Raw genomic sequence first — 57,671 nt, 5'->3', positions numbered from 1 at the left:
ATTTATTCTGGACGAGGGCAAATTTCTGATTCTGGGAAGAAGAATTCAATTTCACGAGCCGCTGATTCAGGGCTATCGCTACCATGTACAGAATTGTAACGCATGCTGATAGCGTAATCCGCACGAATAGTGCCACAAGCCGCTTCTTCAGGGTTCGTTTTACCCATTAGCTCACGATAGCGGCAAATAGCGTCTTCGCCTTCTAGAACTTGAACCATAATAGGTCCAGAGGTCATGAACTCTTTAAGAGCTGGGAAAAACTCTTTGCCTTCATGCTCTGCATAAAAGCCACTCGCTTGCTCTTCAGTTAATTGAACCATTTTAGCAGCAATAATTTGTAATCCTGCTTTTTCAATGCGGTGGTAAATTTCACCCACAAGGTTACGTTTAACAGCATCAGGCTTAACAATTGAAAATGTTCTTTCTAGAGCCATGGTGTTTCCTTATACGTCATTTTTTTTGTTATAAAAATAGGATAGTTAAGAGCAACAAGCGCGTTGCCCTAAAGATGTTCTTTCAGTTATTTAGCTTGGTCTACAAGTAAACGAGCAAGTGTGCGAACACCCATACCTGTTGCGCCTGCAGCCCACTTATCACTCGCTGACTTACGGTAAGTACCAGCACAATCCATATGTAGCCAGCCTTTCTTATAATCGTCAACAAAGTAAGATAAAAATGCGGCAGCGGTACTTGCACCAGGAGTGTAATCACCGCTTGAAATATTAGATAAATCGGCAAAATTAGATGGCAACATACCACGGTGGAAGTCAGCAAGAGGAAGAGGCCATAACCCTTCTTTTTCTTGATTTGCCGCCGTTAGAGCTTGGTGAGAAAGCTCATCATCAAAGCTTAGAAGTGCGTGGTAATCATTACCTAATGCGTTTTTAGCTGCACCAGTTAATGTTGCACAGTCAATGATAAGTTCAGGGCTTTGTTCACAAGCGTACATCAGACCATCAGCAAGTACTAAACGCCCTTCAGCATCAGTATTCATGATTTCTACTGTCTTACCGTTTTTGTAAGTAATGATGTCGCCCAGTTTGAGCGCACGACCTGAGATCATGTTCTCAGCACAACATAGGATAAGTTTTACACGCTTATTTAAACCACGTTCAATTGCAAGACCAAGCCCACCAGTGATTGTTGCTGCACCACCCATGTCGGCTTTCATTGCCGTCATAAACTGACCAGGCTTAATGCTGTAACCACCTGAATCAAACGTAATACCCTTACCGACTAGGCAAGCAAAAACAGGCGCACTTTCATCACCTGTTGGGTTAAAGTCTAGCTGCAGCATCGCTGACGTTCGCTCTGAACCTCGACCAACGGCATAAATGCCTTCCCAGCCTTCTGTTAGCAAGTCTTTATCTTTTACAACTTTTGCTTTAACTGTGCCTTGAGGAGCAACTGATTTAATGTACTCAGCAGCCATAGTCGCAAGTTGGCGCGGAGCCACTTCTTCAGCTGTTTTGTTAATTACATCACGAGTCCAATCAGTAGCACGAATACGAGCTTCTAGTTCTGATTGAGCTTCTTCAGATAGAGAATCCCATTCAATATTATTCGCTTTCTTCGGACCACGATAACCTTGGTAAAATGCCCAAACACTTTCCAAATCCCAGCTTTCGCCTTGAAGAGAAATAAATGCGATGCCTTGTCCGTCAAGCTTACGAGCTGCGCGCTGAATTGCGCCGAAATCATGCCCTTCACCTAAATGAATAGTCGCACCGTTTTCTGAAAACGATAAGATTGCTTTGTTTCCCCACTGAGGCTGGGCAGGTTCTTGACTTAAAAATACGGACATTTGTGTAGACATGTTTTCTCCTTGTCTTTGAATGATGATGACTTTATTCCAGTCACTCATGCCATTCAGATTATTCTTTATGAGCGACCTGATGTTAGCATTATGTCGAAGTAAAATGTCACTTTGATAAAAAAACGGACCATAAGGTCCGCTTTTTTTAGTAAGAATTGTTAACTTGGCTATATTTTCACAGAAGCCCTATTTAAAGCCTCTTACGAATAACTGAGTTACCTGATTCAGAAAGCTTGCCGAATGGCAGTTAATCCATTTCATCCATCCAACATAGGATTACTGCTTCTAGGATTTTCTCATTTGATTTATTAGGTTCATCTTCGAACTCTTCTAAATCGAGTATCCATTGGTGAAGGTCAGTAAAACGTACCGTTTTAGGATCCGTCTCAGGGTATAAATCACACAACTCTATCGCGATATCACGTGAATCAGTCCATTTTAAGCTCATCATATTTCCTTATTCAGTTACGAGTGGTAACAAACGCGCTTTAATGCTCTTCAGAAGCAAGGTTCAAGGTGTACTTTGGAATCTCAACAACTAAATCTTCTGCTGCCACTTTTGCTTGGCAACCTAAACGAGATTCCATCTCCAGACCCCATGCTTTATCTAGCATGTCATCTTCAAGATCATCACTCTCTTCTAGTGAATCGAAACCTTCACGAATAACAATGTGACATGTCGTACACGCACATGATTTCTCACAAGCGTGCTCAATACCAATGCCTGCTTTCAATGCTACGTCTAGAACGGTTTCGCCAGTTTTAGCTTCCAAAACAGCGCCTTCAGGACAGAGATCTTCGTGAGGTAAAACAATAATCTTTGGCATGTTAATCTATTCTCTAACTATTAAATATTATCGACTGACTGACCAGATAGTGCAGCTCGAATTGATTTGTCCATACGACGAGAAGCGAAGTCTTGGCTCGCTTTATCGGCATTTTTAATTTCAGCTTCAATGGCATCCGCACTGTCGCCATTACGCATTTCAATAAGCGTTTCGATAGCTTGAATAAGCTGTTGCTTTTCAGGTTCACTCAATAGCTCATCACCATCGGCTTCGATTGCAACAATCAAACCTTCAATAACACGGTCAGCTTCAACACGTTGCTCCGCTAAGGCACGAGCTTGCATGTCTTCTTTTGCGTAAGTCATCGAATCTTTAAGCATGTTCGCAACTTCGTCGTCACTTAAACCATAAGACGGCTTAACCTGAATTTCAGCTTGCACTCCCGTGCTCTTTTCCATGGCAGTAACAGACAACAGACCATCAGCATCAACTTGGTAAGTCACTCGAATATGCGCAGCACCGGCAGCCATTGGAGGAATGCCTTTTAGTGCAAATCGAGCCAATGAACGGCAGTCATCAACCATCTCACGCTCACCTTGAACAGTATGAACCGTCATTGCGGTCTGCCCATCTTTGAACGTGGTAAACTCTTGTGCTTTCGCTACAGGAATTGTGGTGTTACGCGGAATGATTTTTTCAACCAAACCGCCCATGGTTTCAATGCCGAGTGAAAGCGGAATAACATCTAAAAGCAACATCTCTGAATCTGGCTTATTACCAACAAGGATATCTGCTTGAATAGATGCCCCTATCGCAACCACTTCATCAGGGTTGATATTTGTTAGCGGGGTTCTACCAAAGAACTCACCCACTTTGCTACGCACTAAAGGAGTTCGAGTTGAACCACCAACCATCACAACTTCAAGTACCTCATCCGCATCTACACCTGCATCTCTTAATGCACGACGGCACGAAAGCAATGTTTTCTTAACGAGTGGGCTGATAGTTTCTTCAAACGTTTCACGAGTCAGTGAACCGTTCCAACCTAATACATCAACATCTACACTATCAGCTTGAGACAAACCGATTTTAGCTTCTGTTGCAGCATCTAATAAAATACGATTTTGCTCTGCTGTTAAGTCAGATAAACCGATTTGCTCTTGAAAATATTCAGCTATCAGGTGGTCAAAGTCATCACCGCCCAAGGCAGAGTCACCACCTGTCGCTAGAACCTCAAAGACACCTTTCGATAATCGTAAAATAGAAATATCAAAAGTACCGCCACCAAGGTCATAAACCGCGATAACGCCTTCCTGACCAGAATCAAGACCATAAGCAATCGCTGCTGCCGTTGGCTCGTTCAATAAGCGAAGAACATGCAGACCAGCTAAGCTAGCTGCGTCTTTCGTTCCCGCTCGTTGTGCATCATCAAAATAGGCAGGAACAGTAATAACGGCACCAGAAAGCTCACCACCTAAAGTCGCTTCTGCACGCTGACCAAGAGCCTTAAGGATATCAGCAGAAACCTGAATCGGGTTTTTAGTCCCTTGTTCAGTGCGAATAACTGGCAAGCCATTGTCACTTTCTTCAAACTGGTAAGGTAGTGATGGGTATCTCTGTTTAATATCCGCAAGAGAACGACCAATTAAACGCTTAACTGAAATGATCGTATTTTTAGGATCAACCTGAGCATTCTGGCGAGCTTCATTACCAGTGGTATGGGATTCAGATTGGTAGTGGACGACTGAAGGCAAAATACTTCGCCCTTGATCATCCGTTAATGTGCTCGATTCACCACTGCGAACCGACGCAACCAAAGAGTTGGTTGTGCCTAAATCGATACCTACTGCTAGCTTATGCTCATGAGGAGCGGAGCTTTGTCCAGGTTCTGCAATTTGAAGTAATGCCATGGATGTGTCCTTGTTAAACAAACTAGCCGATTAAACGGTCTTCGACTAATTCGATTTCATTCTTTAATTTTGCAATAAACTTAAGTTTTCTAACGCGATCTGCCGCTTCTAACCACGCTTCAGTGTCTAGTTCTTGTTCGATAGCTTTTAATTGTTGTTTATACATCTTGCTAACTTTACCTTCGAACGCAAAAAGTGCGTCTTCTGGTTCAGAACTGTCTGCAATGTCTTCCAATTCTTCTCGTAATTCCATCTGCTCCATCAAGAACATCGGATCTTGAAGCGTTTGCTGCTCACTACGAATGTCCACCCCATGCTGAACAAGCAAGTATTCAGCTCGATCAATTGGGCTTTTAAGGATTTGATACGCATCATTGATTTGAGCGGCTTTTTGAACGGAAAGCAGGCGCTCTCGCTCTGAAGCTATCGCAAAGTTATCTGGGTGGAATTGACGCTGCAGTTCTCGAAACTGAGAAGAAAGAAGGCTACCATCCAGCTGAAACTGAAGTGGTAGCCCAAATAATTCAAAATGATTCATGTAAAGACGGTCCTAAATTTTAGGCTCTACAATAGAGCCTAACTCTATTCTTCGGCTACAAACCAAAGCACTTATACATTGAAGCTTTCACCACAACCACACTCGCCTTTCGCGTTAGGGTTGTTGAATTCAAAACCTTCGTTTAGGCCTTCTTTTACATAATCAAGCTCAGTACCATCTAGGTATACTAGGCTTTTTGGATCAATGATGACCTTAACACCTGAATGCTCAAACACTTCGTCTTCTTCGTTAAGCTCGTCAACGAACTCTAGTACATACGCCATACCTGAACAGCCAGTAGTTTTTACCGCTAAGCGTAACCCGAGACCTTTTCCACGATTATCTAGGAAAGCTTGAACTCGGCTTGCTGCCGTATCTGTCATGGTGATGGCCATACTACAACCTTGTGTTTTATATAAATTGAGAACTCAAGTGGGAGCACAAAGGGTACTCCCAAATATTACTTATTTTGTCGACGTGATTACGATATTTAAGCGATTAGTGCTTCTTTTTGTAATCTGCAACAGCTGCTTTGATTGCATCTTCAGCTAGAATTGAACAGTGAACTTTCACTGGTGGTAATTCTAATTCTTCTGCAATTTCTGCATTTTTAATCGCTGCTGCTTCATCAATACTTTTACCTTTAACCCACTCTGTAACTAGTGAGCTAGAAGCGATTGCGCTACCACAACCGTAAGTTTTGAATTTTGCATCTTCAATAATACCTTCAGCAGATACTTTGATTTGCAGTTTCATTACGTCGCCACAAGCTGGAGCGCCAACCATGCCGCTCCCTACACTTGGGTCTTCTTTATCAAACGAACCTACGTTACGTGGGTTTTCGTAGTGATCAATTACTTTTTCGCTATATGCCATGATAGTTACCTCGAATCCTCTAGTTCCTTGAGATTAATGATGAGCCCACTCAACGGTGTTCAGATCAATCCCTTCTTTATACATATCCCATAGAGGAGACATGTCGCGTAATTTATTTACCGCTACACGAATTTGTGCAATCGCGTAGTCGATTTCTTCTTCCGTTGTGAAACGGCCGAATGAGAAACGTACTGAACTGTGTGCCAGTTCATCGTTAAGACCAAGAGCACGTAGAACATATGAAGGCTCTAGGCTTGCTGATGTACATGCAGAACCTGATGATACCGCTAGGTCTTTTAGAGACATAAGCAGAGACTCACCTTCAACAAAAGCAAAGCTCACGTTCAGGTTATGTGGTACACGTTGATCTAAGTCGCCGTTCACAGTTACTGCTTCTAGATCTTGAACACCTTTAAGTAGGCGCTCACGAAGTGCTAGTGCGTGATCGTAATCTTTCTGCATATCTTGTTTAGCAATAGCAAACGCTTCGCCCATACCCACGATTTGGTGAGTAGCAAGAGTACCAGAACGGAAACCACGTTCATGACCGCCACCGTGCATTTGCGCTTCTAGGCGAATACGAGGCTTACGACGAACGTACAAAGCTCCGATGCCTTTAGGACCGTATGCTTTGTGTGCAGACATCGAGATAAGATCAACTTTCATCTCTTTTACGTCTAGTGGAATTTTACCCGCAGACTGAGCCGCATCAACGTGGAAGATGATCTTGCGTGAACGACATAATTCGCCAATTGCAGAGATATCTTGGATTACACCAATCTCGTTGTTTACGTGCATGATAGAAACTAGAACCGTATCTTCACGCATTGCTGCTTGTAGCTTGTCTAGATCGATGATGCCGTTTGCTTCAGGCTCTAGGTATGTAACCTCGAAACCTTCACGCTCTAGTTGACGACATGGATCTAGAACAGCTTTATGTTCTGTTTTACACGTGATTACGTGTTTACCTTTCTTCTCGTAAAAGTGCGCAGCACCTTTAATTGCAAGGTTGTCAGATTCTGTTGCACCCGAAGTGAAAACAATTTCACGTGGGTCTGCATTCAATAAATCGGCAATTTGCTCACGAGCATTATCTACAGATTCTTCTGCCTGCCAGCCGTAACGGTGTGAACGAGATGCAGGGTTACCGAAGTTCCCGTCCATCGTCATACACTGAACCATTTTTTCAGCAACACGTGGATCAACTGGGCATGTAGCTGAATAGTCAAAGTAAATAGGCAGTTTCATTTTCTACTCCAATGTAAAAACTGACCGCTAAGAGCGGGCATGTACACCGTTAGGTGCTGCACTAATCGTTGTAGTGCTCGTATTTTTTTGTGTAAAACCATTTGTAACCGCAAGATCGATATCTTGACGGTCTGAAATTTCTAACACTTCGTTATCTTTCATTAGCTCGCCGAGCGTAATGTCATTAAGAAAGCTACTAATACGGGAGCTTAAATCACGCCATAATGCGTGAGTTAAACAACGACTGCCACCTTGGCAATCGGCTCGACCGTGACACTTAGTTGCATCTACTGATTCATCTACCGCTGCGATAACAGTACCAACAGCAATATTGTGAGCATCTTCACCTAAGCGGTAACCACCACCAGGTCCTCGAACACTCGCGACTAAACCAGCTTTACGTAACTTAGAGAAAAGCTGCTCTAAGTAAGATAATGAAATACCTTGTCGCTCTGATATATCAGCCAGAGGTACAGGGTTTGTCTGTGAATGCAGTGCCACATCTAGCATGGCTGTAACTGCATATCTTCCTTTAGATGTAAGTTTCATACCACACCGTATCCACATTGTTTATGTGGTTGGAATTTTTCCATACCTGACTAAAATGGTCAAGTATTTATTTGACTAATTTAGTCAGGTATTCATCCTTTATCTTTGTAAGGACTTTATTTATTCTTTTGAGACTTCTCAATTGAGGTCAAAATACCACGTAAGGTATTGATCTCTTGAAGCTCAGGTCTCGCTCTACTAAATAAACGACGAAGTTTATTCATCACAAGCCCTGGCTTATCTTTAGAGATAAATTGGGTATCGATAATGACTTTTTCAAGGTGCTCATAGAACATTTCTAATTCATTGTGTCGAGGGTATTCATCCTGAGGTTGTTCAGGGTACTGACTCGCTTCTGCATTAAGATGAGCCACGCGCACTTCATAACTTAGCGTTTGCACTGCCATTGCTAAGTTTAATGAGCTGTATTCAGGGTTTGCTGGAATACATACGTGGAAATGACACTTTTGCAGCTCATCATTCGTTAAGCCAGTACGTTCACGGCCGAAGACTAAAGCGACAGGATGCTTTTGCCCTTCAACGGCAAACTTCTCTCCACATTCACGAGGTTCAAGCATTGGCCATTCTAAAGTTCGAGAGCGAGCACTTGAGCCCACCACTAAACCACAATCTTTTACGGCTTCATCTAGAGTAGCAACAATCGTTGCGTTTTCTGCAATATCACCAGCACCAGCGGCTAGTGCTAAGGTCTGTTCATCAACCTCACACTGGGGATCAACTAATACTAATTGGCTTAGCCCCATAACTTTCATAGCGCGAGCTGCTGAACCAATATTACCAGAATGAGATGTGCCGACTAATACGACTTTTACGTTGTCTAACATGCTAAATGACACCACTTAAAAAATAACCGCGAGATATTAACACATCGCTAAGTAAAATGGTCAGAGGCTAGTGGTTATGTGAAATCGAAAGTTCAAAAAACAACCACTTCCCTTTTCCTAAAAGTTTGGTATACTCGCCGCCGCTTTAACCTGTTCTTTAACATCTTGTGGGAAAACCCTATGCATCCAATGCTAAACATTGCGATACGCGCTGCGCGTAAAGCTGGCAACCATATTGCTAAATCTCTAGAAACAACTGATAAGATCGAAACGTCTCTAAAAGGTAACAACGATTATGTTACTAACATAGCTGAAGAAGCTGAGTACATGATTATTGAGACAATTAAATCATCTTACCCAGAGCACAGCATTATCTCTGAAGAGAAAGGCCTTACTGAAGGTAAAGACTCTGACGTACAATGGATCGTTGACCCACTAGATGGCACCAACAACTTTGTAAAAGGTTTCCCTCACTTCTCAGTTTCGATTGCTGTTCGCATGAACGGTCGTACTGAAGTTGCTTGTGTTTATGACCCAATGCTAAACGAGCTATTCACAGCTCAACGTGGCGCTGGCGCTCAACTTAACAACGCTCGTATGCGTGTTACTCAGCTTAAAGACCTTCAAGGTACTGTTATTGCAACAGGTTTCCCTTTCAAAGCTAAACAGCACTCTGAATCTTTCATGAAGATCATCTCTGGTCTATTCATTGATTGTTCTGACTTCCGTCGTACAGGCTCTCCAGCACTTGACCTATGCTACTTGGCTGCAGGTCGTGTTGACGGTTACCTAGAACTAAATCTAAAGCCTTGGGATCTAGCAGCTGGCGACCTTATTGCTCGTGAATCTGGTGCAATCCTAACTGATTTCGCTGGCGGTACTGATTACATGAAGTCAGGTAACGTTGTAGCTTCTAGCGCACGCGGTGTTAAGTCTATTCTTAAGCACGTTCGTGAACACGCAAACGAAGGTATGCTGAAGTAATTCACGCCTATCGTAAATACTCTCTAGAGTATACAAATTTGAAAGCCTCGCATTTGCGAGGCTTTTTTCTTTCTAATAGTAATGCTTAATTCCTATCTACCTGAAACAAAAAAACGCCTAATGCATTGCATTAAGCGCTTTATAAGCCGATAAAGAAATTAATCAATAACCAACTGTTGATAATAAGTTCCTAGCACCGTCAACGATCTTGCATCGCTTATTCGAATCACCACCATACCAATATCCTGAATACAAACCGGTTACTACGATGTGCGTTGGAGTAGAAGCGAAGCTAATACATACGATCTTATTTTTAAGCTCTCCATAAACTAGCTCCAATGAAGAACTGTCTAGACGTATTGTGCTTTGAGACTCTAAATCACCAGAGATATTAAATGGAATTAATTCTATTGAGTTGTATTTATGTTCTAAGTAAGCGTAATTTGCACTTTCCCCCGTTCTACCCGCAGCGACATTCATCCGGCTTGGGTTAACAGATCCATACGCTACTCCTTCAGAATAACCAATATGAACACCACAATCAGAGCATGCAGAACGCATAGCATCATCATAAAGAAGTGAATATTCAATAAACTCTTCGTCACCTTGAACTTCGTAACCAGGAGCGTCGTATTCACCGTCACAACCAAATAAAAGAATGACTGATGCTAGTAAAGGAAGTGAAATATGTTTTTTCATAAAATACCTAGAGTAAGAAAGTGGCTGACTTCATAGCTAGATATAATAGAGAGAGCGTCTTAAGTTGAGCTTAAATCGGTTTGTAGTTTTAGTTAAATAATCGATGACTTGTTTTGGACAATCTCTTGAATTTGCTTAATCATCCAATTCAAGACGATGTCTTTCTTCGGTATTTTTCGATAGCTGAGGTAGACTGGAATGGATAATGATTCTTCGAATGGAAGTGGGAAAATAGATAACTTAAGTTCTTGTTCAAGTAGTTGTGCATGATACTTAGGTACGACACAAACTAACTCGCTTTTAGACACCATATATAAAGTTGTAAGCAAGGAATCTGAAGAATAAACAATATTTCTATTTTCAATATCACCTGCATATAAAGAATCAAGAACGAATGGTTGGTCTTTACTGGTGCTCCAAGCAATGAAGTCTTGCTCAAGGAAACAAGATTGATCATTCATAAGTTTTTCTTTTAAGTGACCTTTTCTACACACAGCCACTAACTCTTCTTCAAACAATAAAATATTTTCAAATCCACGATGTTCAACAGTATGAGTCGAAATTAAAAAATCAGCTTTTCTTAGCACCAGTTCATCAACCCAGTCATCTTTATGAACATAGTTGGCTCGATTATTTAAAGACACATCAAAATTCGAATTTGATATTTTCTCTAATAACTGTGGGTAAAAAAGAATATCTCCATCTTTATGACTAAAGTATGAGATAACTCGTTTAGATTTTCTTGGATTGCGTAGAGCTATAGATTCAGTGGTAATAGCTTCAATATGAGGCTTAATAGACTCATACAAGCTAACCCCTTTGCTTGTAGGAACTAAGTGACTACCAGAGCGAATAAACAGGACTTCATTATAATATTCATTGAGCTTAGAAATATTTTGGCTTACTGCAGAAGGAGTGACCCCTAACTGGATTGCGGCATTAGAAACTCCTTTCTCTTCATATACAGCAATAAAATACTTCAGTGAATTCAAGTCCATAACCAGCTCCTGCAATGCTCATGGATCTGTTGTAACATTGTTAACCGTATAAAACAAAAAAACCGCTAGTTTCCTAGCGGTTTTTAAAATCATCTAAAACACCTTAGAGTTTCTATGGCATTTCATCTAACTCTTCACCTTCTTTTTCAATTTGAGGTGGCATTAGGTGTTCACGTGTAATACCCAGTTTCAGAGCTAGTGCTGATGCAACGTAGATTGAAGAATAAGTACCAACAGTAATACCTAAAAGTAATGCCGTAGCAAAACCATGGATCATTGCTCCGCCTTGAACAAACAGCGCAATTACTACGAACAATGTAGTACCTGAAGTAATCAAAGTACGACTTAGAGTTTGAGTAATCGAGTTATTCATCACTTCAACAGAGTCACCTTTACGCATCTTACGGAAGTTTTCACGGATCCGGTCAAATACCACTATCGTATCGTTAAGAGAGTAACCGACGACCGTTAGTAATGCTGCAACGATAGTAAGGTCTACTTCAATTTGCATTAAAGAGAATACGCCGAGCGTGATAATAACATCGTGCGCAAGTGCTAATACCGCACCCGCAGCTAAACGCCATTCAAAACGAACTGAGACATAAATCAAGATACAAATAAGCGACACTAGAATCGCAAGACCGCCCGCTTCTGTTAATTCATCACCAACATTTGGACCAACAAATTCGATACGACGCATTTCAACTTGTTCGCCAGTTCCTTGCTCAATAGCAGTCAGAATCTGGTTTCCAAGCGTTTCACCTGCAACCCCATCACGAGGACGCAAACGAACCATTACATCACGAGCTGAACCGAAGTTTTGTACCGTAGCATCACCGAAGCCATTTGCTTCTAATGCACCACGAATATCTTGAAGGTTCGCAGGGTCTTCAAAACCTACTTCAATCAAAGTACCGCCGGTAAAATCTAGACCCCAGTTCAACGATTTCGTTGATAGAGTGAAGATAGCAGTACCAATCATAAGTACAGATAGAACAACAGCAAACTTAGACCAACGCATAAAGTCGATCAGTTTGTCTGCTTTCATTATTTGAAACATAACTAATTCCAGCCTTAGATCGACAATTTCTTAATGCGTTTGCCGCCATACGCTAAGTTCACGATACAACGTGTACCTACGATAGCAGTAAACATAGAGGTTAAAATACCAATAGACAGCGTAACCGCGAAGCCTTTGATCGCACCAGTACCGACAGCAAACAGGATAATTGCTGTGAGTAGTGTTGTGATGTTCGCATCTGCAATGGTACTAAATGCGTTAGCGTACCCCTGGTGAATCGCTTGCTGAGGGTTTTTACCCTCACGTAATTCTTCACGAATACGCTCAAAGATTAGTACGTTCGCATCAACCGCCATACCGACAGTTAAAACAATACCTGCGATACCTGGTAGCGTCATTGTCGCACCTGGGATCATCGACATTACGCCAATAATCAAAACAAGGTTTGCCATTAACGCGATATTGGCAATGAAACCAAACTTACGGTAGTAAAGCAGAGTAAATAGCATTACTGCAGCCATACCCCAGATCATCGCCATGATACCCATATCGATGTTCTGTTGACCCATAGATGGACCAATTGTACGTTCTTCAACAATAGATATTGGCGCGATCAACGCACCAGCACGTAGAAGAAGTGCAAGGTTATGAGCTTCAGAAGCTGAATCTATCCCCGTAATACGGAAGCTACGACCAAGAGTCGACTGAATCGTCGCTTGGTTAATCACTTCTTCATGTTGAGTAAGGATAACGCTGCCTTCTGCATTTTTACGACCACTGTCTTTGTACTCTGTAAATACGGTAGCCATAAGCTTGCCGATATTTTGACGAGAGAATGCAGACATTTTGCTGCCACCTTCGCTATCTAGCGAGATGTTAACTTGTGGGCGACCGTATTCATCAACACTTGAACTTGCATCTGTGATGCTAGAACCACCAAGAATCACACGCTTCTTAAGTACAACAGGGCGACCATCACGGTCTTGCTTAATTTCACTACCAGCAGGAGCTCGACCACTTGCAGCTGCAGAAAGATCAGCTTTGTCATCCACTTCACGAAATTCAAGCGTTGCTGTCGCTCCTAAAATTTCTTTAGCACGTGCAGTGTCTTGTACACCTGGTAATTCAACAACAATACGGCTAGCGCCTTGTCTTTGAACAAGAGGCTCAGCAACACCAAGTTCATTTACACGGTTACGTAAAATAGTGATATTTTGCTCAACAGCGTAATTACGAATTTCTTGTAGACGTGCGTCGGTGAAAGTCGCAACTAAAGAGAAACGACCGTTAGACTCAGAGTCAACAAATGTCATATCTTGGTGATTAGTTTGAAGCAAGGTTTTCGCTTCAGCTAACTGCTCTTCATTACGTAGTAAGACTTCAACTGCATCTTTGCCTGAAGGGCGAATAGCACGGTATCGAATCTTATCTTCACGAAGTTCACTACGAAACGCTTCTTCTTGCTGACCGACAAGTTTTGACATTGCAGCATCCATATCCACTTCCATTAAGAAGTGAACACCACCACGCAGGTCAAGACCAAGTTTCATTGGTGCAGCACCAATAGATTCAAGCCAGTTTGGAGTAGAAGCCGCTAAGTTTAGCGCAACAATCACGTCATCATTTAATGCTTCGTTAATTACATCACGAGCACTAATTTGTGTATCGGTATCGTTAAAGCGAACAAGAATGGATCCGTTTTCTAAAGCTACGGATTTGGTAGAAAGGCTCTCTGCATCAAGAGCTTTGGTGACAGCATCCAGCGTTGACATATCTACAGAGGCGCCGCGCGCCCCTGTAACTTGAACTGCCGGATCTTCACCGTATAAATTTGGAAGTGCGTACAACGCAGCGATAGCGATGGCAAACACCACCATCAGATACTTCCATAACGGATAACGGTTTAGCACAGCGAGTACCTTCTAGCTGTTTATAGAGATTTCAGAGTACCTTTAGGTAGCACTGCTGTAATGAAGTCTTTCTTGATAACAACTTCATTATTTGCGTTCAATTCAATTGAAACGTAATCGTTGTCTTCAGCGATTTTAGTAATCTTACCAATTAGACCACCGCTTGTTAGCACTTCATCACCTTTAGCCATTGAAGCCATTAGGTTCTTATGCTCTTTAACACGCTTAGCTTGCGGACGGTAGATCATGAAGTAGAAGATCACAGCGAACATACCTAGCATGATTAGCATTTCGAAACCGCCACCTGCTGGTGCACCTTCTGCTGCTGCGTGAGCTTGTGAAATAAACATTAAAAACATCCTCTATTTATATTTTATTGATAATCCAACTAATTGGGTTGTATCCCTTTAATTTCAAGCCCTAACTCAGTGATTAGAGATAGGGCTCGCAAAAAGAAATACTAAAAATTATTTGCCTAGTGGCGGCACTTCGCGATCACGACGAGCATAGAACTCATCAACAAACGCATCAAAGCGATCTTCATCGATTGCAGTGCGGATACTTTCCATCAGACGTTGGTAGTAACGAAGGTTATGGATGGTATTGAGACGAGCACCCAAAATTTCGTTACAACGGTCTAAGTGATGTAAGTACGACTTTGAATAATTTTGACAAGTGTAACAGTCACATTGTGGATCCAGTGGTGTTGTATCCAGTTTATGTTTCGCATTACGGATCTTGATCACACCGCCAGTCACAAATAGGTGACCATTACGTGCATTTCGAGTCGGCATAACGCAATCGAACATATCGATACCACGACGAACACCTTCAACTAAGTCTTCAGGTTTGCCTACACCCATAAGGTAGCGAGGCTTATCTTCAGGCAGTTGCGGGCATGTGTGCTCAAGTACGCGGTGCATATCTTCTTTTGGTTCACCAACGGCAAGACCACCAACAGCGTAGCCATCGAAGCCAATATCCGTTAATGCTTTTACAGAGACATCACGAAGGTCTTCGTAAACGCCACCTTGAACAATACCGAAAAGTGAATTTTGGTTTTCTTGGCGGTCAAACTCGTTACGGCTACGATCAGCCCATCGAATAGAGCGTTCCATTGAAATACGAGCTTCATCGTGAGTCGCTGGGTATGGAGTACACTCGTCGAAAATCATTACAACATCAGAACCAAGATCGTATTGGATTTGCATTGATTTCTCAGCGTCCATAAAGATCTTATCGCCGTTTACAGGGCTGCGAAAATGAACGCCTTCTTCTGTAATTTTACGAGTCTTACCTAAACTGAATACTTGGAAGCCGCCTGAATCCGTTAAGATTGGACCTTTCCAGTTCATGAAGTCGTGTAAATCACCGTGTAGCTTCATGATCTCTTGACCAGGGCGCAACCATAAATGGAATGTGTTACCTAGTAAGATTTCAGCGCCTGTGTCTTTGACTTCTTCCGGAGTCATACCTTTAACAGTACCGTAAGTACCTACAGGCATGAATGCTGGAGTTTCAACAGTGCCACGTTCAAACTGAAGTTGACCACGACGTGCATTACCATTTGTTTTTTTAAGTTCGTATTTTAATCTCACGAGAGACCTCCAATATGCCAGAGAAACAATCTGACCTTTATTTATAGTAAAGGTTATTGCTAACGTCATGCTCGGTTATACCTAGCGATAAAGACGAAGCAGTAACCTTCACCTACGAGAGCGGTCGCGAATTCCTTGCGAATAGATAAAGTTAAGAGAACTCAACCCTCTAGCATACTGCTAGCACTCGTTAATTTAATGAAGAAAACAGATCTGCCTTAAAGGGCCAACTCATTGGTTTTCTTATTGATGAACATCGCATCCCCATAGCTGAAAAAGCGATACTCACTGCTTACTGCGTGATCATAAGCACTCATTACGTGATCATAACCAGCAAAAGCGCTAACCAACATAATTAATGTTGATTCAGGTAAATGGAAATTTGTAATTAAACAATCCACCAGCTGATATTCGTATCCAGGGAAAATGAAGATTTCAGTGTCGCCAAAGAATGGTACTAACTCAGTTCCATTTTTTAAAGCATCTTGAGCGGCGCTTTCTAACGAACGAACTGAAGTAGTTCCAACGGCAATAATGCGTCCACCACGAGCTTTTGTTGCAGCGATAGCATCCACAACCTCTTGTGGCACTTCTACATACTCAGCGTGCATGTGGTGATCATTAATATTGTCGACTTTGACCGGCTGGAAAGTACCCGCACCAACGTGAAGTGTGACATAAGCAAATTCAACACCTTTGTCTTTCATGTTCGACATAAGCTGATCATCAAAATGAAGACCAGCAGTTGGTGCCGCAACTGCGCCTGGTTTTTCGTTATAAACCGTTTGATAGCGCTCTTTATCCGCATCTTCATCAGGACGATCAATATAAGGCGGAAGAGGCATGTGACCAACATCATTCAGTATATCAAGGACACTCTGTTCTGAAGTGAAACGAATCTCAAACAGTGCATCATGACGAGCCACCATCTCCGCTTCATATTCGTCGTTCTCACCAAGGAATAATTTATTGCCAGGCTTTGGTGATTTAGAGCAACGAACATGTGCAAGAATGCTTTTTTCATCAATCATTCGTTCAACAAGAACTTCTAGCTTACCGCCAGATTCCTTGCGACCAAACAGACGAGCAGGAATTACACGTGTGTTATTAAAAACTACAAGATCACCTGGTTGAACCAAGTCTAAAACGTCTTTAAACGAACCATCTGCAATAGTGCCACTATTGCCATCAAGTTTAAGCAAGCGGCTTGCTGTACGTTCTTCTTGTGGGTAGCGAGCAATAAGCTCATCAGGTAGGTCAAAGTGAAAATCTGAAACTTGCATTTTTGTGATCTTGTCTGGTTATGAATGAGAATGCGACTAAAAATTTCGCAGTTGGGTAGTATAGGCACACAGCAGGCAATAGCAAGTTTATCAACAAGGGATTATTGTAAGAAGGAGTTATTGTAAGAAGAAGGGAAATAAGAGCCACTGAATGTGGCTCTAGAATATTTAACGGCGCTTGTATATTCGAAGTAATACCAAACTCAATAAAATAGAAAGCCAGTATGCATTAGTTCCACCACCATCGGGCTGAACAAAATTACAGTTTTTGGTTGAGATACTATCATTACAATCTGAAGGTGGGATTATGCCACCACCAGGACCTCCACCCGTTCCATCCCCCAGATTGGTGATAAAATTAGGGGCAATAATGATTTCAGAAGGTGGGGTTGCTTGCGTGATATAACTTTGAACCCAGTTATAATACGTACTGATCTTGGTAAAAAAACTAGGGATGGTAACGGATCCACAAACCGGCATTATGATAGGTCCACCACTAACAATACCAATTTGTAATCCTGTTACGTCATCAACTAATGGACCACCGCTATCGCCTTTACAAGCGCTGTTCCCATATTGGGTGCGTTGATCTGGTTCAAGTGGCGTTACCTCATTAGGTATCGTACATAACTTGGTGATATTTACCGGTGAATCAATGATCCCAGGTATATCATTACCCGCTTCCAGTCTCTGGTAGCAATCTGAAATAGGCAAGAAAGTACTGGTTGTTTTACGTAAGAGAACAGACGGTTCAGCCGCTAAAGGCGTTGTCGTTCCCCAGCCTGAAACCGTCACATTTTTATTTCTATAATTCGTTAATGTATTCGCATCCCACTCGGCAGTTAATCTTTGTTCAATACTTTGCATCAATTGAGGGGAAGCTAATTGAGCCAAAGCAGCACCAGTCACTGGGCGATCCAAATATAAAAGCGCAATATCGCTATCTAAACCTGTGTGGACTAGTTCACGGCTATTATCTGAGTTAACTTTGAACTTACTTAAACGCGTGTAATCAGGATGAACAACCACATGGCTAACGGAGTAATAATGACTCACATCGGTTGCATTCAGATCATACGCATTTGCGGTAATCGCTAATTCGCGAGGTGGTGTTACGTAATAAGAAGATTCATCAATCCCTTCCCCCATTACAACACAGTGGGCAGCCGTCATTACCCATTGCTCTGTAACTAGCGTTCCTCCACATATTGGAAATTCAGCCATATTACTTGCTCTTAATGTCACTCGGCTGGTGACATCGGTATCTAACGTTCCTAAAACAATTGCATTCGCACTACTATGAATGCCTATCGCCACAATTACCCCTAGCACTTTCTTGAACATCATTTGCTTTCCGTAGCCATAAAAAATACATTTTCCATGACAACTCAGCCATTAAGAATCCTAGTACAAACAATGTACGACAGAGTTCATATTGAGATATGTAAGCCGCAATCAAGACAAAGCTAAAATACTAAACGAGTCGCAAATCAATTAATTGTATAAAGCTCACTCAATAATGAGTTAGCTCTCAGATATTTAGAGGCTAAGAAACTATAGTCTATATAGAGACTAAATAAGAAGGAGGTCAGTATGATCAAAGTTGAAGATATGATGACTCGCAACCCTCATACCCTATTACGCTCACACACGTTGGCAGATGCAAAAAATACAATGGAGGCGCTAGATATCAGGCATATTCCGGTCGTAGATGCAGACCGGGCTTTACTCGGAGTCGTAACTCAACGAGATATTCTTTCCGCTCAAGAATCCAGCCTACAAAATATCCCTCAAGCACAATCTTATACTCTTGCAACCCCGCTAAAAGATGTCATGCACACCAATATTATGTCTGTTGAGCCAAGAGCTGGCTTAAAGGAAAGTGCCATTTATATGCAAAAACATAAAGTTGGTTGCTTACCTGTGGTTGATAACGGTGAACTAGTAGGAATCATCACTGACAGTGATTTCGTAACCATAGCTATCAACTTGTTAGAGTTACAAGAAGAAGCTGAGCCGGAAGAAGTAGAAGTTGAAGCTATAGAAGAATAAGGCTAAGCAGTCTAGCAACTTCTTCTTAAACACCCTCACAATTGTCATAGTTTTATGTCTTCATAAGTAAAACTATGAGGATAATGACCTCATTAAGGTGAACACGGTTACTCGACACCTTAAAAAAACGTACACGGTGAAGCTCCAAATATAAAGGCTCGAACCAATATGAGCCTTTACTTTCGCGCCCATACCTCCCCACAATTCTTACTAATGAGAATAAATATATTTAAATCAACATACTGATGTATTTATTAATAACTATAATGTAAGAATTCATTAACAATAATAATTAAGTAAGCTGTCTCACGGGAATCATCATTATGAGTTTAAAGAAATTACTATCCTTAGGTTTTGGGGTTATTTTGGCCCTAATATTGGTCATATCAGTTGTTGCCTCATTGCGTTTTTATCAATCGAGTGATGGTTTTAATACCTACCGCTCTCTAGCACTAACAAGTGTATCTACAGGTCGAATTCAAGCTAATATTTTAGAAGCTCGACTAGCAGCATTGAAATACATTAAAAGCCCTAGCTCTTCACACATATCAGAATTAGATAAGCGTATAAACACTTCAGTTCAACTCATAGAAGGTGTTTTGAACTCTCATATTGATGATGGTCATAAGAACGAATTTTTAGCGATTGAAGATCAACTGAAACAATACAGCCAAGGGTTTAACCAAGTTGTTCAGCTTGTAAATGACCGCAATCACCTTGTTAAAGACCAACTTGATCCATCTGGGATTGACATGAGAAAAGCAGTATCGAACCTCATGGAACAGGCATCAGTTGAAGAAGACCTTGAAGTTGCAGTTAGCTCTGGCAACCTTCAACAACACGTTTTGCTATCACGTTTATACGCTTCCAAATTTTTAACGAGCAACCAAATTGAAGATGCAAAGCGTGCACAGCAAGAGTTCAAGTATGCCGCTGAACTATCTGAGGAAATCGAATCACAACTGATGTCGACAAAACAAATAAGACATTTAAATGAATTCAATAATTCATTTAAAACCTACCAGACCACGTTTGCAGAAGTCGTTAAAACCATAAACCAAAGAAATGGTATCGTTTCTAGCACTCTCGATGTCATGGGTGTATCTGCGGCAAGAACCATCGAAGAAATAAAACTATCGACCAAAAGCAAGCAAGATTCTGTTGGACCAGAAATGGTTGAACGTTTCTCTAATGCTCAATTCGTTCTCGTAATTCTTTCTATCTTCGTAGTAATTATTGCCTTAGGTATTGCGGTATCAATATACCGTAGCGTACTTAAAGTCGTGGGTGGTGAACCTAGTGATATTCAAGCGATTGTTGAAGAAGTGGCTTCAGGAAACCTATCAAAAGAGATTGCAATCACAGGTAAAGAAAGTGGTATCTATGCCAATATTTTAGAGATGCGCCAAGAACTTCGCCGAATTATTGATGGGTTCCACCAAATTTCAGACAACGTTTCCGCAGCTTCTGTCGAATTAACAGCAGTCATGAGTGAGACAGAAAGTAACGCTCAACAAGAACTGAGCCAAATGGAACAAATTGCGACAGCAATTAATGAACTTTCAAGTACCGCCAGTGAAGTCAGCCAAAATGCCGCAAGTGCAGAAAGTGCAGCAACCGATGCGACTTCAAATGTTGAAAAAGGTGGAGGCTCTTTAGATTCTTCGGATGACATATCACGTAAAGTAGAAACATCAATCGAAGAAACGTCGAATATTGTCAATCAGTTGCAAGAATATTCAGTTGAGATTGGAACTGTGATTGAGGTTATCAATTCCATTTCAGAACAGACCAACTTACTTGCACTGAATGCCGCAATTGAGGCAGCACGAGCCGGTGAACAAGGTCGTGGCTTTGCGGTTGTAGCCGATGAAGTTCGATCACTTGCAGCGAAAACTCAGCAGTCTACTGTTGATATCCAAGAGATCATTTCTCGATTACAAGCTCAAGCTAAAGATGCGAATCAATTCATGCAATCTAACCTGTCACTTGCCGAGGAATCTCGAAACTACAGTGAGCAATTACGTGAAGCCTTCTCGTCTATCACTCACTCAGTTAGCTTGATTTCAGATATGAACACACAGGTTGCAACTGCATCTGAAGAACAGTCTGGCGTAACTCAAGATATTTCACAAAATGTATCTCAGACTTTCGATATTGTTCACCAGAATGTTTCTGGTATTAGGCAAAGCAAAGAGGCAAGTGAAGAACTTTCTTCTTTAGCTGCAAAACAAAAAGATTTATTGGGCTTCTTTAAGCTGTAGTTTCTCTTTTAGCTTTGATCTAGCAGTTCATGCTGAATGAATCGCTAATGTTGACCAAATAGCTAATGTGTAACCTCTTACTTATTCGGTCTAGAGGCTCAAATTAGATAGCTCTCTACTCACCAAGCGCTTCTCAGTTAAATGAGGAGCGCTTTCTTTTTGTCAGTCATTAGTTAATGAGCAATTCAATCACATCCCCCATTAAACCTCTAATCTATAATTAATAATCTATAAACAAAAAAAGAGCGGCTAGATTAGCCGCTCAAAGGTCAGGGTTTCATGCATTCCCATCAATCAGGAATTTTGTAAGCTATCACTATATGAACAGTGGCATAGTGATAGCGTTTTTGGGGTTATTAACTATTTATTGCTTAGTTAGGAGAACTGCTCTTCTTCTGTTGAGCCGGTTAATGCCGTCACTGAAGAACTGCCACCTTGAATCGTATTTGTCATTCGGTCAAAGTAACCTGTACCTACTTCTTGTTGGTGAGCTACGAACGTGTAACCGCGATCAGCAGCTTCAAACTCAGGGCGTTGAACTTTCTCAACATAATGACGCATACCTTCACCTTGTGCGTAAGCGTGTGCCAGTTCAAACATGTTGTACCACATGTTATGAATACCAGCCAAAGTGATGAATTGGTATTTGTAACCCATATTTGCAAGCTCTTGTTGGAACTTAGCAATCGTTTCTGAATCTAGGTTTTTCTCCCAGTTAAACGAAGGTGAACAGTTATACGCAAGTAGTTGGTCTGGGTATTTAGCATGAATTGCTTCAGCAAATTTACGCGCTTCTTCAAGACATGGCGTTGCTGTTTCACACCAAATCAAATCAGCATAAGGCGCGTAAGCTAGACCTCGAGAAATCGCTTGGTCGATACCCGCATCAACTTTGTAGAAACCTTCAGCAGTACGTTCGCCTTGGATGAACTCACTATCGTATGGGTCACAATCAGATGTCAGTAAGTCAGCGGCATTCGCATCAGTACGAGCAATTACTAGTGTTGTGGTGCCTGCTACATCGGCTGCTAGTCGAGCCGCCACTAACTTCTGAACCGCTTCTTGTGTAGGAACGAGTACTTTACCCCCCATATGACCACACTTTTTAACGGAAGCAAGTTGGTCTTCAAAGTGAACTCCAGCCGCACCAGATTCAATCATGTTTTTCATCAGCTCATAAGCATTCAATACACCGCCAAAACCAGCTTCTGCATCTGCTACGATAGGTAGGAAGTAATCAATTCCACCATCATCTTCGGCTGTTTTACCTGCTGCCCACTGAATTTGGTCTGCACGACGGAATGAGTTATTAATACGTTTTACTACCGAAGGTACAGAATCTACTGGGTATAAAGACTGATCTGGGTACATAGTGGAAGCGGTATTGTTATCCGCTGCAACCTGCCAACCTGAAAGGTAAATAGCTTCAATACCAGCTTTAGCTTGTTGAACCGCTTGTCCGCCAGTTAATGCACCTAAACAGTTCACATAACCTTTCTTCGAAGAACCATTCACAAGCTCCCAAAGTTTATCTGCACCACGTTGAGCGAGGGTATTAGCAGGTACTACAGAGCCACGAAGTTCAACAACTTCCTCTGCGGTGTAAGTACGTTTTACGTTATTCCAGCGTGGGTTCGTTGCCCAATCTTTTTCTAGAGCTTCAATTTGTTGGCGGCGAGTTAATGTCATGGTCTATCCCTCTCATTATTGGCGCTTCATGCACCTTGGCATTACTTCTCGTTCAGTACGGCTGACTCTGAATTTGGAAGCTTATATTCACGTTATTGTTTGATTATTTATTTCTAGTAATTCGTTACTGAATCTTCTTATTTTCATACTTGTTATGGTTTATTTTACTTGCTCAATTCTTACTCTAAAAAGTCGTACCCAGGCACTGTTAAGAAATTAGTTAGCTCATCGCTAGTAGTCAGTTCTGCCATTAATTTAGCTGCCTCTTCAAATCTGCCCGATAGGAAGCGTTCTTCCCCTACTTCTTCTTTAACTGCAATAAATTCTTCAGAAAGGTACTGTTCAAATAGTGATTTAGTCACAACAGACCCGTTATCTAATGTTTTCTGATGCTGAATCCATTGCCATATGGACGCTCTAGATATTTCTGCAGTGGCGGCATCTTCCATTAGTCCGTAAATCGGTACACATCCATTGCCAGAAATCCAAGCTTCGATATATTGCAATGCCACTCGAATATTATGTCGCATTCCTTGTTCTGTTATTTCACCATCACAAGGCGCTAAAAGTTCTTCCGCAGAAATCGGAGCATCTTGATTACGTGATACATCCAACTGGTTTGTACGCTCTCCTAGCTTTTCATTAAAAACAGAAATGGCTGTATCCGCTAAACCAGGGTGTGCAACCCAAGTTCCATCATGTCCATTATTTGCTTCAAGTGACTTATCGTTGTGTACTTTATCGAGAACTTGCTGGTTGGTTTGAGGATCTTTCGCTGGAATGAAGGCGGCCATTCCTCCCATCGCGAAAGCTCCACGTTTATGACAGGTACTCACTAACAGCCTTGAATAAGCATTAAGGAAAGGTTTATCCATGGTCACTACTTGGCGATCTGGCAGCACTCTATCTGGGTATTTACGTAGGGTTTTGATATAACTAAAAATATAATCCCAGCGCCCACAGTTCAAACCGACAATATGCTCTTTTAGAGAGAATAGAATCTCATCCATTTCAAATACAGCTGGTAACGTTTCGATGAGTACCGTTGCTTTGATGGTGCCTGTATCAAGCCCGAAATAGTCTTCTGTGAAATGGAATACATCACTCCACCACTTAGCTTCTTGATGGCTCTGTAATTTCGGAATGTAGAAGTAAGGTCCACTGCCTTTTTTCAGTAAGGCTACATAGTTGTTATAGAAATACAGAGCAAAATCAAACAAAGCACCAGGAATAATTTGACCATTAAAAGTGACATGCTTTTCTTTTAGGTGTAGCCCGCGCACACGACAAATGAGAACAGCTGGATCTTCGGCTAACTGATATTGCTTACCATTGCTTGGGTTTGTGTAATCGATAGTGCCATTAACCGCATCACGAAGGTTCACTTGACCATCGAGTACTTTATTCCAAGCTGGTGACATTGAATCTTCAAAATCAGCCATGAATACTTTCACATTGGCATTAAGTGCATTAATCACCATCTTACGGTCAGTAGGTCCTGTAATTTCAACTCTGCGATCCTGTAGATCAGAAGGGATCCCTTGAATCTTCCAGCTTCCCTCTCGGATATCCTGTGTATCCTTTAAGAAGTCCGGCAGTTGACCAGCGTCGATTTGTGCTTGCTTAACTTCTCGCGTAATAAGCAGCTCATCAATTTGAGGAGCAAACTTTTCACACAGTAAAGATAAAAAGGTTTGGGCTTCCAAAGGGAAAATTGCTTGGTGTTCTGGAGAAAGGCGACCAGTAACCTCAAGCATGCCTTCGGTTTGAGTGTTTTTATTCTTCTGTGATGTTGTTTTCGTTGGTTGAGCAAGCATAATCCCGTCCTTGACACTACATTTGTAAGTTTTAAACCACAAAGAACATTTACATCATCGTTCTCACTTAGGTCATTTCTATCCGTTATCTGTTTATATTTTTCTTTGTATCTGTGTCGCTATGTCTATTACATTCACCGACTTGAAACTTGATTACAAGCCTTTTAAAGCTAGACATAAGTCTTATCTGGTATGCATTTAACCTATACCAAGATCGTGTAGAGCTAAAGGTCTAAAGTTAATAAAAAGTTAAAAACGAAGTTTTGTTCGGTTGTGATTAAACACCTGTTTCAATGCCATTATTTGTAATTTATTACGTAATTAAATTACCAATATTTTGATGGGTAAAAATCGTTTAAAACAAGCGTTCGAAACGCGGGGTATGTGAGGCGTTGCTTATTTAACAATAAGTTAGAGGCTGGAAAGTATGGCTATTTAAACAAGATAAGGAGAAAAAACTGTAAAACACTTTATGTGAAATTTTACTATTGTATGAAAGGTTTAAAAGCTAAAAGCTGTAAAATTTTACAAGACAAAAAACACCAACAGAGTTTTATACTAAAAAACTCACCTTTTACAGTGAGCTTTTTGTATAAGACCAACCGCTAAAGTAGTTCAGATACCACTTCTGCTAATTGACTGAATGTTTCTTGTCTAGAGGAACTCGGACGCCAAACTAAACCAATATCACGATAAGCTTGCTGCCCTGGTGGGTCTATCACAACCAAATTTTGATTTTCAAGCAAGCCATGGTCTATTGCCATTTGTGGAATAAAAGTAGTCCCTAGACCATTCGCAACCATTTGAACCAGAGTATGTAAGCTCGTCGCAGTAAATGGGTTTATCTTTTCTTTATCAGTTAACTTACAGGCAGATACCGCATGCTCAGTTAAGCAGTGTTCATTTTCTAGTAAGAAAACAGATTCATCAGGTAGATCATCGTATTTAATAGGGACACGTATACCATCCGCTTGGCTACGACTAATCACCATTCTAAAAGGGTCCTGCCCAACGACTTTACTTTCCATGTTGGCTATGTCGACAGGTAAAGCAAGAATAAGTACATCCAGCTCACCATGTCTCAGTGCAGCCAATAAGTTAGTCGTCGTATCCTCTCTGAGTAATAGCGTTAACTGTGGGAAGCGTCTGTTTACCTCTTGAACGAGGTCACATAAAAGAAATGGTGCAATAGTAGGTATACACCCGACTTTTAGTTGACCTTGCATACCGTCACCTTGGCATAGAGTTCCAAGCTCAACTAAATCTTGTCCCTTTGCTAATAGTTCACGACCATGCTTCACCACCAGCTCACCGGCCTGAGTAAATACAAGTGGGCTTTTCTTATCTTTCTTTTCATACAGAGGACATCCAATCAACTCTTCTAAGTTTTGGATGCCTTTACTGAGTGTTGATTGGCTCACAAAGCAGCGATCGGCAGCATCACTAAAGTGACGAGTTTCATGCAGCGTAACGAGATAATGAAGCTGTTTAAGACTGGGCCATTTATTCATGAAATTACTTTGTAATATGAGTAGGATAAATTAAATGAAGGTCAATAGATGGGCGGTAAGGATAGATAACAACCTAATCGCTTTTTTCGATTAACTTAATCTATTTAATTCGCTTTTTTCTATAGTAACGTTTGTACTATAGTTTGTCGCGTAGAAACGAAAGCCCAAACAAAGATGTTTGGACATTAAATTTTTAGGAGATTCCAAAATGGTACTAGTAGGTCGTCAAGCCCCTGATTTTACTGCTGCAGCTGTTCTAGGTAACGGCGAAATCGTTGATAGCTTCAACTTCGCAGAATTCACAAAAGGTAAGAAAGCTGTAGTTTTCTTCTACCCACTAGACTTCACATTCGTTTGTCCTTCAGAGCTAATCGCTTTTGACAACCGTCTAGAAGATTTCCAAGCTAAAGGTGTTGAAGTAATTGGTGTTTCTATCGATTCACAATTCTCTCACAACGCATGGCGTAACACTGCTATCGCTGATGGCGGTATCGGTCAAGTTAAATACCCACTAGTTGCTGACGTTAAGCACGAAATCTGTAAAGCATACGATGTTGAACACCCAGAAGCAGGCGTTGCTTTCCGTGGTTCTTTCCTAATCGATGCTGACGGTCTTGTACGTCACCAAGTAGTTAACGATCTTCCACTAGGTCGTAACATCGACGAAATGCTACGCATGGTAGACGCACTTAACTTCCACGAGAAGAATGGTGAAGTTTGTCCTGCACAATGGGAAGAAGGTAAATCAGGTATGGACGCATCTCCAAAAGGTGTTGCAGCATTCCTATCTGAGCACGCTGACGACCTAAGCAAGTAATTACCTCTTAAGCCCGAACTCAACGCGGGTTAATGGTTGGAAGACTCTCTATAAAGAGAAATAAAGCATAAGCTAATAGCGCAAAGCGCACCGCCAATCAGTTAAGAAGTAAAGTCCTTATTAAAAGCCCGAAGTTAACGCTTCGGGCTTTTTTATATTCCCTCTACTGCCTTCAAACTCTTCAAACTCTTCAAAACTGTATCCGCAATATTTAATTGAAATAATAGCTAATTGGAATAGTTTAATTGGGGTAGTAACAAACCCAAACTTTACCTCTATTTTCCTCCCACAACACCTATTCAGATTCGTATCTAGATTGCTATTATTTCATGAGAAACTTTTAAACGGATAAATAAAATGAACACCGAAATTGAAGTCTGTATCGACAATTTAGAATCTCTCCATAACGCACTATCTGGTGGCGCTAATCGAATTGAACTGTGCTCTTCATTAGCACTTGGTGGGTTAACGCCAAGCTTGGGAATGATGAAGCAAGCTGCAAGAATTTCTTCTGTTCCGGTGTACGCAATGATACGCCCAAGACAAGGTGACTTTATTTTCGATGATGATGATATGTTCTGTATGCTTGAAGATATTGAAGCTTGTGCAAGTTCAGGACTGGATGGTGTAGTTTTAGGAGTGCTAGCGCCTAATGGAAGCATTGATATGCCGAAAATGCATAAACTGGCTAATAAAGCACACTCATTAGAGCTAGGAATTACATTTCACAGAGCCATTGATCAAAGCTCTGATTACCAAACTGCGTTAGAGCAGGTCATTACACTTGGATGTAAAAGAGTCCTAACATCAGGGCTTGCTGCTAATGCTGAGCAAGGTATCGATATATTGTCAGATATGGTCAAGCAAGCTGATGGGAGAATCGACATAATGGCAGGAGCGGGAGTCAATGCAACAAATGCTAAAATGATTCAAAACACCACTCAAGTACCTGCGCTTCACCTTTCAGGTAAATCGACAAGACCAAGCCTAATGGAAAATAACTCGAGTGCTCAAATGGGAAGTAGTGACATTGATGATTATCAGATCCCAGTAACCGACGCTAACAAGATATCTGATATAAAAGTGGCTCTCACCGCTTAAGGGAATAGTCACTAACACAAATTCAAAGATAACCTCGCTGACTAATTTAACCTACTGACGTATATTAGACTTTATGACGCGGCAAACCTTTCATGGATAGATATGGCTAAAGACTTATTCAGCTCTCTTGATTTAAACCTATTACGAACATTTCTTATTGTTTATCAAGAAAAAAACACCAGAAAGGCTGCTGAGCGACTTTTTGTTTCACAGCCTGCTGTCAGTCAAGCTCTCCAAAAGCTAAGGCACCACTTTAACGATGACCTTTTCGTCAAAGTCCATGGTGGTTTGCAGCCTACCGCTTTCTCAGAACAGCTCACCAATGAAATAAAGCCGTTCATGGACGGTCTATCTGTCGCGATTAATACATCGAATATATTTGATCCAAAAGATATCGACTACACACTCAAAATTGCTCTATCACCTATAGTGTTATCTTGTTTGTCTGGTTCTTTATTTAGAATGATAAAAGATCAAGCACCCAACGCGAATCTAGAATTAGTATCTTGGACCAGTGCTTCTGTTTCTGATATTCAAAAAGGTGAGGTATTGATGGGTGTCAGTTACCTTGGTACCAATACGAGCAAAGAAGTTTATACGAAAAAGCTGATTGAGCTGACGGGACGTATCTTTGTAAGAAAAGACCACCCTTTAAAACAAGATAGTATTACTCCATATGATATGGCTGGGTACGAGATAGCCTCATTAGTCACACCAGGCTGGAACGATAACCATAGCTTAGCGTCAGACATCCTAACTGAGCTTTCTATTGAGCATAATGTTGGTTTTCGTAGTGAGTTAATTATGGCACTCATTGACGTCATTCAACATACAGATATGTACATGCCACATTCAAACCTTTTTCCAGTTGATAGTTACCCTGCCCTTCGTGGAATCGATGTGTTGCTCGATGGTGATTCTCCAAAAACTCCCGTTTATTGCCACTTACATACTAAAAACAGAAACTCCTCCTTAGCCAACTGGCTATTTGAGTTAATACAAAAAGCACTATCAACTCAGGTTAATAAGTAACGCTTATTATAGAGATACGAATATCTACTTAGCCTAAAATTAATACTCTGTTTAATATCTACTCCATCGACACGGAGTCAACCATATTAAACGTAGTAAGGATGCTCAATATTAAATTTATTGAGAGTGTAATCAATGAAAAAGTCAATTATCGCAGCATCACTAGCAAGCCTATTTTCTCTTCCTGCTCTAGCTCAAAACGACATACAAAATCCAGTTTGGGTTGACGCAGTTAATCCAATTGAGCAAACCCCGACTCAGCCTGTATTACCAGGTCAACCAACGTTACCAGACGCTAGTCACCCTATTGAACTGCCAAAACCAACGCAGCCAATTGAGCAGACTCCGACTCAGCCTGTATTACCAGTTCAACCAACATTACCAGACGCTAGTCACCCTATTGAACTGCCAAAACCAACGCAGCCAATTGAGCAAACACCAACTCAGCCTGTATTGCCAGAGCACCCAACATTACCAGAGCCTAGTAACCCTATTGAGCTGCCAAAACCAACGCAGCCAATTGAACAAACACCAACTCAGCCACAGTTGCCAGTTCAACCAACGTTACCAGAGCCTACTCAACCACCTGTTGATAATAGCCCTGAGAGACCGCAGCCAACGACGCCATCAAACCCTATTGAAGGAGATGATATCGATGTACCTGATATTTCGGGACCAACTGAAGCTGAACGTAGTTCTGATTTAGAGCTTGGCTTTCAAGCAATGGCGGAAGAGTACAATCAAAAATTCAATGAGCACCAAGAACAAATGGATGGGATTAGAGCAAGTATACATGCTGTAACTAACGCAAGACCTTTTGTCACCAACGGCGAGTTCGCGATTGGAGCAGGTGTAGGATTTGCAGGTTCTAAAGAAGCATTAGCACTGGGTGGAGCATATGGTATCAACGAGAAACTTAGTGTATCTGGTACATTGAATTATGAAACATCTGGGAAGTATTCATCTTCTGATGTCTCTGGCGGCGTAGGTATTCAATACAACTTTAAGTAACACTCTCTCCCCTACTAAGGATGGTGGGGGAAACCCTAATCAAATTAATTAACTAAGTTGAACGGACCTAAGTTGCATCAAAGCCGTTCACCTATATGGATATTCACCTTGCCATGGTTGGCCACAGATCTCAGTGGTATCAATATGAAATTCAAAACAGCACTTCTTATTACAGCTCTAACTTCTTGCCCAATGCTTGTTCATGCTAATGGTTTACACCTTTCACCAGAACTAAAAATTGGTTCCTATCATGGTTTGGAATGCAAGCAGGTATTACTGATGTGGCAAATCTAGGGGCGGTTTACCTAAGCTATTCTCACCTTTGGTATGACAGCGATCGATACGATGAAACTGTCGATGCGTACCGAGTTGGTATCCAAAATATGTTTGGAAGTAACCAGACCCACGGTTTTCAAGCTGAGATCGGTGTAGCGAGTTATGACGGAACCAAAACGCGCAATGGCGAAGTTGAAGAGAAGACAGCACATGGATTAAGCCTAGGCGGTGCCTACGTGTACCAAGCGACACCAATGCTTGGACTACGAGCTGGTGTTGATATGAATATCTTTGATCACAATAAGACCTTTGTGCCGTATGACACAACTATCAATGTTAACCTTGGTGCAATTATTCGCTTCTAAAGTTAAAATCTACTTCAGTGCGTCATCTAGGCTTTGATCACCTAGATGGCGTACATCTTTACCCTTCACAAAGTAAATAATGTATTCGCAGATATTTTGGCAACGATCTCCCACCCGTTCAATCGCTCGGGCTGACCACATCACCTGCAAAATATTTGGGATGTTCTTAGGATCTTCCATCATATACGTCATTAATTGTCTAATGACAGCCTCGTATTCCGCATCCAACTTATCATCAAGTTTATGAACTTCTGCCGCAGCATCGACATCCATACGAGCAAAAGCGTCCAACACTTGATGCAGCATGGTGATTGCTTGACGGCAAAGAGGCTCTAACGAAACATGAAATTTTTGTTCTTTGGTCGAAGGGATCTCTATCGCACCTTGAGCTATTTTAGAGGCAACATCACCAATTCGTTCTAGATCGGTAATCGTTTTGATGATCGCCATTATTAAACGTAAATCTTTAGCGGTAGGCTGACGTTTAGCAATAATTCGAGTACAAGCTTCATCAATGGACACTTCCATCGCATTCACTTTATGATCATCACGTATCACTTTATTTGCCAGATCAGCATCATCCTTGTGAAGTGCCTGCATCGCAAATGACAGTTGTTGTTCCACTAAACCACCCATCGTAAGCACATGAGTTCTAATAGCTTCTAGTTCAACATTAAACTGCCCTGATATATGACGACCAAATTGCATGTATTTTCCTTAGTTTAAATATTTCCCGATACAGATAATGCCAATAAATTAACCATACCTACCTGTAATATAGTCTTCGGTTTGGTTTTTCAATGGCGAGGTAAAGATAGAGTCAGTATCTGAGTATTCGATCAATTTTCCCATATGGATAAAGGCAGTATGATCACTAACACGGGCAGCTTGCTGCATGTTATGCGTAACAATTACTACAGTATATTGTGTCTTAAGATCGTTAATTAACTCTTCAATAGTTAACGTAGAAATAGGATCCAGAGCCGATGTCGGCTCATCAAGTAAAAGAACCTCCGGCTCAATAGCAACAGCTCTAGCAATAACCAAACGCTGCTGCTGACCACCAGATAGACCAAAGGCATTTTCATGAAGTCGATCTTTTACTTCATCCCACAAAGCTGCAGCTCTCAAAGAACGTTCTACTGCATCATCTAAATCTCGGCTGTTACTAACACCTTGTAGCCTTAAACCATAAACAACATTTTCGTAAATCGATTTAGGAAATGGATTAGGGCGTTGAAAAACCATACCCACTCGACGTCTTAACGTCGCGACATCAACCTTAGGGTGATAAACATTATTCCCATAAAGCTTCACTTTTCCTGAAACTTTACAGCCTTCCACTAAATCATTCATACGATTAATGCAGCGTAACAATGTCGACTTCCCGCACCCAGAAGGTCCAATAAATGCTGTCACTTGCCCTTTAGGAATATTCATTGAAATATCGTCAAGCGCTTGCGTCTCTTTATAGTACAAGTTCAAGTTCTCTATCGAGATAGCGGTTTCATCTTTCGTTAGGTTATGCACGTCTAATGGCGCTTGATAACCCAAAGTTTCATTAATCGAAAACATCTTAATCTTGTCCTAAAGTACGATACTTTTCACGCAGGTTATTTCGGATATTAATTGCCGTTAAGTTAAGCCCAACAATCACTGTAACCAACAAAAATGAAGTCGCATAAACAAGTGGTCTTGCAGCTTCAATATTAGATGTTTGGAACCCAACATCATAAATATGGAAGCCTAAATGCATGAACTTCCTGTCTAGGTGAATGTACGGGAACTGGCTGTCTACAGGTAGGCTCGATGCGAGCTTAACTACACCCACCAGCATTAATGGTGCAACCTCACCTGCAGCGCGGGCAATTGCCAAAATTAACCCCGTAATAATAGCAGGGCTCGCCATAGGCAAAATAATCCGCCACAGCGTTTCAAATTGTGTCGCACCTAACGCCAATGAACCATGACGCACAGCACTTGGGATCCGAGTTAAACCTTCCTCTGTCGTCACAATCACTACAGGCAAAGTCAGTACTGCTAAAGTAAGTGAAGACCAAAGTAACCCAGGAGTACCAAAGGTCGGGGCCGGTAAGCGCTCAGTGTAAAATAATGAATCAATTGACCCACCAATGGTATAAACAAAGAAACCAAGCCCAAAAACACCATAAACGATAGAAGGCACTCCGGCTAAGTTTATGACAGCAATTCGGATTATTCGTGTCAGAGCATTCGTTTTTGCGTACTCATGAAGATAAATAGCTGCAACAACACCTAAAGGCATCACAACGATCGACATTAATATAACCAGTAAAACCGTGCCAAAGATTGCGGGGAACACGCCGCCTTCAGAGTTAGAATCTCGAGGGTTTTCCGATAAAAACTTCCAAACCTGCTTGCCCCAATGCGTCACCTTTTCAGGATAAGTCATTTGGTTCGGGTACCAATAATCTAAAATATGGCTAAGTGGAATTTCAACCGTTTCCCCTGTCATATCTACGACAAGTAAAGCTTCGATATTCAGCTGTTTTCTTAATTGCTCTAAACGTAACTCGGCATCCATTAACTGACTATTCAATTGTTCCTTTTTCAATGTATAGGAACTGAGGTATTCGTCAGTTAACTGCTCATTCAGTTGATGCTTACGCTTTTCTAACCTTAACTTTTCTAATTGCCAGCTTATATCACGGATTTCTTGATCTACAATTCTCGACGTTTCATCTCGAAGTGTGTCTGAAAACGCTAAACCACGTAACAACTCTTGATCAATATTTTGTGTGCGGATACCTGATGCGGTTTTAAAGCCGACCGGTTTGCCAAAGAAATACCCACCTCGGCTTCGTTCAATAACAGCCCACTCTTTAGGCATTGTAGGCTCAAGTAGGTCTACTTCTAGAATGGCGACAAAATCGGCAGGGTAAAGCTCTCGATTCGCTACTTTAATGCTTAACCTACGGACAAAGCCGCTTTCGATGCTCTTCGCCGAGAATTGGCTTAGGTCCCCTGAAATTTGTTCGATAGGTATATATTTACGCTCATAAAGTTGACCAATCAGTACATCATTAGTCGAAACATCGGCATCAACCCCTGAGACGAAAGACTCAGTATCGACTTGAGTCTGCCACTGGTATAGCGGTGCAGGCCAAAAGTAAGTAAGCCCTTTCCAGCCAATCAATAACATCAACCCCAGTACAGAAAGCATACTAATGCTGACTGCACCACCCGTTAACCAAATCCACGGAGAGCCGGAGCGAAACCATTTAATCATCACAAAGCTCGCTCGTAGATATAGCGCAACCTACAAAACAGTAAATTAAGGTAGGTGTAGAGGTAACCTTTTCTAAGGTCTTAGATAAATAAAATAATCTATAAGGCACGGTACTTATCTCTTAATCGCTGCCTTACCCACTCTGCAACAGAGTTTACAGCAAAGGTGAATATGAAAAGTAGCAAAGCAGCTAAGAACAATAGACGGAAGTGAGAGCTTCCCACTGCAGACTCAGGAAGTTCTACCGCGATTGTTGCAGATAACGTCCTCATCCCTTCTAGAATATTCCAATCCATAATAGGTGTATTACCTGTAGCCATAAGTACGATCATAGTCTCACCTACAGCTCTCCCTAGCCCCATCATTACTGCTGAAAAAATACCAGGGCTAGCAGTTAGTAGTACGACATATATTAAGGTTTGCCATGCAGTAGCACCGAGAGCAAGTGACCCATCAGAAAGGTGTTTCGGTACAGAGAATATGGCATCTTCAGCGATAGTGAATATTGTAGGGATAACAGCAAAACCCATTGCAAAGCCGACAACGAGTGCATTTCTCTGGTCAAAATCAATACCATAATTAGCCAACATTAATCGTAAGTCTCCATTAAAGAAGAGAGTCTCTATTTGGCTTCCAAAAACAAACACCAGCAATGTCGTAATAATTAGCATCGGAATCAATATCAATGCATGCCAACCATTGGGGAATCTACCAGTAATATTTTCAGGCAGATAATACCACACCAAACCAACCACTAATGTGCTCAACGGCAGCAGTATGAGTAAAGAAAATACAGCTGTTAAATGGGTTTCAACAATGGGAGCAAACCATAAACCAGCCAAGAAACCAATGATAACGGTTGGTAGGGCTTCCATTAATTCAATAGACGGCTTTACTACCCTCCTCATTCGAGGCGACATAAAATAAGCGGTGTAAATTGCCCCAAGAACCGCAATAGGAACAGCAAAAAGCATCGCATACATCGCGGCTTTTAGCGTGCCGAAAGTGATTGGAACTAGACTGAATTTCTCTTCAAAATCATCACTAGCAGAAGTAGATTGCCAAACATATTGAGGTTCTGGATAGCTTTCATACCAAACCTTTTGCCATAACGAAGAAAAAGATATTTCAGGGTATTCATTATCGACCTTAGCAACACTGATTTTATTGTCACTAAAAGTCGCTAAATGTAATTCGTTATTAGACATCGCAGCCAGTTGAGGGGATTTATCAAATGCTCTTTCAAACATCAGTAACTTTTCACTGGTCGTGTAGTGACTCTGCACTGTGCCGTTTTTATAAAAGCTATAGAAGCCCTTGCGATAAGTGTCTGGCAAAATAAACTGCACAGCTTCAGCTAATTGAAAATCACGAATATGAGTAAGAGAGCGCTTCTCATCATTCAACACATCAAACCACTGAGACACTTGACCATCAATATGAGTCACCAGTAATGAATACGCACCCGACAGTAAATTAAAGGTTTTCACCGCGTGTTTTTCATCATTCAAACTTAAATCGATAACTTCACGGATATTGAATCCAGTATCACTATTCGTTAATACTGCTAAATCAGAGCCGTCCCTTAAATACAAGGTTCGGCCATCAGGAGTCAGTTGAATTTGATCCTGATAACCAAACTCATCAGAAAGCCATTGGCTTGAGGTTTCGGAAAACTCACCAGCAGGGTTAACAACATAAGACTTAATCAATAAACGTAAGTCAGAGAATTGAGCTGCGATGGTTAAGTTTCGGCTGTCCAAAGAAAATGTAAATTGTTGAATAATAGTTGAAGCTTCAGGTGGAGAAAATGCAACCAAACTTTGAGATGCTTGTAAAAGTTCAATGGTTGGAGTGGTCGTTTTTTCTTTTTGAGTCAGAGGTGCACTATATTCAGGAGAGAAAAACTGAATGTGCCCCTGATTGTTCGCAAATGCATACCAATTGTCAGACGCAATCGAACGAGAAAATACAATAGGGCTATCAATAATGGATTGTGTGAAATAAGGATCACTGCCTTGCGCTTCAAGATCCCAAAACTGAACAGAACCAGACTGTTCAACAGTAAATGCGTGCTTGCCGTATTCGTCAATAGAAAGAGCAATAGGTTGCTCTACGTGAATAGATTTTTCAGCCTGCGCAGTCTGTAGCCCAGCATCAGTAAATACAGGCAATATAACGATAGCGAGGTACACGAAAATTAAAACTAAAGCCGCTAACACACTAACGCCGCCGCAAGTCACTGAAAAGCGAACAAGTCGATCTTTCAACCATCTTTTTTTATCGCGTTCTTTCAATGAAAATCCGGCTGGAGCCATGTGTCTATCTACCTTTTTTGAGCTATTGTCATAATATGTCTATCACATGACAATTATATTACAGCCTGCATTAAATAACTGAAAATAGTGATAAGTTTTATGCAAATTGTAGAATGAAATAATACCGTAATAAAAATCACATATTCTGCTTATTTTTATAATTTGATACCCCAACTCTCGTCAGGACAATCAGGATGATTTATGAACGCTGAAAAACTCTACATCGAAAAAGAACTGAGCTGGTTATCCTTTAATGAAAGAGTCTTGCAAGAATCAGCTGATAAAACCGTTCCACTGATTGAGCGTATAAGATTTTTAGGGATTTTTTCCAACAACCTAGACGAGTTTTACAAAGTCAGATTTGCCAATGTTAAACGTAGAATATTAATAAACCAAGAACACGGTATTAACGATAATTCAAAGCACCTGCTTACCAAGATGCAAACCAAAGTACTTCGGCTCAACCAACGGTTTGATGACCTCTACAATGAGCTAATCCTTGAAATGGCAAGGCGCCACATATTCCTAGTCAACGAAACCCAACTTAACGACTTCCAAAAGAAATGGATTCGTAAGTATTTCAAAAAAGAAGTTCAGCCGCACATCACTCCTTTATTGATGACTGATGAAATCGATTTACTCCAATTTTTAACCGATGAATACGCTTACCTCACCGTAGAACTCCAAAAAGAAGAACAATCTAAATACGCTCTCATTGAAATTCCTACCGATCATCTACCAAGGTTTGTCATGGTCCCTGAACAAAAGGGGAAACGACGTAAAACCATCATCCTGCTAGATAATATTATTCGTTACTGTATCGAGGATCTTTTTAAAGGTTTTTTCGATTATGACGAGCTAAATTGCTACGCCATGAAAATGACTCGGGATGCAGAATATGACCTAGGGTTTGAAGTTGAGCACAGTCTTTTAGAACAAATGTCAGAAGGCGTCGCCCAACGCTTAAGTGCGATGCCAGTTCGTTTCGTTTATGAAGAAACCATGCCTAAAAACATGCTTAGTTTCTTGTGCGAAAAACTTGGTATCTCAAACTACGACAGTTTAATTCCAGGCGGTCGATACCATAACTTCAAAGATTTTATTGGATTTCCCAATGTTGGGCGTGAGTACTTAGAAAATAAACCGTTACCACCGATGACTTGCGCTGATTTCGATAACTTTGACAATAATTTCGATGCAATACGAGAACAAGATATTTTACTTTATTATCCTTATCATACTTTTGATCACATCACTGAATTAGTTCGTCAGGCCTCCTTTGATCCAAAAGTGATCAGCATTAAGATCAATATCTACCGCGTGGCTAAAAATTCAAAGTTAATGAATTCGCTTATTGATGCTGTCCACAATGGCAAAAATGTAACCGTTGTTGTAGAGCTGCAAGCGCGCTTTGATGAAGAAGCCAATATTGAATGGTCACGGATTTTAACTGATGCGGGGGTTCAAGTTATTTTCGGAGCACCAGGGCTAAAAATACACTCTAAGCTACTTTTGATTAGCCGCCGTGAAAATCAAGAAATCACACGATATGCTCACATTGGTACGGGCAACTTTCACGAAAAAACCGCTCGTATCTATACTGATTTTTCATTACTCACTGCAGATCAAGACCTCACAAATGAAGTGCGAAATGTTTTTGGCTACATTGAAAACCCTTACCGCCCTGTTAAATTCGACCACTTAATTGTTTCCCCTCGTAACTCTCGAAAAAAACTCTATCAACTGATTGATGGTGAAATAGCAAATGCAGAAGCTGGCAAGAAAGCTCAAATAACATTAAAGGTAAACAATCTTGTCGATAAAGGGTTAATCAATAAGCTATATAGTGCGAGTAACGCTGGCGTAAATATTAGAATGATCATCCGCGGTATGTGCTCACTCGTTCCTGGAGTTGAAGGGGTAAGCGAAAACATAAAAATAATCAGCATTATTGACCGTTTTCTAGAACACCCGCGAGTTCTAATTACCCACAATGATGGTGATCCACAAGTCTATATATCTTCTGCCGATTGGATGACTCGGAATATCGACCACCGTATTGAAGTGACAACACCAATACGTGATGGACGTTTGAAACAACGCATCATCGATATTGTAAATATTCATTTTACCGATACAGTTAAGGCTAGGTGGATCGATAAAGAGATGAGCAATAGCTATGTTCCGCGTGGAAATAGAAAAAAACTACGCTCACAAATCGCTATCTATGATTACCTCAAGTCAGTTGAAAAGAAATCTAGAAAAGCCAGGGAACAACAGTCTGAAGATGAGCAAAGCTAATAAGATACAAGCAACCCTACACGAGAAGTCTCCAGATACCGCCTCTACGGATGCGCTTGCTTCTCCCAAAAATATTGCAGCCATTGATTTAGGTTCTAATAGCTTTCATATGGTCGTAGCCAAAGTGGTAGGGCAAGAATTACAACTTGTTAGTCGGCACAAGCAGCGAGTTCGCCTTGGCGCTGGATTAGACGAACAGTCGAACCTAAGTAATACAGCAATAGCCAGAGGGTTAGAGTGTTTATCAATGTTTGCAGAACGCCTTCAAGGCTTTGAACTTGAAAACGTTCGAATTGCGGCAACTCATACCCTTCGCCAGGCCAATAATGCCCATATATTTATTCAACGTGCGAGAGAAGTACTCCCCTTCCCTATTGAAGTCATCCCCGGAGAAGAAGAAGCTCGATTAATTTATTTAGGTGTCGCGCATACACAACCTGAATCCGAATCAAAGCTTGTTATCGATATTGGTGGAGGCAGCACTGAGCTGATTATCGGTAAAGGTTTTGAAGCGAAGCTCGTTAACAGCAAACAAATGGGATGCGTGAGTTTTACTCAAACCTTTTTCTCTAATGGCAAACTCACCCCTAAGAATTTTTCAAAAGCCATCATCGCCGCTCAGCAAAGGCTTGAGCCCCTTGCTGCTCAATATAGAAAGAAAGGCTGGGAGACAGCTCTAGGGTCTTCAGGCACAATTAAAGCAATTAAAGAAGTGCTTAGTAAGCTTGGTTATGATGATGCAATCATTACTGAGAAAAGACTGAGGCACCTGATTGACGTGCTTTGTGAACAAAAGAATATTGAACAGATTGAGCTAAAAGGGCTCACTGTCGAGCGACAGCCTGTATTTGCTGGCGGGGTAGCAATATTAACCGCTATATTTAAAGATCTGAAAATCAAAGAAATGCATTTCTCTGATGGCGCGTTAAGAGAAGGTCTCCTTTATGAAATGGAAGACAGTTTTCAACGTTCAGATATTCGTATGCGCACCACGGAAAACTTAGCAGTAAAACATTTAGTGGATTTAGAGCATGCCACTCGAGTGAAAAATCGGGCAAGCGTATTCCTAACTCAAACAAGAGAGTCATTGTGCATAAAAAGCGAAAGCCAACTGTTTGAATTGCTTGATTGGAGTGCACTATTACACGAAGTAGGGCTTAGTATTAGTTTCCAAGGCTTCCATCGCCATTCAGCCTACATACTCCAGCATACCAACATGCCAGGCTTTAATAGTGAACAACAATTATTTATGGCAACTTTGGTTCGCTTTCAGCGCAAAGCTTTGAAGTTACAAGATATGCCAGAGCTTAGCCTATTTAAGACGAAAAGTGTCATCAGCCTGATTCGTATTTTGCGTTTATCGATATTGCTCAATGGTCAAAGAAATGATGCACCGATGCTCAACATCCGACTTAACATTATAGATAAAGATCACTGGCAACTGAGCTGCGATGATAATAACTGGCTTGAAGATAATAAGCTTTTAGCTGCCGACCTATCTAGCGAACAAGAGCTCTGGAGTAATATTGACTGGCAGCTTAGCTTTGAAGGCATAGACTGATCGTTTGTGAAATTGAAAAATAAAACTTAAATTTAGGGCTAATTATAGCCCTACTTTCATTAACTCCTGCTTTGCAAATTCAGGCGGAATCGCTAGATAGCCATCTTTCTCAACGAGTTCCTGCCCTTGCTTCGAGTATATAAACCTCAAAAACTCTCTTTCTACTGGTGATAAAGGTTTTTCTGGGTGCTTATTCACGTAAACAAATAAAAAGCGTGAGAGTGGGTACTCACCATTCAAAATACTATCCCGAGTTGCATTAACGTACTTATCACCATATTGGGCAATAGGAATTAGCTTAACGCCAGCAACACGGTAACCAATACCAGAATAACCAATACCATTAATAGAGGAAGCGACAGACTGAACGACAGATGCAGAGCCTGGTTGTTCATTCACTCGATTTTTAAAGTCACCGCCACATAAAGCGTTTTTCTTAAAGTAACCATATGTCCCAGAAACCGAGTTTCTTCCAAATAGTTGGAACCGTCTTTTAGCCCAGTTTTGTTCTACCCCTAACTCTTCCCAGTTTGTTATCGAACGAGTAGAACCACAGCGTAATGTTTCTGAAAAAATAGCATCTATCTGCCTAAAATTAAGCCCATCGATAGGGTTATCTCTATGAACAAATAGACCTATAGCATCAATAGCGACTTTTAACGCTGTCGGTTTATAGCCATGCTCTCTTTCAAAATTTTCAATTTCACTTAAACGCATGGGACGGCTCATGGGACCTAATTGAGCTGTTTTCTCCGTTAATGCAGGTGGAGCAGTCGCTGAACCAGAAGCTTGAATTTGAGCATTCACATTTGGGTAGTAAGATTTAAACTCTTCGATCCACAACGTTGTCATCCCAGCTAATGTATCTGACCCAACAGAGAGTAGATTGCCCGAAATTCCAGGTACTTTTTTATAAGTAACAAGCTGTCCGGTTTCATCAGCATTATCCGCTAACACGAACGAAGAGAGCAAAGATAAAGACAGTGCCCAGACATAGCTTAATCTTATTTTCATACTGTTAACCGGCTTGGTAAAGTGAATGAGAATCGGCTGCCAACACCAAGATCACTTTGAATTTCTAAATGAGAATCATGGTGAGTAAGAGCATGCTTTACAATCGCTAAACCCAAACCACTACCGCCAGTATCGCGAGAGCGAGCTTTATCTACTCGATAAAAACGTTCTGTTAATCGGTGAAGGTGCTGAGGTTCGATACCATCTCCGGTATCTGACACTTCCAAGCAAGCGCCTTGGCTAGTTTGATACCAGCGAACATTAACCTGTGCACCTGCAGGTGTATATTTAACAGCATTATAAACTAGGTTTGAAATTGCACTGCGAAGCTGATCTTCATCAGCTAAAACACGTAAACTTTTATCAATATCAAAATTCAACTGATGCTCTAATTCACCACTTAAACTTGCCGCTTCTTTTTCCAAAACTTCCAACATTGCTGGCACATTCACAACTTCATCCAACTCATGCATGGGCGCTGCTTCAATTTTAGATAAGGTCAGTAGTTGATTAACTAAGCTATTCATTCTGTTCAGCTGTTCAGTCATCACACCGTGAGCTTTTGGCCACATAGGACCAACAACCATGTCCGGATCTTCAGTCATTTCAAGATAACCTTGAAGAACCGTCATTGGTGTACGAAGTTCATGAGAAACATTGGCAAAGAAATTACGGCGCATCCCTTCTAATTGCTTTAATTGAGTGACATCACGTACGACCATCAGGTGCTCACCTTCAGTGTAAGGCACGATACGTAATTCCAGCATACGCTCAACATTCAATGGAGAAGGCATTTCTAGAGGTTCGGAGAAGTCTTGCTTATTTATGTATTTGATAAAGTCGGGAGTGCGGATCAAGTTTGAGATCGGCTGACCAGAGTCATCAGGCCAACGAAAGCCTAATAAATATTGAGCCAGTTTGTTACACCAAACAATGTTACCTTCACCTCGAAATACCACTACCGCATCGGGCAAAGATTCAGCACCATTTCTAAAGCGGCGAATAAGGTTGGTTAGCTCTTTACGTTTTCTACGCTGTCTTTGCTGAAGCCGGTAAAGCCCGTTAAATAAGGACTCCCAGTTACCTGAACCCGATGGCGGTGTTAAACGCTTTTCATCCCATAACCAAGCAGACAAACGCATTTGGTTATGAAGATGCCAAGAAAGTTGTAAAGCGGTAGCTGCCAGTAATAGCCAAGGCATATAACCGAATATCCAACCAATAAAAACCCAAGGGGCGTAAAAAAAAGCCAGCTCCCAAGCTAGCTTTTTCCAGGTTAACCTTTCAACCATTCATAACTCCGAAATGGGGTAGGATCAGACAAGTACTAAGCTTTTGTCGAAAAACGATATCCAGCACCGCGAACTGTTTGAATTAATTTATCATGACCTGCGGCTTCTAGAGCTTTACGTAAACGTCGAATATGCACATCCACAGTTCGATCTTCTACGTAAACATTCGTGCCCCAAACATTATTCAGCAGTTGTTCACGGCTATAAACTCGTTCTTGGTGAGTCATAAAGAAGTGCAGCATTTTGAATTCGGTTGGTCCCATATCTACAGGGCCTTCGCTTGCGGTAACACGGTGTGATACTGGGTCTAATTTGAGACCTTGTACGTCAATCACGTCTTCCAATGCAGTTGGTGTAACACGGCGAATAACCGCTTTTAAGCGAGCCACCAACTCTTTTGGCGAAAATGGTTTGGTAATGTAATCGTCAGCGCCAACCTCTAAACCGCGCACTTTATCTTCTTCTTCGCCACGCGCAGTCAGCATTACAACGGGAATGTTACGAGTAAGCTCTTCACGTTTCATGTGCTTGATAAAGTTAATACCGCTACCACCAGGTAGCATCCAGTCTAGCAACACTAGATCAGGGAAAGGTTCACATAGCTTATTTACCGCGGTATCGTAATCCTCAGCTTCTACAGCTTGATAGCCCTTTTGCTCAAGTACAAAACACAGCATTTCACGAATTGGTGCTTCGTCTTCAACAACCAGAATCCTTCTCGACATAATTGAGTAGCCTTAGTATTTAATCAACGCATTGCATTATCTGGTTTAATTATGACACTTTTGTGACCTTTGAAAACAAATTTTCATATAACTGTCTCAAACATTTCACTTTTAATTTTTATTGCAGGTATAAGACAAATGAAGAGAAATCTCCTATGATGAGCGTCTTCAGATAAAGGTATGAGAAATATTTATGTGGTTTAAAAATTGCCTAGTATATCGCTTCAATCGTGATATCGACTTCAATGCAGATAAGCTAGAGAAACAACTTGAAGAGTTCCGTTTTACACCTTGTGGTAGCCAAGACAAACAAAAGTTTGGTTGGGTACACGCAATGGGTAGACATGGCGATATGATGACGCACCTATCAGAAAACCGCATTCTTATTTGTGCTAAGAAAGAAGAAAAAATGCTTCCAGCGTCAGTCATTAAAGAGTCTCTTAATGCAAAGGTAGAAACACTTGAAGCAGAATCTGGCACGCCTCTTAAAAAGAAAGAAAAAGACAGTTTGAAAGAAGACATCATCATTGATCTTCTTCCTCGTGCATTCAGCCGCAGCAACTTCACTTACGCGCTAATCATGCCGAAAGAAGGTTTTATTGTTGTTGATGCTAGCAGCTACAAAAAAGCAGAAGATGTTTTGGCACTTCTTCGTAAAACAATGGGTAGCCTACCTGTTGTTCCAGCTATCCCTGAGCAAGCAATTGAGACGACTCTAACTGAGTGGGTTCAATCAGGTAATACTCCTCAAGGCATTACTATGCTTGATGAAGCAGAACTAAAATCAATCCAAGAAGATGGCGGTATTGTTCGAGTTAAGAAGCAAGAACTAGAAGCTGATGAGATTAAGAACCACATCGAAGCTAACAAAGTTGTGACTAAACTTCTTATCAACTGGCAGGACCGTATTGAATTTATTCTTGCTGAAGACGGCAGTATTAAACGCCTCAAGTTCAGTGATGAACTAAAAGATGAGAACGACGACATTCCTCGTGAAGATCAAGCTGCACGTTTTGATGCTGACTTCTCACTTCTTTGTGGCGAATTCAGTGTTTTCCTTCCTAATCTCTTTGAATCTTTGGGCGGGTTAACGCAACCTAACGCTTAATATTTGATATTTTAAGCTTAGGTGTCGACGGCACCTGAGCTTATTTTCTTCTACGTCCCTTCTTATATTTACCTCTCTGTGCTCTTCTTAATATCATTGTTATTTTTAGGGCTATCAACCAAGTTTATTTTAGCGTAAAATTTGCGCCCCTTTGATATCACTTGGTGGTATCAACCTGACTTGAGATCAGATTAGAGAACGAAGCAATGACGACACAAAAACCATTTGTACCTGAACTATTATCACCGGCAGGAAGCCTGAAAAATATGCGTTATGCATTCGCCTACGGCGCAGATGCAGTATACGCTGGCCAGCCACGTTACAGCCTTCGTGTTCGTAACAACGAGTTCAATCACGAAAACCTACAAATCGGTATCGATGAAGCTCATGCTCAAGGCAAAAAGTTATATGTTGTATGTAACATTCAGCCGCACAACTCTAAATTAAAAACATTCATTCGCGACCTTAAACCAGTTGTAGATATGGGTCCAGACGCACTTATCATGTCTGATCCAGGCCTTATCATGATGGTTCGTGAAGCTTTCCCAGAAATGCCGATCCACCTTTCAGTACAAGCAAACGCTGTTAACTGGGCGACCGTTAAGTTTTGGTCAACTCAAGGCGTTGAGCGTGTGATTCTATCTCGTGAGTTATCACTAGAAGAAATCGAAGAAATCCGCGAACACTGCCCAGAAACAGAACTAGAGATCTTTGTTCACGGCGCACTATGCATGGCTTATTCAGGTCGTTGCCTACTTTCTGGTTACATGAATAAACGAGACCCGAACCAAGGTACTTGCACTAACGCTTGTCGTTGGGAATACAAGACTGAAGCAGCGAAAGAAGACGAAAACGGTCAGATCGTTGAAGCAAATCCAACTGGGGTTGAGATCCAAGATGTGGAAGTGCAAAACGAGCGTCCAGACAATACACTAGGTCTTGGCAAGCCAACTGATGAAGTTGTTTTACTTTCTGAATCACATAAACCAGAAGAGAAAATGGCAGCGTTTGAAGATGAGCATGGAACTTACATCATGAACTCAAAAGATCTTCGCGCAATTCAGCACGTTGAACGCCTAACGAAAATGGGTGTACATTCGCTGAAGATTGAAGGTCGCACTAAGTCTTTCTACTACTGTGCGCGTACAGCTCAGGTTTACCGTAAAGCAATTGATGATGCAGTTGCGGGTAAACCATTCGATGAAAGCCTAATGGGTACGTTAGAAAGCCTAGCTCACCGTGGCTACACAGAAGGCTTCCTACGTCGCCACACTCATGATTCATACCAAAATTACGAGTACGGTTACTCGATATCTGATACTCAACAGTTTGTAGGTGAATTTACGGGGAAACGCCGCGGTGAATTAGCGGAAGTTGAAGTAAAAAACAAATTTCTACTTGGTGACAGCTTAGAAATGATGACACCAAAAGGTAATATTGTGTTTAAGCTAGAAGTAATGGAAAACCGAAAGTCTGAAGCGGTTGACGATGCTAAAGGCAATGGGCATTTTGTCTTCATTCCTGTGCCAGCAGACCTAGATTTAGAATACGGTCTACTAATGCGTAACTTGAGCAAAGGTCAAGATACGCGTAACGCTTCAGGTAAGTAATAATGGCACTGCTGATTCAAGATAGCTGTATTAACTGCGACATGTGCGACCCAGAATGTCCTAATGGTGCAATTACTATGGGTGACGAAATCTATGAGATTGACCCCGCGCTATGTACTGAATGTAAAGGGCACTATGATAAGCCGACGTGCCAATCTGTGTGCCCAATAACCAAATGTATCATCACAGATCCTAATAATATTGAGACTGATGAAGAGCTTCTAGAAAAGTTCGTTATCATACAAGGAATGACATAGTCTTCCCTTACTCTCTCAAAAGAGCCTGACAAAGTTCAGGCTTTTTTTTCGCCTTCTTAATGTAATTTGGTTTATCAGCAGGTTGCCCTTTCTTTGGTTTCCAACTTGCAAGTTCTTCACCGCAACCATCACCTTCTGGCGGTTGTGCTTGTTCAATACAGTGTATATCTTCTTCAGAACATTTAAGCCTAATATGCATATGAGAATGATGTCCAAACCATGGTCTCACTTTTCTCAGCCACTCTCTGTCATTTTGGGTTTCAGTTGCGCATAACGCTTCTTTAATCACTGGATGGACAAATATTCTAGCCACATCTTCCTTTATCGCGGCACTCTTAACTAAGTCAAAATGATACGGCTTCCAATGACTATTTATTCTGTAATTAGGTATATCTACTACACTCGTCGCTCGTGGATTCTCTAGTTCTTTTTCTGACAGAGGTAGCTTTGTAACTCTGAGCCAAACATCAATATCTAAGCCCGTTTGGTGACTGCTATGCCCAAAAGAAAATAAGCCCCCCCTGGCCATAGCAATATCAGCGATCAATATTCTAGGCATTCCTTTTTCCTGCAACTCCTTAGCTAAACTTTGAATGAAGGTGATGGTATTAGGGTGAGCGTAGTAGCGTTGCCTTTGGGGGCGTATAACTTGGTACCCCTCACCTTGTAAAGGAAGAGTGTCAGCACCAGCAAGGCAACCATTAGCATAACTGCCTATAGATTGAGTGGGTTGTGTAGAGGGTGTGGTAAAACTTTCCCACGGAGTTGCCAAAGAGAAAGTGCTAATAAGCCAACAGCCCAGAAATACAGTTATAAAACGAAACACAAGTAATCTTCCTTAATTTCAACACTTCATCATAGTCTAAAAATGAATTTTAGATTAATTCTCATACAATGCTTACCGCAAAACACAAATATAAGTTAAAAAATCAGTCGCATATTATAAAATCCCTTCTAAACAACTCACCAAGCATAGAGTGGAATACCTTTAAACAATCTAAAGGACTAAATAATGAAAAAATTAAGTTTGATTGGGCTTACCCTATTGATGGGATGTAACAGTGATACAGAAAACATCACAATCGAACATTCACCACTCGAAAGTACAAGCTTCATCTATGGTAACTCAGACCTTAGACAATTTGTCAGCGCGACTGCTGGTTATGACTTTATTGGGTTAGGTGAAGCTAGTCATCAGGGCTCTAAAGCCTATATCTACAGAGCACGGATGTTAAAAGCCCTCCATGAAGAAGGTAATCTTGATTTCATAGCATTCGAAGCGGGGCTATATGATGGGTTAGCCGCATGGCAAAACTATCTGACTGATGAGCAAAACTTGCTGGATGCGGTTACAGGACCTGATGCCAATTATATGTTCGGACACCGCTATAGTGCAGAGTTAGCACATTTGTTTAATTATGTAGATCAATTACCGAAAGACACTACTCCCCTACTACTCATTGGATACGATGCAAGAATCAACAACGATCCAGGATGTAGTGTCATGTTCGATGAGCTAGAAAATTATTTAGTCTCCCAATCTTTATATCAAGAAAGCTTCGCCACCATTAAATCATTATCTCCGATAATGATGTGCCCTTGGTATGCAGACCGAGATTTCACTGTAACTGACCATCATCAGCTAACTTCACTTCTATCTGAATTAATCTCCACTCTTACGACTCAGAAAGAACTTGAAATGATTCCAGATTACGATCCGACATCACGTAGAGAATTTAGAAACTACGCATCATTTTGGTTATAGGTAGCGAAAAGCTTATCAGCTCATAGCTACTTCCAAATAAACGGATTAGAAGATGCTTTTACTGATAATCAATCAGCTGAAAACATTCGCTGGTTAAGGGAGGAGTGGTTCAACCTGCCAGATAGCGGGCAAACAGCCATATGGGCTCACAACATTCACGCCATACCTATCCATGGTTCAGTAACAGATGCCATCCATAAACGGTATCCTGATAAATCAACTTATAACGTGATACAACTGACTTACCGAGGGCGTTTAGCCGCTTACACCCCAGATAGTTCGCAGTGGGCAATTAATACCGTGCCTTATTATTCAGAAGCAAGGACAGTTAACCATTCACTATTCAGCTTAGGCTTTCCTGATACTTTCATTGATTTTAAATCTCAATCAACATCAACAGCTTTATTCAATCAGCCTCAAACGATTCGATTCGCAGGTGGTAGCCTACCTGTCTATACTCCGACATCAATTGCTGATGGGATTTTATTTATCCCACGAGAGGTTCCTACTGTTGCTCGATAACGAGAGCAAGAGCGGTAATTGGTGTCATATTCTTATTTGATATGAGCTGAAACATACCTTGCCATTGTTCTTGAACTTTTTCGAAATGGATAAGATAATTTTTTGGGAAGGGAATCTGTATAAAATGATATTCGTTACATTGAGAAGAGCAAATACAGATTGATAGATACAAAAAAGCCTCAGCATTTCTGCTGAGGCTTTAAATATGGCAGGGGTGGAGAGATTCGAACTCCCAACACGCGGATTTGGAATCCGCTGCTCTGCCAATTGGAGCTACACCCCTATCTCAGTTTTAAAGAGCTGAAACTCTGAATAAGTGGCGGAGTGGACGGGACTCGAACCCGCGACCCCCGGCGTGACAGGCCGGTATTCTAACCAACTGAACTACCACTCCGCAGTGGTCAACTCACTAAGTGAGCGTCCATATCTTCAGGTTGGTCAACCTAAAGATTATAATTTAAAGCCTGGCGATGTCCTACTCTCACATGGGGAAGCCCCACACTACCATCGGCGCTATTGTGTTTCACTTCTGAGTTCGGCATGGGATCAGGTGGGTCCACAATGCTATGGTCGCCAAGCAAATTTTGCTTTTACTTTCAGTTTAAAAACTGAAGGCAAAATAATCTGGAAAGCTGTTTTTGTTCTCTTCAAACTCATTCAAGGTCTGGTATTTCTATGAGTCCACAAAACCCCTTGGGTGTTGTATGGTTAAGCCTCACGGGCAATTAGTACAGGTTAGCTCAATGCCTCGCAGCACTTACACACCCTGCCTATCAACGTCGTAGTCTACGACAACCCTTAAGGACGCTTAAAGCGTCAGGGAAAACTCATCTCAAGGCTCGCTTCGCGCTTAGATGCTTTCAGCGCTTATCGATTCCGAACTTAGCTACCGGGCAATGCCATTGGCATGACAACCCGAACACCAGAGGTTCGTCCACTCCGGTCCTCTCGTACTAGGAGCAGCCCCTTTCAATTTTCCAACGCCCACGGCAGATAGGGACCGAACTGTCTCACGACGTTCTAAACCCAGCTCGCGTACCACTTTAAATGGCGAACAGCCATACCCTTGGGACCGACTTCAGCCCCAGGATGTGATGAGCCGACATCGAGGTGCCAAACACCGCCGTCGATATGAACTCTTGGGCGGTATCAGCCTGTTATCCCCGGAGTACCTTTTATCCGTTGAGCGATGGCCCTTCCATTCAGAACCACCGGATCACTATGACCTGCTTTCGCACCTGCTCGAATTGTCATTCTCGCAGTCAAGCGGGCTTATGCCATTGCACTAACCACACGATGTCCAACCGTGTTTAGCCCACCTTCGTGCTCCTCCGTTACTCTTTGGGAGGAGACCGCCCCAGTCAAACTACCCACCAGGCACTGTCCGTAATCCCGATTCAGGGACCGACGTTAGAACATCAAGCATACAAGGGTGGTATTTCAAGGACGACTCCATCACATCTAGCGACGCAATTTCATAGTCTCCCACCTATCCTACACATGTAGGGTCAATGTTCAGTGCCAAGCTGTAGTAAAGGTTCACGGGGTCTTTCCGTCTAGCCGCGGGTACACTGCATCTTCACAGCGATTTCAATTTCACTGAGTCTCGGGTGGAGACAGCGTGGCCATCATTACGCCATTCGTGCAGGTCGGAACTTACCCGACAAGGAATTTCGCTACCTTAGGACCGTTATAGTTACGGCCGCCGTTTACCGGGGCTTCGATCAAGAGCTTCGACCGAAGTCTAACCCCATCAATTAACCTTCCGGCACCGGGCAGGCGTCACACCGTATACGTCATCTTACGATTTTGCACAGTGCTGTGTTTTTAATAAACAGTTGCAGCCACCTGGTATCTGCGACTCTCGTCTGCTCCATCCGCAAGGGACTTCACTGATAAGAGCGTACCTTCTCCCGAAGTTACGGTACCATTTTGCCTAGTTCCTTCACCCGAGTTCTCTCAAGCGCCTTGGTATTCTCTACCCGACCACCTGTGTCGGTTTGGGGTACGATTTCTTATAATCTGAAGCTTAGAGGCTTTTCCTGGAAGTATGGCATCAATGACTTCACTACCGTAGTAGCTCGACATCGTATCTCAGCGTTAATGAAAGTCCGGATTTACCTAAACTTTCCGCCTACGTACTTGGACCTGGACAACCGTCGCCAGGCTCACCTAGCCTTCTCCGTCCCCCCATCGCAATTATAAGAAGTACAGGAATATTAACCTGTTTCCCATCGACTACGCCTTTCGGCCTCGCCTTAGGAGTCGACTTACCCTGCCCCGATTAACGTTGGACAGGAACCCTTGGTCTTCCGGCGAGGGAGTTTTTCACTCCCTTTATCGTTACTCATGTCAGCATTCGCACTTCTGATACCTCCAGCAGCCCTTACAGACCACCTTCAACGGCTTACAGAACGCTCCCCTACCCCACATACCCTAAGGTACGTAGCCGCAGCTTCGGTGTATAGCTTAGCCCCGTTACATCTTCCGCGCAGGCCGACTCGACCAGTGAGCTATTACGCTTTCTTTAAATGATGGCTGCTTCTAAGCCAACATCCTGGCTGTCTGAGCCTTCCCACATCGTTTCCCACTTAGCTATACTTTGGGACCTTAGCTGGCGGTCTGGGTTGTTTCCCTCTCCACGACGGACGTTAGCACCCGCCGTGTGTCTCCCGGATAGTACTTACTGGTATTCGGAGTTTGCAAAGGGTTGGTAAGTCGGGATGACCCCCTAGCCTTAACAGTGCTCTACCCCCAGTAGTATTCGTCCGAGGCGCTACCTAAATAGCTTTCGGGGAGAACCAGCTATCTCCAGGTTTGATTGGCCTTTCACCCCTAGCCACAAGTCATCCGCTAATTTTTCAACATTAGTCGGTTCGGTCCTCCAGTTGATGTTACTCAACCTTCAACCTGCCCATGGCTAGATCACCTGGTTTCGGGTCTAATCCTAGCAACTGTACGCCCAGTTAAGACTCGGTTTCCCTACGGCTCCCCTAAACGGTTAACCTTGCTACTAAAATTAAGTCGCTGACCCATTATACAAAAGGTACGCAGTCACACCACGAAGGTGCTCCTACTGCTTGTACGTACACGGTTTCAGGTTCTATTTCACTCCCCTCACAGGGGTTCTTTTCGCCTTTCCCTCACGGTACTGGTTCACTATCGGTCAGTCAGTAGTATTTAGCCTTGGAGGATGGTCCCCCCATATTCAGACAGGATATCACGTGTCCCGCCCTACTCGATTTCACTGATTATGATGCGTCGGTTACGGGGCTATCACCCTTTGTTGCGACACTTTCCAGAGTCTTCACCTGCATCATTAAAAGCTTAAGGGCTAATCCAATTTCGCTCGCCGCTACTTTCGGAATCTCGGTTGATTTCTCTTCCTCGGGGTACTTAGATGTTTCAGTTCCCCCGGTTTGCCTCCTGTTGCTATGTATTCACAACAGGATACTTACTTATGTAAGTGGGTTTCCCCATTCAGGAATCCCAGACTCAAAAGGTTATTACTACCTAATCTGGGCTTATCGCAAGTTATTACGCCTTTCATCGCCTCTGACTGCCAAGGCATCCACCGTGTACGCTTAGTCACTTAACCATACAACCCGAAAGGGTCTTGTGTATGGCAACTAACCAAGGTTTTGGTTGTCATCAAGAAGGGTTAATTCTTGATAACTGTTTGCCGGACTCAATTGTGAATCAAACTAGGTTTGATTCGAATACAAGACACTTGAATGTGTTTGTTGTGTTTATCTAGTTAAAGATAAACATTGAGAACTTTTAAATTTGATTGAATTACTCGTAAGTAATCAATCAGTCAGCTTTCCAAATTGTTAAAGAGCTTGATTCAATAAATTGAACCATTTTTAAAAACACTTAAGTAAATGTGCTTAAAGATGGTGGAGCTATGCGGGATCGAACCGCAGACCTCCTGCGTGCAAGGCAGGCGCTCTCCCAGCTGAGCTATAGCCCCATCTGTGTTGCAATCGATATTGGTGGGTCTGAGTGGACTTGAACCACCGACCTCCCGCTTATCAGGCGAGCGCTCTAACCAGCTGAGCTACAGACCCAATATCGTCTCTTTTACTTTTTAAACCTAATCAATCTGTGTGGGTACTCATCAACGATATCTTCGTATAAGGAGGTGATCCAGCCCCAGGTTCCCCTAGGGCTACCTTGTTACGACTTCACCCCAGTCATGAACCACAAAGTGGTGAGCGTCCTCCCCGAAAGGTTAAACTACCCACTTCTTTTGCAGCCCACTCCCATGGTGTGACGGGCGGTGTGTACAAGGCCCGGGAACGTATTCACCGTGACATTCTGATTCACGATTACTAGCGATTCCGACTTCATGGAGTCGAGTTGCAGACTCCAATCCGGACTACGACGCACTTTTTGGGATTCGCTCACTATCGCTAGCTTGCTGCCCTCTGTATGCGCCATTGTAGCACGTGTGTAGCCCTACTCGTAAGGGCCATGATGACTTGACGTCGTCCCCACCTTCCTCCGGTTTATCACCGGCAGTCTCCCTGGAGTTCCCGACATTACTCGCTGGCAAACAAGGATAAGGGTTGCGCTCGTTGCGGGACTTAACCCAACATTTCACAACACGAGCTGACGACAGCCATGCAGCACCTGTCTCAGAGCTCCCGAAGGCACACCTGCGTCTCCGCTGGCTTCTCTGGATGTCAAGAGTAGGTAAGGTTCTTCGCGTTGCATCGAATTAAACCACATGCTCCACCGCTTGTGCGGGCCCCCGTCAATTCATTTGAGTTTTAATCTTGCGACCGTACTCCCCAGGCGGTCTACTTAACGCGTTAGCTCCGAAAGCCACGGCTCAAGGCCACAACCTCCAAGTAGACATCGTTTACGGCGTGGACTACCAGGGTATCTAATCCTGTTTGCTCCCCACGCTTTCGCATCTGAGTGTCAGTATCTGTCCAGGGGGCCGCCTTCGCCACTGGTATTCCTTCAGATCTCTACGCATTTCACCGCTACACCTGAAATTCTACCCCCCTCTACAGTACTCTAGTTCACCAGTTTCAAATGCAGTTCCGAGGTTGAGCCCCGGGCTTTCACATCTGACTTAATGAACCACCTGCATGCGCTTTACGCCCAGTAATTCCGATTAACGCTCGCACCCTCCGTATTACCGCGGCTGCTGGCACGGAGTTAGCCGGTGCTTCTTCTGTTGCTAACGTCAAGAGATAAGCGTATTAAGCTTACCCCCTTCCTCACAACTGAAAGTACTTTACAACCCGAAGGCCTTCTTCATACACGCGGCATGGCTGCATCAGGCTTTCGCCCATTGTGCAATATTCCCCACTGCTGCCTCCCGTAGGAGTCTGGACCGTGTCTCAGTTCCAGTGTGGCTGATCATCCTCTCAGACCAGCTAGGGATCGTCGCCTTGGTGAGCCATTACCTCACCAACTAGCTAATCCCACCTAGGCGTATCCGGTAGCACAAGGCCCGAAGGTCCCCTGCTTTGCTCCGTAGAGATTATGCGGTATTAGCCATCGTTTCCAATGGTTATCCCCCTCTACCGGGCAACTTCCTAGGCATTACTCACCCGTCCGCCGCTCGACGCCCAACAAATCATCCGAAGAGTCAATGTTGTCGTTTCCGCTCGACTTGCATGTGTTAGGCCTGCCGCCAGCGTTCAATCTGAGCCATGATCAAACTCTTCAATTTAAGATTTTGTCGGCTCAATGAATACTGACTTCAAAACTAATATTTACCGAAGTAAACATGTAATTCTAAAGCTATTACCATTCCAACAGAATGGTAATGAATTGACTGTGCCAAAATTAAGTAAACTTAATTTTGTATTGGTCACTCAGCTCATTGAAACCAAATTGATTTCCGAGGAAACCTTGCTTTGCTAATGCAAAACAAATTTTGATATTCATCAACGAGTGCCCACACAGATTGATAGGTTTAAATTATTAAAGAGCTTTACTTTCAACACTTCAAGTTAATGAAGCCTTTCAAGTGGACGGTCATTCTAGCGAATCAAAACTCAGTGTCAAACACTTTTTTAGCTTTAATTATCTAGACTTAATTTATTAATAAATTAACCGCTATCGCTTCAGGAAACTGTTTAGTCTTGCCTGACAACGAGAGCGGATTATAGAGACTAATTTAGTGAGTTCAAGGAAAAATTACGATTAACCATTCACATGAACACAAAACAACCAAAGCGATAATATTTCCATCAATTAGATTATTTATTAGCACGAAGAACATCACCACTATTGATGAGCAACAATCTTGTCATTACTTACACGCAACTGAACTTTCTTATCTGGATCAACTTTGCCTGCTAAAATCGCTTTTGCTAATGGATTCTCTACACTTTGTTGTATTGCCCTTTTTAATGGACGAGCGCCATAAACAGGATCAAAGCCGACTTGAGCAATGAGATCTAGCGCTGGAGCTGTTACTTCTAACTCATATCCATTATCTTCCATTCGCTTGCTAAGGTGCTGTAACTGGATCGATGCTATTGATTTAATATGTTCTTGCCCTAACGGATGGAAAACAACACTTTCATCAACACGGTTCAAAAACTCTGGTCTAAAGTGCTTACCTACCACTTCCATAACTTCATCTTTAATTCCCTGATAATCAAGTGAATGGAAGTTTTCTTGAATTCGTGATGACCCTAAATTAGAAGTCATGATTACAACTGTATTACGAAAATCAACCGTTCTTCCTTGCCCATCAGTCAAACGACCATCATCTAGAACTTGGAGTAATATATTAAAGACGTCAGGGTGAGCTTTCTCTACTTCATCAAGTAAAATAACGGAATAGGGTTTTCGTCTGACAGCTTCAGTTAAGTACCCACCCTCTTCATACCCTACATAACCAGGAGGTGCACCAACAAGTCGAGCAACAGAGTGCTTCTCCATAAACTCAGACATATCAATTCGAACCATGGCATCATCGCTATCAAACATGAAATTTGCGAGCGTCTTACATAATTCCGTTTTACCAACCCCTGTAGGTCCTAAAAATAGGAAAGACCCAATAGGCTTATTTGGATCAGAGAGCCCTGCTCGACTACGACGTATTGCATTAGAAACTACTTCAACCGCTTCAGCTTGACCTATTACTTTGTTATGCAGAACACCTTCCATCTTGAGAAGCTTTTCTTTTTCAGCTTCTAACATTTTTGAAACGGGTATACCTGTCTGCTTTGACAATACGTCTGCAATTTCAGCTTCAGTCACTTTATTACGCAGCAACGTCATTTCTTGCATCTCAGCTTGCGTGGCAAGATCCAGTTGTTTCTCTAGTTCAGGGATTCGTCCATACTGAAGTTCAGACATACGATTTAGATCACCCGCTCGACGTGCAAAGTCCATATCCATTCGAGACTGTTCTAATTCGGCTTTAATATGTTGGGTGCCTGAAAGTGCTGCTTTTTCAGCATTCCAAACTTCTTCTAGCTCTGCAAAATCACGCTCTTTATCAAGCAATTCATTTTGCAGTGTATTCAAACGTTTGTTACTTGCTTCATCATTCTCATTAGTTAAAGCTTGTTGCTCGATTTTAAGTTGAATGATTTTCCGCTCTAACTTGTCTAAAGACTCAGGTTTTGAATCAATTTGCATACGGATACTTGAAGCTGCTTCATCAATAAGATCGATCGCTTTATCTGGTAACTGACGATCTGAAACATAACGATGGGATAAACTAGCGGCAGCGACAATTGCAGGATCTGTAATCTCTACATGATGATGTAGCTCATAACGTTCTTTTAGCCCACGAAGAATCGCAACTGTGTCTTCCACTGTTGGTTCATCAACGAGTACTTTCTGGAATCTACGCTCTAGAGCTGGATCTTTTTCGATATACTGGCGGTATTCATCAAGAGTGGTCGCTCCTACACAATGAAGTTCACCTCGTGCAAGTGCTGGTTTAAGCATATTCCCAGCATCCATAGAACCTTCACCTTTGCCCGCACCAACCATGGTATGAAGTTCATCGATAAATAGTATGACGTTGCCTTCTTCTTTAGAAAGCTCATTCAGTACTGATTTGAGGCGCTCTTCAAATTCGCCTCGATATTTCGCACCTGCGACTAATGAGCCCATATCTAACGATAGAACACGTCGACCACGCAAGCCCTCAGGTACTTCATTATTGATAATACGCTGTGCCAGTCCTTCAACAATCGCCGTTTTACCTACACCAGGTTCACCAATAATTACAGGGTTATTCTTAGTTCGGCGTTGCAATACTTGAATAGTTCTACGGATTTCATCATCACGCCCAATGACAGGATCCAATTTTCCCTGCTCTGCACGCTCTGTTAAATCTATAGTAAATTTTTCTAAAGCTTGTCGTCTGTCTTCAGCATTCGGGTCGTCTACCTTTTGTCCGCCTCGAATCTTTTCAATAGCTTGAGTCAACTTCGGTTCAGTTACCCCTAGCTCTTTTAACAAGTTACCTAGAGGTCCTCGATCATCGATTGCTGCGAGTAGAAACACTTCAGAAGAGATGTATGTGTCTTGACGCTTTTGCGCTACTTTGTCACACATATTGAAAAGCGTGCCCATGGCACTGGAAAGTTGGACATCACCGCCGATTCCGCTAACTTTAGGAACTCGGTCGAGCATTTCACTCAGTTTCGAACGTAACTGAACAACATCAACATTTAGCATCGTCAATAATGGACGAATGGCACTGCTATCTTGGTTTAATAACGAAACCATTAAATGTACGGGCTCAATATATTGATGATCACGACCAAGTGCTAGTGACTGTGCATCAGATATCGCAATTTGAAATTTACTTGTGAAACGATCAAGACGCATTCCAACCTTCCTAACTCATTAAGATTATGTTTTCTTTATGGTTAGAAGATGGATACGGTAACGTGAATTTTCAAGGGGGGAGATGAAGATATGAGAGCGAACAAAT

General features: G+C 42.0%; 46 protein-coding genes, 4 tRNA genes, 3 rRNA genes and 1 pseudogene. 16 read left to right on the top strand and 38 right to left on the bottom strand.

What is annotated here, in order from left to right; all coding sequences use genetic code 11:
* Positions 1-2: 2 nt before the first annotated feature.
* From ndk to trmJ, 11 genes are all read right to left on the bottom strand, one after another.
* Positions 3-434, bottom strand: coding sequence for a nucleoside-diphosphate kinase (gene ndk, locus OCU78_RS03060; protein ID WP_137374962.1), 432 nt, complete (start codon positions 432-434; stop codon positions 3-5).
* Positions 435-520: 86 nt separating this feature from the next.
* Positions 521-1,816 (bottom strand): aminopeptidase PepB, encoded by a 1,296-nt coding sequence (pepB, locus tag OCU78_RS03055; protein WP_137374963.1) that lies wholly within the window; start codon positions 1,814-1,816, stop codon positions 521-523.
* A gap of 247 nt (positions 1,817-2,063) precedes the next feature.
* On the bottom strand, positions 2,064-2,264 hold the full coding sequence (iscX, locus tag OCU78_RS03050) for a Fe-S cluster assembly protein IscX (protein ID WP_137374964.1): 201 nt from the start codon (positions 2,262-2,264) through the stop codon (positions 2,064-2,066).
* 40 nt (positions 2,265-2,304) lie between these two features.
* The gene (gene fdx, locus OCU78_RS03045; RefSeq protein ID WP_137374965.1) at positions 2,305-2,643 is read right to left on the bottom strand and encodes an ISC system 2Fe-2S type ferredoxin; all 339 of its coding nucleotides are present in this window, start codon (positions 2,641-2,643) and stop codon (positions 2,305-2,307) included.
* 20 nt (positions 2,644-2,663) lie between these two features.
* Positions 2,664-4,514 carry a Fe-S protein assembly chaperone HscA gene (gene hscA, locus OCU78_RS03040; RefSeq protein ID WP_137374966.1) on the bottom strand — a complete coding sequence of 617 codons (1,851 nt, stop codon included), beginning with the start codon at positions 4,512-4,514 and terminating at the stop codon, positions 2,664-2,666.
* 22 nt (positions 4,515-4,536) lie between these two features.
* Positions 4,537-5,052 carry a co-chaperone HscB gene (hscB, locus tag OCU78_RS03035; RefSeq protein WP_137374967.1) on the bottom strand — a complete coding sequence of 172 codons (516 nt, stop codon included), beginning with the start codon at positions 5,050-5,052 and terminating at the stop codon, positions 4,537-4,539.
* Between the two features lie 71 nt (positions 5,053-5,123).
* Positions 5,124-5,447, bottom strand: a complete 324-nt coding sequence (gene iscA / locus OCU78_RS03030) for an iron-sulfur cluster assembly protein IscA (RefSeq protein ID WP_004735095.1) — start codon at positions 5,445-5,447, stop codon at positions 5,124-5,126.
* A gap of 103 nt (positions 5,448-5,550) precedes the next feature.
* A complete protein-coding gene (gene iscU / locus OCU78_RS03025; protein WP_137374968.1) occupies positions 5,551-5,928 on the bottom strand; it encodes a Fe-S cluster assembly scaffold IscU in 378 nt (125 codons plus the stop codon).
* Between the two features lie 33 nt (positions 5,929-5,961).
* Positions 5,962-7,176 carry an IscS subfamily cysteine desulfurase gene (locus OCU78_RS03020; RefSeq protein WP_050644450.1) on the bottom strand — a complete coding sequence of 405 codons (1,215 nt, stop codon included), beginning with the start codon at positions 7,174-7,176 and terminating at the stop codon, positions 5,962-5,964.
* Between the two features lie 27 nt (positions 7,177-7,203).
* On the bottom strand, positions 7,204-7,725 hold the full coding sequence (gene iscR, locus OCU78_RS03015; RefSeq protein ID WP_137374969.1) for a Fe-S cluster assembly transcriptional regulator IscR: 522 nt from the start codon (positions 7,723-7,725) through the stop codon (positions 7,204-7,206).
* Between the two features lie 116 nt (positions 7,726-7,841).
* The gene (gene trmJ / locus OCU78_RS03010) at positions 7,842-8,570 is read right to left on the bottom strand and encodes a tRNA (cytosine(32)/uridine(32)-2'-O)-methyltransferase TrmJ (RefSeq protein ID WP_137374970.1); all 729 of its coding nucleotides are present in this window, start codon (positions 8,568-8,570) and stop codon (positions 7,842-7,844) included.
* Between the two features lie 180 nt (positions 8,571-8,750).
* On the opposite strand from trmJ, the gene suhB reads away from it, so the two are divergent.
* The gene (suhB, locus tag OCU78_RS03005) at positions 8,751-9,554 is read left to right on the top strand and encodes an inositol-1-monophosphatase (protein ID WP_137375009.1); all 804 of its coding nucleotides are present in this window, start codon (positions 8,751-8,753) and stop codon (positions 9,552-9,554) included.
* Positions 9,555-9,716: 162 nt separating this feature from the next.
* On the opposite strand, the gene OCU78_RS03000 is transcribed toward suhB, so the two are convergent.
* The 8 genes from OCU78_RS03000 to OCU78_RS02965 all read right to left on the bottom strand — a co-directional run bounded on the left by OCU78_RS03000 (position 9,717) and on the right by OCU78_RS02965 (position 18,407).
* On the bottom strand, positions 9,717-10,253 hold the full coding sequence (locus tag OCU78_RS03000) for a hypothetical protein (protein ID WP_137374971.1): 537 nt from the start codon (positions 10,251-10,253) through the stop codon (positions 9,717-9,719).
* 92 nt (positions 10,254-10,345) lie between these two features.
* Positions 10,346-11,251 (bottom strand): LysR family transcriptional regulator, encoded by a 906-nt coding sequence (locus OCU78_RS02995; RefSeq protein ID WP_137374972.1) that lies wholly within the window; start codon positions 11,249-11,251, stop codon positions 10,346-10,348.
* 112 nt (positions 11,252-11,363) lie between these two features.
* The gene (gene secF / locus OCU78_RS02990; RefSeq protein WP_137374973.1) at positions 11,364-12,311 is read right to left on the bottom strand and encodes a protein translocase subunit SecF; all 948 of its coding nucleotides are present in this window, start codon (positions 12,309-12,311) and stop codon (positions 11,364-11,366) included.
* 14 nt (positions 12,312-12,325) lie between these two features.
* The gene (secD, locus tag OCU78_RS02985) at positions 12,326-14,182 is read right to left on the bottom strand and encodes a protein translocase subunit SecD (protein ID WP_137374974.1); all 1,857 of its coding nucleotides are present in this window, start codon (positions 14,180-14,182) and stop codon (positions 12,326-12,328) included.
* A gap of 20 nt (positions 14,183-14,202) precedes the next feature.
* Positions 14,203-14,532 (bottom strand): preprotein translocase subunit YajC, encoded by a 330-nt coding sequence (gene yajC / locus OCU78_RS02980; protein WP_137374975.1) that lies wholly within the window; start codon positions 14,530-14,532, stop codon positions 14,203-14,205.
* A gap of 117 nt (positions 14,533-14,649) precedes the next feature.
* A complete protein-coding gene (gene tgt, locus OCU78_RS02975) occupies positions 14,650-15,780 on the bottom strand; it encodes a tRNA guanosine(34) transglycosylase Tgt (protein WP_137374976.1) in 1,131 nt (376 codons plus the stop codon).
* Between the two features lie 218 nt (positions 15,781-15,998).
* Positions 15,999-17,063: a tRNA preQ1(34) S-adenosylmethionine ribosyltransferase-isomerase QueA gene (queA, locus tag OCU78_RS02970; RefSeq protein WP_137374977.1), complete on the bottom strand. Its 1,065-nt coding sequence runs from the start codon at positions 17,061-17,063 to the stop codon at positions 15,999-16,001.
* A 168-nt stretch (positions 17,064-17,231) separates the two neighbouring features.
* Positions 17,232-18,407 carry a S1 family peptidase gene (locus OCU78_RS02965; protein ID WP_137375010.1) on the bottom strand — a complete coding sequence of 392 codons (1,176 nt, stop codon included), beginning with the start codon at positions 18,405-18,407 and terminating at the stop codon, positions 17,232-17,234.
* A gap of 249 nt (positions 18,408-18,656) precedes the next feature.
* Between OCU78_RS02965 and OCU78_RS02960 the strand changes: the two genes are divergently transcribed.
* Together OCU78_RS02960 and OCU78_RS02955 are read left to right on the top strand one after the other, a co-directional pair.
* Positions 18,657-19,115, top strand: a complete 459-nt coding sequence (locus OCU78_RS02960; RefSeq protein WP_137374978.1) for a CBS domain-containing protein — start codon at positions 18,657-18,659, stop codon at positions 19,113-19,115.
* Between the two features lie 323 nt (positions 19,116-19,438).
* Positions 19,439-21,379 carry a HAMP domain-containing methyl-accepting chemotaxis protein gene (locus OCU78_RS02955; protein ID WP_137374979.1) on the top strand — a complete coding sequence of 647 codons (1,941 nt, stop codon included), beginning with the start codon at positions 19,439-19,441 and terminating at the stop codon, positions 21,377-21,379.
* Between the two features lie 375 nt (positions 21,380-21,754).
* On the opposite strand, the gene aceA is transcribed toward OCU78_RS02955, so the two are convergent.
* The 3 genes from aceA to OCU78_RS02940 form a co-directional block, all read right to left on the bottom strand.
* Entirely contained in the window at positions 21,755-23,068 is a 1,314-nt protein-coding gene (gene aceA, locus OCU78_RS02950; RefSeq protein ID WP_137374980.1) for an isocitrate lyase, read from the bottom strand.
* Between the two features lie 179 nt (positions 23,069-23,247).
* A complete protein-coding gene (aceB, locus tag OCU78_RS02945) occupies positions 23,248-24,885 on the bottom strand; it encodes a malate synthase A (protein WP_137374981.1) in 1,638 nt (545 codons plus the stop codon).
* Positions 24,886-25,490: 605 nt separating this feature from the next.
* Complete coding sequence (locus OCU78_RS02940) at positions 25,491-26,396, bottom strand: hydrogen peroxide-inducible genes activator (protein WP_137374982.1); 906 nt, start codon at positions 26,394-26,396, stop codon at positions 25,491-25,493.
* Positions 26,397-26,604: 208 nt separating this feature from the next.
* On the opposite strand from OCU78_RS02940, the gene OCU78_RS02935 reads away from it, so the two are divergent.
* The 5 genes and pseudogenes from OCU78_RS02935 to OCU78_RS02915 all read left to right on the top strand — a co-directional run bounded on the left by OCU78_RS02935 (position 26,605) and on the right by OCU78_RS02915 (position 30,998).
* Positions 26,605-27,213, top strand: coding sequence for a peroxiredoxin C (locus tag OCU78_RS02935; RefSeq protein WP_137374983.1), 609 nt, complete (start codon positions 26,605-26,607; stop codon positions 27,211-27,213).
* A 357-nt stretch (positions 27,214-27,570) separates the two neighbouring features.
* Positions 27,571-28,314, top strand: a complete 744-nt coding sequence (locus tag OCU78_RS02930; RefSeq protein WP_137374984.1) for a copper homeostasis protein CutC — start codon at positions 27,571-27,573, stop codon at positions 28,312-28,314.
* 102 nt (positions 28,315-28,416) lie between these two features.
* Positions 28,417-29,346: a LysR family transcriptional regulator gene (locus OCU78_RS02925; protein WP_137374985.1), complete on the top strand. Its 930-nt coding sequence runs from the start codon at positions 28,417-28,419 to the stop codon at positions 29,344-29,346.
* Between the two features lie 135 nt (positions 29,347-29,481).
* Positions 29,482-30,357, top strand: a complete 876-nt coding sequence (locus OCU78_RS02920; protein ID WP_137374986.1) for a YadA C-terminal domain-containing protein — start codon at positions 29,482-29,484, stop codon at positions 30,355-30,357.
* A 144-nt stretch (positions 30,358-30,501) separates the two neighbouring features.
* A pseudogene (locus OCU78_RS02915) lies at positions 30,502-30,998 on the top strand (hypothetical protein).
* 9 nt (positions 30,999-31,007) lie between these two features.
* On the opposite strand, the gene phoU reads toward OCU78_RS02915, so the two are convergent.
* The 4 genes from phoU to OCU78_RS02895 all read right to left on the bottom strand — a co-directional run bounded on the left by phoU (position 31,008) and on the right by OCU78_RS02895 (position 36,584).
* Complete coding sequence (gene phoU, locus OCU78_RS02910; RefSeq protein WP_137374987.1) at positions 31,008-31,706, bottom strand: phosphate signaling complex protein PhoU; 699 nt, start codon at positions 31,704-31,706, stop codon at positions 31,008-31,010.
* Between the two features lie 48 nt (positions 31,707-31,754).
* Complete coding sequence (gene pstB / locus OCU78_RS02905; RefSeq protein WP_137374988.1) at positions 31,755-32,573, bottom strand: phosphate ABC transporter ATP-binding protein PstB; 819 nt, start codon at positions 32,571-32,573, stop codon at positions 31,755-31,757.
* A gap of 1 nt (position 32,574) precedes the next feature.
* Positions 32,575-34,266, bottom strand: a complete 1,692-nt coding sequence (gene pstA / locus OCU78_RS02900) for a phosphate ABC transporter permease PstA (RefSeq protein WP_137374989.1) — start codon at positions 34,264-34,266, stop codon at positions 32,575-32,577.
* A gap of 98 nt (positions 34,267-34,364) precedes the next feature.
* Entirely contained in the window at positions 34,365-36,584 is a 2,220-nt protein-coding gene (locus OCU78_RS02895) for an ABC transporter permease subunit (protein ID WP_137374990.1), read from the bottom strand.
* Between the two features lie 201 nt (positions 36,585-36,785).
* On the opposite strand from OCU78_RS02895, the gene ppk1 reads away from it, so the two are divergent.
* Both ppk1 and ppx read left to right on the top strand, forming a co-directional pair.
* Positions 36,786-38,885 carry a polyphosphate kinase 1 gene (gene ppk1, locus OCU78_RS02890; protein WP_137374991.1) on the top strand — a complete coding sequence of 700 codons (2,100 nt, stop codon included), beginning with the start codon at positions 36,786-36,788 and terminating at the stop codon, positions 38,883-38,885.
* On the top strand, positions 38,872-40,446 hold the full coding sequence (gene ppx / locus OCU78_RS02885; protein ID WP_137374992.1) for an exopolyphosphatase: 1,575 nt from the start codon (positions 38,872-38,874) through the stop codon (positions 40,444-40,446). The genes ppk1 and ppx overlap by 14 nt, the downstream gene beginning before the upstream one ends.
* Before the next feature lie 42 nt (positions 40,447-40,488).
* Here the strand turns inward: ppx and OCU78_RS02880 are convergent, their stop codons facing one another.
* Genes OCU78_RS02880 through phoB form a run of 3 tightly spaced genes read right to left on the bottom strand, consistent with a single transcriptional unit; the run spans position 40,489 to position 43,477 of the window.
* Positions 40,489-41,460, bottom strand: a complete 972-nt coding sequence (locus OCU78_RS02880; RefSeq protein ID WP_137374993.1) for a PstS family phosphate ABC transporter substrate-binding protein — start codon at positions 41,458-41,460, stop codon at positions 40,489-40,491.
* The gene (phoR, locus tag OCU78_RS02875; RefSeq protein WP_137374994.1) at positions 41,457-42,752 is read right to left on the bottom strand and encodes a phosphate regulon sensor histidine kinase PhoR; all 1,296 of its coding nucleotides are present in this window, start codon (positions 42,750-42,752) and stop codon (positions 41,457-41,459) included. The genes OCU78_RS02880 and phoR overlap by 4 nt, the downstream gene beginning before the upstream one ends.
* Before the next feature lie 35 nt (positions 42,753-42,787).
* The gene (gene phoB, locus OCU78_RS02870; RefSeq protein WP_137374995.1) at positions 42,788-43,477 is read right to left on the bottom strand and encodes a phosphate regulon transcriptional regulator PhoB; all 690 of its coding nucleotides are present in this window, start codon (positions 43,475-43,477) and stop codon (positions 42,788-42,790) included.
* Positions 43,478-43,670: 193 nt separating this feature from the next.
* On the opposite strand from phoB, the gene rdgC reads away from it, so the two are divergent.
* The 3 genes from rdgC to OCU78_RS02855 all read left to right on the top strand — a co-directional run bounded on the left by rdgC (position 43,671) and on the right by OCU78_RS02855 (position 46,452).
* The gene (gene rdgC / locus OCU78_RS02865; RefSeq protein ID WP_137374996.1) at positions 43,671-44,585 is read left to right on the top strand and encodes a recombination-associated protein RdgC; all 915 of its coding nucleotides are present in this window, start codon (positions 43,671-43,673) and stop codon (positions 44,583-44,585) included.
* 206 nt (positions 44,586-44,791) lie between these two features.
* Positions 44,792-46,195, top strand: coding sequence for a prephenate-dependent tRNA uridine(34) hydroxylase TrhP (gene trhP / locus OCU78_RS02860; RefSeq protein WP_137374997.1), 1,404 nt, complete (start codon positions 44,792-44,794; stop codon positions 46,193-46,195).
* A 2-nt stretch (positions 46,196-46,197) separates the two neighbouring features.
* Positions 46,198-46,452: a YfhL family 4Fe-4S dicluster ferredoxin gene (locus tag OCU78_RS02855; protein WP_137374998.1), complete on the top strand. Its 255-nt coding sequence runs from the start codon at positions 46,198-46,200 to the stop codon at positions 46,450-46,452.
* A 7-nt stretch (positions 46,453-46,459) separates the two neighbouring features.
* Here the strand turns inward: OCU78_RS02855 and mepA are convergent, their stop codons facing one another.
* A complete protein-coding gene (mepA, locus tag OCU78_RS02850; RefSeq protein ID WP_137374999.1) occupies positions 46,460-47,278 on the bottom strand; it encodes a penicillin-insensitive murein endopeptidase in 819 nt (272 codons plus the stop codon).
* A 186-nt stretch (positions 47,279-47,464) separates the two neighbouring features.
* On the opposite strand from mepA, the gene OCU78_RS02845 reads away from it, so the two are divergent.
* Together OCU78_RS02845 and OCU78_RS02840 are read left to right on the top strand one after the other, a co-directional pair.
* Complete coding sequence (locus OCU78_RS02845) at positions 47,465-48,217, top strand: TraB/GumN family protein (RefSeq protein WP_240701778.1); 753 nt, start codon at positions 47,465-47,467, stop codon at positions 48,215-48,217.
* 36 nt (positions 48,218-48,253) lie between these two features.
* Entirely contained in the window at positions 48,254-48,739 is a 486-nt protein-coding gene (locus OCU78_RS02840; protein ID WP_261856028.1) for an erythromycin esterase family protein, read from the top strand.
* A 206-nt stretch (positions 48,740-48,945) separates the two neighbouring features.
* Here OCU78_RS02840 and OCU78_RS02835 read toward each other — a convergent pair.
* The 4 genes from OCU78_RS02835 to OCU78_RS02820 form a co-directional block, all read right to left on the bottom strand.
* Positions 48,946-49,022 (bottom strand) — tRNA-Trp (locus OCU78_RS02835).
* Positions 49,023-49,056: 34 nt separating this feature from the next.
* Positions 49,057-49,133: transfer RNA gene (locus OCU78_RS02830), tRNA-Asp, on the bottom strand.
* A gap of 68 nt (positions 49,134-49,201) precedes the next feature.
* Positions 49,202-49,317: ribosomal RNA gene (rrf, locus tag OCU78_RS02825) — 5S ribosomal RNA — on the bottom strand.
* 126 nt (positions 49,318-49,443) lie between these two features.
* Positions 49,444-52,337: ribosomal RNA gene (locus tag OCU78_RS02820) — 23S ribosomal RNA — on the bottom strand.
* Positions 52,338-52,361: 24 nt separating this feature from the next.
* On the opposite strand from OCU78_RS02820, the gene OCU78_RS02815 reads away from it, so the two are divergent.
* Positions 52,362-52,496 carry a hypothetical protein gene (locus OCU78_RS02815; RefSeq protein WP_261856019.1) on the top strand — a complete coding sequence of 45 codons (135 nt, stop codon included), beginning with the start codon at positions 52,362-52,364 and terminating at the stop codon, positions 52,494-52,496.
* A 140-nt stretch (positions 52,497-52,636) separates the two neighbouring features.
* Here the strand turns inward: OCU78_RS02815 and OCU78_RS02810 are convergent.
* The 4 genes from OCU78_RS02810 to clpB all read right to left on the bottom strand — a co-directional run bounded on the left by OCU78_RS02810 (position 52,637) and on the right by clpB (position 57,565).
* A tRNA-Ala gene (locus OCU78_RS02810) sits at positions 52,637-52,712 on the bottom strand.
* A gap of 20 nt (positions 52,713-52,732) precedes the next feature.
* Positions 52,733-52,809, bottom strand: a tRNA-Ile gene (locus OCU78_RS02805).
* Between the two features lie 67 nt (positions 52,810-52,876).
* Positions 52,877-54,431: ribosomal RNA gene (locus OCU78_RS02800) — 16S ribosomal RNA — on the bottom strand.
* Together the 16S, 23S and 5S rRNA genes with 4 tRNA genes alongside form the textbook arrangement of a ribosomal RNA operon.
* 560 nt (positions 54,432-54,991) lie before the next feature.
* A complete protein-coding gene (clpB, locus tag OCU78_RS02795) occupies positions 54,992-57,565 on the bottom strand; it encodes an ATP-dependent chaperone ClpB (RefSeq protein WP_137374583.1) in 2,574 nt (857 codons plus the stop codon).
* Positions 57,566-57,671 lie beyond the last annotated feature (106 nt).

Source organism: Vibrio gallaecicus (assembly GCF_024347495.1).
GTDB classification, from domain to species: Bacteria; Pseudomonadota; Gammaproteobacteria; order Enterobacterales; family Vibrionaceae; genus Vibrio; species Vibrio gallaecicus.
This window is presented reverse-complemented; position numbering and strand designations above follow the sequence as displayed.

Coding starts and splice junctions, on each gene's coding strand:
- ndk (WP_137374962.1), bottom strand. CDS start 434: ATGGCTCTAGAAAGAACATTTTCAATTGTTAAGCCTGATGCTGTTAAA.
- pepB (WP_137374963.1), bottom strand. CDS start 1,816: ATGTCTACACAAATGTCCGTATTTTTAAGTCAAGAACCTGCCCAGCCT.
- iscX (WP_137374964.1), bottom strand. CDS start 2,264: ATGAGCTTAAAATGGACTGATTCACGTGATATCGCGATAGAGTTGTGT.
- fdx (WP_137374965.1), bottom strand. CDS start 2,643: ATGCCAAAGATTATTGTTTTACCTCACGAAGATCTCTGTCCTGAAGGC.
- hscA (WP_137374966.1), bottom strand. CDS start 4,514: ATGGCATTACTTCAAATTGCAGAACCTGGACAAAGCTCCGCTCCTCAT.
- hscB (WP_137374967.1), bottom strand. CDS start 5,052: ATGAATCATTTTGAATTATTTGGGCTACCACTTCAGTTTCAGCTGGAT.
- iscA (WP_004735095.1), bottom strand. CDS start 5,447: ATGGCCATCACCATGACAGATACGGCAGCAAGCCGAGTTCAAGCTTTC.
- iscU (WP_137374968.1), bottom strand. CDS start 5,928: ATGGCATATAGCGAAAAAGTAATTGATCACTACGAAAACCCACGTAAC.
- OCU78_RS03020 (WP_050644450.1), bottom strand. CDS start 7,176: ATGAAACTGCCTATTTACTTTGACTATTCAGCTACATGCCCAGTTGAT.
- iscR (WP_137374969.1), bottom strand. CDS start 7,725: ATGAAACTTACATCTAAAGGAAGATATGCAGTTACAGCCATGCTAGAT.
- trmJ (WP_137374970.1), bottom strand. CDS start 8,570: ATGTTAGACAACGTAAAAGTCGTATTAGTCGGCACATCTCATTCTGGT.
- suhB (WP_137375009.1), top strand. CDS start 8,751: ATGCATCCAATGCTAAACATTGCGATACGCGCTGCGCGTAAAGCTGGC.
- OCU78_RS03000 (WP_137374971.1), bottom strand. CDS start 10,253: ATGAAAAAACATATTTCACTTCCTTTACTAGCATCAGTCATTCTTTTA.
- OCU78_RS02995 (WP_137374972.1), bottom strand. CDS start 11,251: ATGGACTTGAATTCACTGAAGTATTTTATTGCTGTATATGAAGAGAAA.
- secF (WP_137374973.1), bottom strand. CDS start 12,311: ATGTTTCAAATAATGAAAGCAGACAAACTGATCGACTTTATGCGTTGG.
- yajC (WP_137374975.1), bottom strand. CDS start 14,532: ATGTTTATTTCACAAGCTCACGCAGCAGCAGAAGGTGCACCAGCAGGT.
- queA (WP_137374977.1), bottom strand. CDS start 17,063: ATGCAAGTTTCAGATTTTCACTTTGACCTACCTGATGAGCTTATTGCT.
- OCU78_RS02965 (WP_137375010.1), bottom strand. CDS start 18,407: ATGTTCAAGAAAGTGCTAGGGGTAATTGTGGCGATAGGCATTCATAGT.
- OCU78_RS02960 (WP_137374978.1), top strand. CDS start 18,657: ATGATCAAAGTTGAAGATATGATGACTCGCAACCCTCATACCCTATTA.
- OCU78_RS02955 (WP_137374979.1), top strand. CDS start 19,439: ATGAGTTTAAAGAAATTACTATCCTTAGGTTTTGGGGTTATTTTGGCC.
- aceA (WP_137374980.1), bottom strand. CDS start 23,068: ATGACATTAACTCGCCGCCAACAAATTGAAGCTCTAGAAAAAGATTGG.
- aceB (WP_137374981.1), bottom strand. CDS start 24,885: ATGCTTGCTCAACCAACGAAAACAACATCACAGAAGAATAAAAACACT.
- OCU78_RS02940 (WP_137374982.1), bottom strand. CDS start 26,396: ATGAATAAATGGCCCAGTCTTAAACAGCTTCATTATCTCGTTACGCTG.
- OCU78_RS02935 (WP_137374983.1), top strand. CDS start 26,605: ATGGTACTAGTAGGTCGTCAAGCCCCTGATTTTACTGCTGCAGCTGTT.
- OCU78_RS02930 (WP_137374984.1), top strand. CDS start 27,571: ATGAACACCGAAATTGAAGTCTGTATCGACAATTTAGAATCTCTCCAT.
- OCU78_RS02925 (WP_137374985.1), top strand. CDS start 28,417: ATGGCTAAAGACTTATTCAGCTCTCTTGATTTAAACCTATTACGAACA.
- OCU78_RS02920 (WP_137374986.1), top strand. CDS start 29,482: ATGAAAAAGTCAATTATCGCAGCATCACTAGCAAGCCTATTTTCTCTT.
- phoU (WP_137374987.1), bottom strand. CDS start 31,706: ATGCAATTTGGTCGTCATATATCAGGGCAGTTTAATGTTGAACTAGAA.
- pstB (WP_137374988.1), bottom strand. CDS start 32,573: ATGTTTTCGATTAATGAAACTTTGGGTTATCAAGCGCCATTAGACGTG.
- pstA (WP_137374989.1), bottom strand. CDS start 34,266: ATGATTAAATGGTTTCGCTCCGGCTCTCCGTGGATTTGGTTAACGGGT.
- OCU78_RS02895 (WP_137374990.1), bottom strand. CDS start 36,584: ATGGCTCCAGCCGGATTTTCATTGAAAGAACGCGATAAAAAAAGATGG.
- ppk1 (WP_137374991.1), top strand. CDS start 36,786: ATGAACGCTGAAAAACTCTACATCGAAAAAGAACTGAGCTGGTTATCC.
- ppx (WP_137374992.1), top strand. CDS start 38,872: ATGAGCAAAGCTAATAAGATACAAGCAACCCTACACGAGAAGTCTCCA.
- OCU78_RS02880 (WP_137374993.1), bottom strand. CDS start 41,460: ATGAAAATAAGATTAAGCTATGTCTGGGCACTGTCTTTATCTTTGCTC.
- phoR (WP_137374994.1), bottom strand. CDS start 42,752: ATGGTTGAAAGGTTAACCTGGAAAAAGCTAGCTTGGGAGCTGGCTTTT.
- phoB (WP_137374995.1), bottom strand. CDS start 43,477: ATGTCGAGAAGGATTCTGGTTGTTGAAGACGAAGCACCAATTCGTGAA.
- rdgC (WP_137374996.1), top strand. CDS start 43,671: ATGTGGTTTAAAAATTGCCTAGTATATCGCTTCAATCGTGATATCGAC.
- trhP (WP_137374997.1), top strand. CDS start 44,792: ATGACGACACAAAAACCATTTGTACCTGAACTATTATCACCGGCAGGA.
- OCU78_RS02855 (WP_137374998.1), top strand. CDS start 46,198: ATGGCACTGCTGATTCAAGATAGCTGTATTAACTGCGACATGTGCGAC.
- OCU78_RS02845 (WP_240701778.1), top strand. CDS start 47,465: ATGAAAAAATTAAGTTTGATTGGGCTTACCCTATTGATGGGATGTAAC.
- OCU78_RS02815 (WP_261856019.1), top strand. CDS start 52,362: ATGGCAACTAACCAAGGTTTTGGTTGTCATCAAGAAGGGTTAATTCTT.
- clpB (WP_137374583.1), bottom strand. CDS start 57,565: ATGCGTCTTGATCGTTTCACAAGTAAATTTCAAATTGCGATATCTGAT.